This is a genomic window from Bradyrhizobium embrapense (assembly GCF_001189235.2).
GTDB lineage: Bacteria > Pseudomonadota > Alphaproteobacteria > Rhizobiales > Xanthobacteraceae > Bradyrhizobium > Bradyrhizobium embrapense.
The window spans coordinates 1-57,427 of the sequence record NZ_LFIP02000002.1 but is presented as its reverse complement, the minus strand read 5'-3'; the positions used below and the strand labels follow the sequence as shown (position 1 = coordinate 57,427).

Here is a 57,427-nt window from a genome sequence, read left to right as displayed (position 1 = left end):
CGCCTGCGCGACGGCGGGCGGATCGGGCCGCTTGCTGCCCTTCTCCATGTAGGGAAACTGATAGCGCAAGGTCGCGATGCCGCGCTCGGCAAGGCCGACCGCAATCGTCTCCATCGAGGCATGGGTCATGCCGGCGCCGGCACCATGCGCGAACACATAGGCGCTACGCGCCTGCGCCGGGCGCAGCAGCAGCGCGGACACCGTGTTGTCGTCCGAGACCGTGATCGTGAGCGGCTTTGCGCCTGATGCGTTCAAGACGACATCTCGAGGAGTTGTTGCTCCGTCATTTCTAGCCGCAGGAAGCCATGCGCGCAAATGCCGCCGCGCCGCTTGCGCTGCAAATGAACTGGCTCACAGCCGATCGACATTTCCTTTGCAACATTTCCGTTGTTTGACCGAGAGCCGCCACTGTAGGATGGTGCGCGGCGCATCACACGCTTAACGCGAACCTGTTTCGGCGATTTTTAGTATCTCATCAATATGACGCGCGGGTACCGCGAATTGGGGAATGGGGCATGCCTCGCAAGACGATCTTCTTCATCGGGCTGCTGATTGTCGCCGGCGTCCTCTATTTCAAGGACGACATCGAGACTGTGGTGAGCGGCTTCCGCGTCAAGGTCGTCGACTACCAACCGCCGGCAAAGACGGTGTGGCTGGATCAGAATGTCAGCGCCGAACGGCTGCGCTGGTTCTATCACGCCGACCAGGGCACGCGGACGTTCGGCATTCCGCTTGAGTGGTTCATGGCGCTGGAGCAGCCGACGGTCTGGCCGCTGCTCACTGCGGCACCGCGGCTCAGCGAGACGAATTATCTCGGCCGCTTCGGTTTTATTCCCGACACCGTGATTCCGGGCAGCCCCGATGCACTGCCGATCGGATTTGCGCGAGGCGGCCCGATGGCGGATGCCAACGGCGCGCCGTGGCGCAACCCGCACAGCAAGGCCGACATGAACGGGGTCGGGTTGACCTGCTCCGCCTGCCACACCGGCAGCTTCAGCTATCGCGGCACCGAGGTCGTGATCGACGGCGGGCCCGCCAACACCAATCTGTTCGAATTCCAGAAAAGCGTCGGCGTCTCGCTGCTGTTGACCCGGTTCTGGCCGGGCCGCTTCGCGCGCTTCGCCGACGAGATCCTCGGCAAGGATGCCAGCCTCGACGAGCGCATGGCGCTGCGCGGCCAGCTCGATCTGGTGCTGAAGCAATATGCCAACATCAACGCATTGGAGACCAAGGTCGCCGCCAACAGCGTCGAGGAAGGCTATGCACGGCTCGACGCGCTGAACCGGATCGGCAACCAGGTGTTTTCGATCGACCTGAACAATCCGAACAACTACGCCTCGCACTCGGCGCCGGTGCATTTCCCGCGGATCTGGAACGCGCCGTGGTTCAGCTGGGTGCAGTATGACGGTTCGATCATGCAGCCGATGGTGCGCAATGCCGGCGAGGCGCTCGGCGTCAGCGCCGAGCTCAATCTGCTCGACGAGTCCAGGGGCCTTTTCAAGTCGAGCGCGCGGATCGATGTCCTGCACGAGATGGAGCGGATGATCGCCGGCGAACCGCCCAGCGAGGACAAGGGCTTTGGCGGCCTGGCGTCGCCGAAATGGCCCGAGGGCATCCTGGGGCAGATCAACATGGATATCGCGAAGAAGGGCGGCGAGCTCTACAAGACGCACTGCCAGGGGTGCCACGGCCCGGCGATCGACAGCAAGGCGCTGCCGCCGAGCGAAGCCCTCGCGCTGTTCAAGGACAAGAAGCGCTGGATCAAGAACGACGCCGGCCAGCCGCTGCTCGACGTCGAGATGATTCCGATCAGCCATATCGGCACCGACAGCGCACAGGCCGAGGGCCTCGCGAGCCGTACCGTCGAGACGCCGGCCAATCTGAAGATCAAGGATGGCAGCTTCGGGCCGGCACTCGGCGATCTCGTCGAGAAGACCGTCGACACCTGGTACGACCAGAACAAGATCCCACCCGAGGATCGCAAGCGCATCAACGGCTACCGGCCGAACGATATCCAGGCGCCGCTCGCCTACAAGGTCCGGCCGCTCAACGGCATCTGGGCGACGCCACCTTACCTGCACAATGGATCGGTGCCGACGATCTACGCGCTGCTGTCGCCGGTGAAGGAACGTCCCGCGACCTTCTATCTCGGCAACCGGGAGTATGATCCCAGGGATCTCGGCTATGTCTGGAAGGACAACATCAAGAATGCCTTCTTGCTCGACACCGCCAAGCGCGGCAACAGCAACTCCGGACACGAATTCTCGAACGAGAAGCACCTCGGCGTGATCGGACCGGAGCTGAAGGAAGGCGAGCGCCGCGCTTTGATCGAGTTCATCAAGACGCTTTGAGCTTCGGCCTGCTCCTCATGCCGCCGGGACGCTGAGCGGCACGCTCTGGGCGTGATGGAATAGATCATCGGGATCATATTGCTGCTTCACCGCGACCAGGCGGGCGAGGTTGTCACCCCAATAGGCAGACGCATAGTCGTCGAGGTCGAGATCGCAATAATTGACTTAGGACGCGCCGGGCATGAAGGGGCGCATCGCCGCATAGACTCCAGCGACGTCAGCGAGACGCGCCGCGGTGTCGGCGGATCGGCTCCAGCTCGAAAAATACTGGATACAGTACTGCGTGCCGGCGCGGCGCGGGAATGCGGTGGCGTCGGCGGCAACATCGGCGATCCGACCGCCGTAGGAATCGCACAGCAGCACGATGCCGCCGGGCACGATCGGCGCGACCGCCGCCATCATGGCTTCGATGCCGTCGGAGACGAGCGGCGTCAGCACATAGTCCGACTTCGCCTTCATCAGCACCGACTCATAGGCGAGCGGTCCGGCAAAGTGCTTGACCGCATCGAGGAAGGCCAGCGATTGCACCGACAGCGCCGATGACGGCGGTCGCACCGCCGTCAATCTCCGGAGTTCACTGCGCAGTTCGCTCTCGCTGCCGACCGACTGGCCGATGCAGCGCATCGTGATCAGGCCCTGGCCGGCCGGACCGACCTTCATGATCGAAGTGATGTTCGACGGCGCATTCGGCGCCCAGTCCTGCCAGGCGGCGAACAATTGCGCGGCGTGGGCCTGCGACAGCTTCCAGGAGACACCGAACACCCGCGCCGTTTTCAAGGAAAACACCTCGATCTTGAACTCGGTCGCGATGCCGAAGCTGCCACCGCCGCCGCCGCGGCAAGCCCACCAGAGGTCCGGCTCCGATGTCGCATTGGCCTGCAGCACACGCGCCTGGGCATCGACGACGTTCGCCTGCAGCAGGCCGTCGCAGGTCAGTCCATGCGAGCGCGCGAGCAGGCCGTGGCCGCCGCCGGTGAGATGGCCGGAGATGCCGACGGTTGGGCAACTCCCTGCCTGCAGTGCGAGGCCCTCGGCGGCCAACGCCGAATAGAGCGCGTACAGCGACACGCCGGAGCCTGCCGTGACGAGGTTCGAAGCCTTGTCGACCACAATCTGCTGCAATCCGCGCACGTCGATCGCAACCCCGGACGATTGCGACAGGCCTTCATAGGAATGCCCGCCGCAGCGAACGGCGAAGCTCAATCCGTTACTGCGCACCCAGTCGACCATCACGGCAACCGCGTGCTCGGTCTTGCAGACTGCACGAAGCGCTGGCGCCAATTGCATGCGCTTGCTCGCGGCAGGCAGGTAATCCGCATAGTGCGCGTCCTGCGGCCGGAGGAACTGAACGTCGGTCGCCGGCAGGTTCGGCAATGGCGGCAGCGGTGCCACGGCCTGCGCCGGCGGCGAGGCGATCTCGGCGTCGACGGCCGCAACCGGCGTATCGGAGGGCAAGAACTCGCCGACGCGAAGCGGATGTTCCATGGCGATCCCTCAGACCTCGGGAACTGCCGGGTTGACGATCGGCGCGTGGGCGGGGTTGTGGATATGGATGTCGGGCAGCGGCCTCGCCGGCGCCCTGCCGAACAGCGAGGCGATGTGATCGACGAGGCCCTGGCACACCGTCTTGTCCGGGGCCTCGTTGTTGACGCCGGGCTCGAAGGTGCCGCCGATCACGACGTGGTCGCCGCGCGGGAACAGGTAGCCGTTCTGGCCGTAGAGATATTGCAGCGTCGGCTGCGGCCGCAGCAACGCAAGCTGTCCCTTGATCGGCATCATTTTGGTGTCGCTCCACAGCGTCATCGATCCGAGCCCGGTGCAGTTGACGATGATCGGCTGCGGAACGCTGGCGAGGACATCTGAGCGGTTGACGAACTGCTTCGACGCGAAGCTGACGCCGCGCTGGTCGAGGTCGGCCTTCAGCTTGGTGAGCAGGACCGGGGGCTCAATCAGCAGGGTCTGATAGACGAAGCCGGGTTTGGTGTGGCGCGCGAAGGGCAAGCGCTGCAGCGGCTGTCGCGGCGGGATCAGGCCGGGCGCGAGTTGCAGCACGATGTCGAGATTGTGCGCGCGCGTCGCGGTGTAGTTCGGCCGCTCGAACACGCCGAACCCCTGCCCGATCCGATCCTTGAACGCACGATAGGCGCTCTTGATGATGTCGGTGAGCTCGCGCTCCTTGCCGGCGAATTCCACCACCGAAACGGCCCACTGGCCGCCGGCTTTGGCGGAGGTGGTCTCGAGCGGCGCGCGATCGGAAAAGACCGTGACCTTGAGCCCGAGATCGAGCAGCAATGTCGCGGCGGTCAGACCCATCACGCCGGCGCCGAGCACGGCGGGTTCGGTGACCCCACGGCTTGCGGCCAGATGATCGCTGACGATGTCGCGGACCTTTGCGGCGCAGCCAAAGCTCAACGTGATGCCGGCACCGCCATGGCCGTAGTTATGCACGACGAACTTCTGCGAGATGGTTTCGGCATCCAGCCGGTACGATCCGTTGCGATAAGGCCGCACGCCTGCAATGCAGGAGCCGGGCTGATTGGGATCGAAGGCGAAATCTGGCGTCGGCAGGTTGGGCGTGGCCATGGCAAACCTCGCAATCCCTGTGCCGCGAGCGCGGTACATCAATTATCTAAAGTTGCTTCATCGTATCATACATCTCCGATGGACGTGTGACCGGCTTCACAAAGCGTCATCACGGACGCGTCGGCATGCGGCCGGCAGGTCCGTCCTGCAACGGCCAGAACGGATGTTCGTCGGGCGGGATCCGTAACGCTTGCGCTCAACTTTCCTTCAACTTGGGCACCGGCTGCCGGCGCGCCGGGCGGGTCATGGCTTCGAGCTCGAGCAGCTGGTTGAGCTGCTCCTCGGTCAGCAGCCTTTCCTCCAGCACGATGTCGGCAACCGAGCGGTTCTCCTTCAGCGCGCGGCGCGCCACCCGCGATGAGGCTTCATAGCCGAGCGCCGGCGCCAGCGCCGTGATCAGGCCGATCGAGCCCTGCACCAGGCTGCGGCAACGCTCGCGGTCGGCCTCGATGCCGTCGACGCAGCGCTTGGTCAGCGTATCGACCGCCGCCGTCAGCATCCGCAGCGAGCTCAACACGCAATAGCCGATGGTCGGCTCGAAGGCATTGAGCTGGAGCTGGCCGCCTTCGGCGCACATCGTCACCGTGAGATCGTGCCCGATCACGAGGAACGCCACCTGGTTGACCACCTCCGGAATCACCGGATTGACCTTGCCCGGCATGATCGACGAGCCGGCCTGCACCGCAGGCAGCCTGATCTCGCCGATGCCGGTACGTGGCCCCGACGACAGCAGGCGGAGGTCGTTGCAGATCTTCGACACCTTCACCGCGACGCGCTTCAGCACGCCGGAGAACAGCACGAAAGCGCCGAGATCGGAGGTCGCCTCGATCAGGTTCGACGCCAGCACCATCGGCTGGCCCGACAGCCGCGACAATTCCTCGACCGCAAGCGCCGCGTAGCGTGGATCGGCATTGATGCCGGTCCCGATCGCGGTGGCGCCGAGATTGACTTCGCGGAACAGGCTCGAAATCTCGTTCAGCCGGGCGACGTCCTCCTTCACGGTGGCGTGGAAAGCGTCGAACTCCTGGCCGAGCGTCATCGGCACCGCATCCTGCAGCTGGGTGCGGCCCATCTTGAGGACGTCGGCGAACTCCACCGCCTTACCCTTGAACGCATAGGCAAGGTCATCCAGCGCCCGCACCAGCGGCTGGGTGGCAAAGATCACCGCGAGCCGCAGTGCGGTCGGATAGGCGTCGTTGGTCGACTGCGCCATGTTGACGTCGTCGTTGGGATGCAGCGTGTGATAATCGCCGGGCTTCTTGCCCATCAGCTTGAGCGCGACGTTGGCGATCACCTCGTTGGCGTTCATGTTGGTCGAGGTGCCGGCTCCGCCCTGGATCGCGTCGACGACGAAGGATTCGGCATAGACTTTGTCGGTCGCGACCTGGGTGCAGGCCCGGTCGATCGCGTCGGCCTTTTCCGGCGCGAGATAGCCGAGGCGCTTGTTGGCGCGGGCGGCCGCCTGCTTCACCAGCGCCAGCGCGCGGACGAACTCCGGGAAATGGCCGACCGGCACGCCGGTGATCGGAAAGTTCATCACCGCGCGCTTGGTGTGGATTCCCCACAGCGCATTGGCCGGCACGTCGTCCTCGCCGAGCAGATCGTGCTCGGTGCGGGACTGCGCCTGCTCGATCGGCACGGTGCGGACCGTCGCGATCGCGAGCTCGCTGACGTTGCCGCTGTCGCCGGAGGGGGGTGCGGCGCCTGCAGTGTTGACGGTCTCAACTTTCGATTCGGCCATCGGTCTCTCCGTTACCTCTCGCAGATCTTGTCGTCAGCGACACCGGCCATGATGCGCCCGATGGGCATCGAAAGCCAATGCCCATCGGTGAAGTCTTGCACACCGGCGAACGAAAAGGCGCGTTGAAACGGGATCGGCATGCGCGCCGCAGCCGGAGTCGAAGGGTTGCCTTATCCGTCATGATAACAACAACTTATATCTCCATGCCGCGGCTCGCCCTGCGCGAGATGCGGCTGCTTTCTCTGCCCCGTCATCGCGTGCTAGATCAGCATCGACTGGCGCAAGGGCGCTGCCGACACTGAACGAACCAAGGGCCAAGCCGTGTCCAACAACAACGAAGCGATAGCGATCAAATTCCGCTGCCCGGCGGAGCTCGAAGGCAAGATTCCGCCGCCGGTGCCCGCCTCATTGGGCCTTCCCGGATGGCTCAAATCGATGCCGACGCAGGCTTTCAATGCGATGAGCAATCGCGAGGAGGATACCGTCAAGCGCTGCCCGCCATTCGTCGATGCGATGACATCGGGCTTTCTGATGCCGCTGATCTGCGACCTCAAGATCGAGAATGGCGAGATCACATGGGACAACGACCTTCCGTCCGGCGGCGTTCTCGAATTCCCGCGTTCGCCGATCGGATTCCATGACGAAAGCCAGGTGATCGGCTCGCCGCTGTTCGAACACGATCGCTTCCTCATCAAGTTCATCAATCTATGGACCATCGAGGCGCCGGCGGGCTACTCGCTGTTCTTCACGCATCCGGTCAACCGGTTCGACCTGCCGTTCACCACGCTGACCGGAATGGTCGATTGCGACCTGTTTCACGACAGCTGGATTCATTTCCCGGCGCGCTGGCACGACACCAATTTCAGCGGCGTCCTGCCCAGGGGCACGCCGGTTGCACAATGTTTTCCGGTGAAGCGCGAGAACTGGGTTGCGCAGACCGCTCCGATGACGCCGGAGGAAACGTCGCGCGCGCAGGAACTGTCCAACCGGATGGCCCGCGAGCCCGGGCTCTATCGCCGCCAGTTCCGGACGTAGCGCGAGCGGCCGCGTTGCGCGCTCCCGCCGTCCGACGTCCCTGCGCAAGCAATGCGCAAGCAGGGACGACACTGAGTGTGTGGCGCAGCTTGTGCCCGAACCTTGCCTAGGTCAGAAACTTCGCAACCGCGCTGGGACGGAAGAAGAAGCGGCCATGCGATGACATGACCAGCGCGGATGCCGTGCGGCCGATCATTTGCGGCCGGCCGCGCAACGCAAGACGCAGATTGGCTTCGCCGGCCGCGCGGTCGCCCATTTCCAGCAGACAGGCGGAGAAGCTGGTCCGCGCCAGGGGATCATCGGGGCGCTGCGCCAGCACCTGACGGTAGAGATCCGCCGCGGCCGCATATTCGCCGTCGAGCAGCAGCACCCGCGCGAGCGCGGCCAGAATGTCGGGATGCCCCGGCACCGCGGTGCGCAGCTTCTCCAGAATCGTGCGCGCCCGGCCGCGCTCATTGCGATGGGGCAGGATCTGTCCGAGCAAGAGCTGCAACTCGAGGCTCGCGGGCGCGAGAGCAAGCGCGCTCTCGACGACGGTCACCGCCTCGTCGAAGCGGCTGGCCGAGGCCAACTGTCCCGCCAGTTCCTGAAATGCCGGAAGAAACGGCGGCCGCCGCGCGGTGGTTCGCCGCAACACATCGATCGCCTCGCTGCGGCGACCGGCGCCGGCGAGCGCTGCGCCGAGCAGGGTCTCGAGGCCGGCATCCTCGACGCGGCGCGTGGCGCGCTCGAGCGGCGCGATCGCCTCCTCGTTGCGCCGCTGGGCCATCAGCGCCCGTGCCAGGATCGAGGCCGCGCCGACATCGTTCCGGTTTGCCTTCAACACCTCAGCCGCCAGCCGCTCGGCTTCGACGACCTGCCCCATCTGCAACGCCATCATCGCGCGCTGCAGAACCGGGGATGGGCTGGGCCCGCGATGGGAAGGAGGCGGAGGTTTCGGCATGCGGCCCGTCATGAGATGGTTTTCGCAGCCGTTATCACTGCGGCCGACGCAGCGTCCAGCGAAAGTCGCGCCCGGGCGGCACACGCTTGCGACATTGCAGTGCTGCGCCGACCGCAACTCCGCCGGTCATGGAGCCGAATCTCGGATTCAGCCATCGATTGGCGCAAGGAAGCTGCGAACGGGCGGGCTGCCGACCTGCGGAGCGGGCCAGGCGGAAAATGGCGATCCCGGGAAGACTCGAACTTCCGACCTACGGTTTAGGAAACCGTCGCTCTATCCGGCTGAGCTACGGGACCGCACCCCCCGCAAGCCGAAGCATGCGGGCGCCGCCCTCCCATAGCAGAGCTACCGGGTGATCGCCAGCCCACGCCACACTGGGGCGTGCGTTGCGCGAGTTCGGCGCTGCGTGCGCTACGCCACCTGCCGGGCCGGATTCGCGGCGGCATTCGCCGCGCCGGCCCGGCGCGCCGGCAGAAACTCGATCGCTTCGTCCTTCAGCGAGCCGAAACGCAGCGTCATGATATCGAGTGCATAGTTCTGGTACAGCCGCCACGGCCGGCGCGAGCCCTGCTTGGGGAACCTGGCGGCGGCGCGCTGGATATAGCCCGAGGAGAAATCCACCCAGGGCAGCTCGGTCACATCAGGATCGTTCCGCCGCGGCGTGACTTGCGCGTAGCCATTCGCCTTCATGTGATTGAGCATGCGGCAGACATATTCGCAGGTCAGGTCGCATTTCAGCGTCCAGGACGCATTGGTGTAGCCGAAGGCAGCAGCAAGGTTCGGCACGCCCGAATACATCAGCCCCTTGTAGTTCATGGTCTTCGACAGATCGACCGGCGCGCCGTCGACCTTGATCTCGAGCCCGCCGAGCACCTGCAGATCGAGACCGGTCGCGGTCACCACGACGTCGGCGTCGAGCACATTGCCGCTCTTGAGCTTGATGCCGCCCGGCGTGAAGGTCTCGATCTCGTCGGTGACAACGGACGATCGACCGCTGCGCAACGACTGAAAGAGATCGCCGTTCGGCACCAGGCAGAGCCGCTGGTCCCACGGATTGTAGCGCGGCGTGAAATGGGTGGCGACGTCGTAGTCGGGACCGAGCGCGTGGCGCACGCCGCCGAGGATCAGCTTCTTCACGCGCTCCGGATCGCGCTTGCAGAGCCGGTAGAAATACATGCCGAACAGGACGTTCTTCCAGCGCGTGAGGCCGTAGGCGAGCTTTGCCGGCAGCCGCGCCCGCAGCCAGTTGGCGACCTTGTCCTCGTCCGGCCGCGCCACGACATAGGTCGGCGAACGCTGCAGCATCGTGACGTGAGCGGCGGTCTTGGCCATCTCCGGCACCAGCGTCACCGCGGTCGCGCCGCTGCCGACCACCACCACCTTCTTGGCAGTATAGTCGATGTCGTCGGTCCACTTCTGCGGATGGACGACGCGGCCGGCGAAATCGGCGATGCCGGGGAATTCAGGCGTGTAGCCGTGCTCATATTTGTAGTAGCCGCTGCACATGAACAGGAAGTTGCAGGTGAGATGCTCGATCGTCTTCTCCGGCCCGCGCTCGACCTCGACCGTCCATTGCGAGTCGGCCGACGACCAGTCGGCACGCACGACGCGATGGTTGAAGCGGATGTTCTTGTCGATGCCGTACACGCGCGCGGTCTCGCGCACATAGTTCAGGATCGACGGGCCGTCGGCGATCGCCTTCGGCTCGGTCCACGGCCGGAACGAATAGCCGAGCGTGTACATGTCGGAATCGGAGCGGATGCCGGGATAGCGGAACAGGTCCCAGGTCCCGCCGATGCAATCGCGGCCTTCGAGGATGGCGTAGCTGCGGTCCGGACAATTGGTCTGCAGATGATAGCCGGCGCCAATGCCCGACAGCCCGGCACCCACGATCAACACGTCGAAATGAGCAGACATGCCCTGACCCTCCCGCGGCAGAATTGACAATATGTATTGTCAGATAACTTGACATCTGACAATGGCCCGTGTCAATACACTTTCATGGCAAGCAGCCGCAAAGCCCGCCTCTATGGCGGCATGGACGCCGAGGAACGCCGCGCCGAGCGGCGATTGAAGCTGATCGACGCGGCGATCGAGGTCTATGGCGAGGTCGGCTATCGCGGCGCGACCGTGAAGGCGATCTGCGAGGCGGCCGAGCTCACCGAACGCTATTTCTACGAATCCTTTGCCAACAGCGAAGCCTTGCTGATCGCCGCCTACAACCATGTCGTCGGCCACCTCCACGAGGAGATGACGGCAGCTGCGGTGGCGGCTGGCGACGATGCCGAGATGCGGCTGCGGGCCGCGCTGACGCTGTATTTCACCCGATTGAAGGAGCACCCGAAGCCCGCGCGGGTCTTCCTGCTGGAGATTTCCGGCATCAGTCCGGCGGTCGATGCGGTCAAGCTCGACGCCCTGCGCGTCTTCGGCGACATCCTGGTGCCGCCGACATCAGAGCCCAAACAGGGTGAAAAAGCCGGGGCTGCCACGCTGCTCTCGATCGGCATGGTCGGCGCCGTCATCTCGATCGCGCTGCGCTGGGTCTCGAAGCAATATCCGCAAGCCGTTGAGGACGTCGTCGCGATCGCCGCCGGCTTCTGCCGTGTGGCATTGACCGAGGCCGATCGCCGCCGGGGCTTGCATTTGCCGTAGCGGTGGGCTCGCGCCACTCGCCGATTTTCGATCATGTTTCGCCATGGCTTGCGGGCCGAGCTTCTAGCCTGTCGCTGATTTAACTTGCATATCGGGCGCCCTGGGTTGTCTTATGCCCGGTACCGGGCGCAACGAGGCGCAGCCTGTTTCGCCTGTCAAAACAACGCTGTTCGCATCGGCGGAGCTGAACTTTGGTCGACCTGCACAGGCTAGACGATGTGACTGCGCGCCTCGGCGACGTGGTTCTCGATCCAGCGACCTGGCCGTCCTTCATGGACGAGGTCTGCGCGTCGGTCGGCGCGACCGGGGCTGCGATGCTCCAGAGCGATATTCGCACCGAAGACATTCCGCGCTCGGAATCGATCAGCGACTATTTCACCAAAACCTATTTCCCGCACAATCTTCATCTCACCGACATCCGCGCGGCACGCGGCGTGCCCTTGATGAACGCCGGGGTCAATGTCATCACCGATGCGGACCTTTTCGAGTCCGAAGCCGAGATGATGCGCGATCCGCTTTACGCGACGCTCGGCGCATTCGGGCTGAAATGGTTTGCCGCCATCGGCTTCCGCGCCGGCCCGGCATTATGGGCAATGAGCATCCAGCGCACGCCGAAGGAAGGCATGTTCGAGGCCGACGAGGTCAAGGCACTCTCGCGCGTGTCGGCGCGGCTGACCGAAGCCGCGACGCTGTCCACCGTCGTCGGCCGCTCCGCGATTTCGGGCATCACCAGCGCACTCGACCTGATCCAGGTCGCTGCAATCGCCGTGGGCCGCTTCGGCGCCGTCATCGGCATGAACGGCCATGCGGAAGCCTGCCTCGGCCATGACCTTGCGATCCGCAACAACCGCCTCACCTTGGCCGACCGGCAGGCCAATGCCGATCTGGCCAGGCTGATCGATCTTTTGGCCCACAGTTCGGACCTGCATCCGCTCCCGACAGCGCCGATCGTGGTGCGCAGGATCGACAAGCGGCCGATCGTGATCCAGATGCAGCCGGTGCCTCCCGCCGCGCGCTCGCCGTTTCTCGGCGCGCGCGCGATCCTGTTGATCCGCGATCTTGAAGGCAACGCCGCGTTCGATCAGGCGTTGCTGGCGGCGACGTTCGAGCTGACGCCGGCGCAGGCGCGCCTCGCCACGCGGCTTGCGCGCGGCGATTCGGTCGAGGCGGCCGCACAGGAAGCCGGCATTGCCCTTGCCACCGCGCGCAATCAGCTCAAGACGATCTTCCAGAAGACCGGCACGCACCGGCAGGCGGAACTCGTCGCACTGCTGCATCGGGTCAAGTGAACGATTCGAGACGAATTGTTCCGACATCCGGCGCGCCGGCACGGCAGGAATTCTTGAAATATTACAAATGCCTGCAGCGATTATCCGATCAGGCCAGGCGGCCGGTCTGCGACTTAATTGATCAGGGAAAGCGTCCGGTTCCGGGGTGACAAGCGTCACTAAAATGGCGACAATCGGCTTACTCTCTGTCGTTCGGATTTGGTTGCAATGTCCGTGATGCCGTCACGATCATCGACGTTGGCTGTTGCCGTTTTCGTCGCCGCGTCCGCGCTGGCGCCGATGAGCGCGCATGCGCAATGGTGGCGCAGCGCGCCGAAGGATTTTGAGGATTGCGCCGACCTCGCTGAGAAAGCGAAGACCAGGGAAGACAAGACTGCGCAACTTGCCGACTGCAATGCCAAGTTTGCCGGCCGCCGCAAGCCCGGTGGGGGTTACACTTACTACGACTTCATGCAGGACCGCAGCTTCGACATCGCCGGCCCCAATCCGACGCCGGAGGAGCAGAAGAAGATCGACCAGGAGTATACCGGCTATCTCGAAAAGGAGCGCCGCTCCAGCATCGTCGCGGCGTTCAATGCCAAGCAGCTCGAGCGGCAGGAAAAGCGGCAGGAGCGGCCGCCGCAGCTTCAGCAGGCATCACTGCAGAGCGAGCCGGTGCGCAGCGAGCCGGCGAAAGTCCCGGCACCGGTCGCACGCCCGGCTAAACCGCGGGTCGCTGCCGCGCCTCTTCCCAGGGTACGGCCGCAGGCGGCAAATTGCGTGAAGGGTACGTTCTCCTGTGAATGGCCGCGGCTTTCCGAAGGATTGGACGGCCTGAAGAAGCTGTTCACACCGGCGTCGTCGCCGCCGACCAAACTCGCGAAGCGAACAGACGTCAGTCGGTAATCACCATCGCCCAGAACCTGCGGTACGGCGACGTCGGATTGTCGACGAAGGCCACGCCGACGCGCTTCGCGCCCGGCATCAAGAGATTCTCGCGATGCCCCGCCGAGTCCTCCCACTGCTTCAGCATCTCGCCGAAAGCGATGAAACCGGCACCGATATTTTCCGCGGCGCGCTGCTTCTTCAGCGGTGCGATACGGGTGAAGAAGCTGCCGCCCGCAGAGTGGCTGACCGATCCGGTCGCCGACATCGCCTGCGCCTGCTTCAGCGCCATCGCATTCAGCTTCGCGTCGAGCTTCACCGCAGGCATGCCGTTGGCGCGTCGGTAGGCGCTGATCGAGCCGGCATAGTCGGCGGCGCTTGCCGTCGCGACAGAGCCAAGCAGAAGGGTGAGTGCAAGAACGAGCGGCTTCATCTCAGATAGTCTCTCCCATGGATCAGCGCGCGTGCCCGCGCTTGTGGCGTCGATGCGCGACCGGTTGATGCGCAGGCGCGGCCGATCGGCTCGCCGCCGCGCGCTGCTCCTGCAATCGCGCATCGTAGCCTGGCGAAGGCACCACGGTCGGCGGCGCCGCGCGAACCGGACCAGCGAGCGCGACAAGCATGAGCAGCATGATGCAGGATCGTTTCATGACGTCACCTCCTTGATTGTTGAATCGCTGTGGCGGAGCCGTCGCGAATCTGTTCCGGCGTCAGCCCCGGCGAGCCCTTGCCGTCGGCTTCCGCCTTCCGGATCAGCGCGATGACGCGGCGCGACAGCGGAGCCTCAAGGCCGCGGCGATCCGCGATCGCGGTGATCACGCCCTGCAGATAGTCGATCTCGGTGCGCCGGCCCCGCTGCAGATCTTCCCACATCGAGGAGCGCGCTTCGGGATCGATCTTCATGGTGCGGCCGAGCAGCATGTCGAACAGCGCGTCCGGCAGCCGCAACAATGTCGGCATCCAATTCGAGGGCAATGGCGTCGGCGACACCGGCACGATCCCTTCGGCGCTAATCGCGGCCAAACCCTCCGCCATCTGGTCGGCGAACAATCGTCGCCAGCCGCGCTGTGCGAGTTGCTGCCGCAGCGGGATGTTGGACAGCGCATTGAGCGCGTTGTTGAGATTGACGATCAGCTTGCCCCACTGCACGCCGTCGATGTTGCCGGTGCTGTTAAACGCGAGGCCCGGCACCGACAGAAGCGCCGCGGTGGCGGCATCATCCTGCGCGATCACGATGTCGCCCGAGGTCGAGCGATGGAAGCGGCCGTCGCCGAGCGCGACCACGTTGAACGGCACCATGCCGCCGAGCACCTTGCGGCCCGGCAGGCGGTCGCGCAGCAGCGGCACATTGCCGACGCCGTTCTGCAGGCTGATCACCGCGGCATCGGCAGCTGCGTGGCGTGCGATCAATTCGGCGATCTCGCCCGTATCGGCACTCTTCACCGTCACCAGCACGGTATCGACGTCGCGCAGGATCGACGGATCGTCGGACAGAATGAGCCGGTCGGCGGATACCATCCGCTCAGAGCCGTCGAAACTGCTGACCCGCAAGCCGTTCCCTGCGATCTCCTGGATCAACCGCGGCCGCGCCAGCAGCGCGACCCGGCGGCCGGACGCAGCCAGCATGCCGCCGACGAAGCAGCCTATGCTTCCGGCGCCCGCGATGCCGATCGGCCGGTCCGCATTCATCTGGCCAAACGTCCGTTCATCGTGGTTCGATAGCAGAACTGGGGTTGCCTGCCTATTTCCGCGCGCCGCCGCCCGGGGCGGTCCGCCTTGTAACCGTCATGGGCCGAAGCTATGTTTCCCGCTCGGGGCACGGTTGCGGCAGGAGACGATCATGGGTTTACTCGACGTACTCAACGGCATGCAGAACGGCCCCCGCGGTCCAAGCGCGCCAAGCACCCCGTCCGACAGTTCAAGCGGCGGCGGAATGTCGCCGATGACCATGGCTATCCTGGCGCTGCTCGCCTGGAAGGCAGTCAAGCATTTCTCCGGCGGCCAGCCGGGCGCGAGCGCTCCTGAACCGAAGCCAGCGCAGGCGCCACAGCTCCCCGGCAACGTCACCGCGAGCCTGCCCGGCGGCGCCGGTGGCGGCGGGCTCGGTGATCTGCTCAAGGGCGGCCTTGGCGGCCTGCTCGCCGGCGGCGCGGCCGGCACCGTGCTCAGCGGCGGCCTCGGCGATCTGCTTAATCAATTGCAGCAGAAGGGCCACGGCGACGCGGCCAATTCCTGGGTCAGCAACGGTCCCAACAAGCAGATCTCGCCCGGGGATCTCGCCAACGCGCTCGGTGCCGACCAGATCGACTCGCTCGCGTCGCAAAGCGGCATGTCGCGCGACCAATTGCTGCAGGGCTTGAGCCAGTATCTGCCCGAAGCGATCAATCATCTGACGCCGGACGGACGGCTGCCGAGCGGCGACGAGCTGAGCGGCAGGCTCTGACAGCATCGATTCCATCTGAGGAGGACGACAGTCATGGGCGGCATCATCTGGGTCATCATCGTCGGCTTTGTCGCGGGGATCATCGCGCGGTTCCTGTCGCCGGGCCCCAATAATCCGAGCGGCTTCATTCTCACCACCGTGCTCGGCATCGCCGGCGCGTTTCTCGCGACCTTCATCGGCCAGGCGATCGGCCATTACGGTCCTGAACAGGGCGCCGGCTTCATCACCGCCACGATCGGCGCGCTGGTGGTGCTGTTCATCTGGAACCGGCTGGTCGCAGCGCGCGTGATCCCCGATATCGGAAACAAGTAAAGTCGCAGCGGCACTGATTGAAAAAATGCCCGGGCATGGCCCGGGCATTTTCGTTTCTGCAAGCACTGACGACGTGGGTGGCCAGGTCACTGAATGAGATGCATACCGGCGTCCATACGGACGAACTCGCCGGTCATATTGCTCGACGCCGGGCTCGCCAGGAAGCAGACCAGATTGGCGATATCTTCGGCCGTTGACGCGACCTTCAGCGGCACGCGCGCGATCACGGCATCGCGCACCTGCTTGGCGCCATCCTCGCCGCGGCCCTTGGTGAACCAGGGCGTATCGATATAGCCCGGACACACCGTGTTGACGCGGATCAGCGGTGCCAGCGCGCGCGCCAGCGACTGCGTCATGGTGTTGAGCGCGCCCTTGCTCGCGGCATAGGCGACCGACGAGCCACCGCCGGAAATGCCGGCGATCGAGGAGACGTTGACCACCGCCGCCGGACGGCCGGACGCCTTCGCGCCGGCTTCGAGCAGCGCCCGCGCGGCACGGACCATCTGGAACGGACCGATGGTGTTGACGGCGTAGATGCGCTGGAAATCCTCCGCGGTCAGGCCGTCGAGATCGTGATGCGGCACGTGCTTGGTGGTGCCGGCATTGTTGACGAGAACGTCGAGGCGGCCCCAACCCTGCGCGGCGGCTGCGATCTTCCTGCAGTCCTCATCGCGCGAGACGTCGCCCTGCACCACCAGCACCTCGGCACCCCGCTTGCGGCAGGCGTCCGCGGTCGCCTCGGCTTCCGCCTTGCTGTTGGAATAGTTGATGACGAGGCGCGCGCCCTCTGTGGCGAGAATTTGCGCGGTGGCGGCGCCGAGCCCCGATGCCGATCCCGTCACGATCGCGCACAAACCATCCTTGGACATCTGCATTTTCCTTGTTGTCGTGAGCCAGATGAGCTCCGGCGGCGGCATACCATATCGCGCGGAGCAATATCTGCAAACCGCGCCGGGCTCCTAAGTGTATGCGTGTGGGCCCTTCTGCAAACTGGCCCATTGTGCCTCGTCATGGCCACAGATGATCTTGACGCCGGAGGCCTCGATCCTGGCGATCTCGTCGAGCGAGTTCAGGAACTGATCGACATCAAGGCTGTTCCGCGGCGACGTCCGCTGATCGAGATTGGCGCGCACGCTGAGCGAGTCGGACGCCAGCAGGTATTCGCCGCTGTTGTCGAGCTTGACCAGCGCGCCGGTCGTTCCCTTCGAGTGTCCCGGCAACGGGATCAGCGTCAGTTTGCCGTCGCCGAACACGTCCATCTGCCGGTCGAAGATTTCCATCTTCAGCGGATGATCCCAATCCGCCCTGATGTATCCGCGATCGAGCGCGTTATCCGCGTTCGCGGCTTCGACCTCGAGAGCATGGACGAAGATCGTCGCCTTCTTGAAGAAGGCGTTGCAGCCGCAATGATCGGTGTGCAGGTGAGAGCAGATCACGACGTCGATGTCGTCGGGGCCGAGGCCGACCGCCTTCAGGCTCGTCAGCACATGATCGTCGGCCGGCATGATCGGCTGCATGTATTTGGCAAGCGTGCCGAGCCGCCGTTCGGGATCGGTCGCGACATCGGGATGGCATCCGGTGTCGAACAGCACATTGCCCTGCGTGTGCCGCAACAGCACGCAGGACACCGGCAGATCGATCGTCTCGCCGCGCGCGGCATCAGGCAGATAGGTCCGCTTGGACATCCGCAAACGTCCGCCCGACAGCATGTGCATCTTCATCTTGTTACCTGCCATCTCAGCGCCAAGCTAACCATGAGGCGATGGAAACGCATATGCCTTCTGGTCGCGCCGTCTGCAGGCGCCGTCGTAATGACCCGCCGGTCGCAGAGGCGATCGAGTTTCATCTGGCGGACTGAACCGATGTCACCGGCCCATCTGCGCCCGCGCGTGGCATACAAACCGAGGCAGTCGAAAGTTCACAATGCGGAATTCATGCGCCGCGCCCGGCTTCATGCCGTCCGCGCAAGTGGCCCTGCGGGCAGCGCTTGTCACGGCTATGGCTTTTCCGCATCATTGAGCGCAAGACAACATCGCAAGCAGGGCGAGCCGAACGGCGAGCCCCAAGCCAATCAACACGAGGAACGCTGTGGCGGAGAGTGAGAACATCGTCGCCGAGACCGCGGAAAAGATTTTCGCCGATCTCGCGGATGCCCAGACCATCAATCACGACAAGCACGGCGCATGGAAGGCGCCGCTATGGCAGGCGCTGACCGAAGCCGGCCTGCCGCTGTCCTGGGTGCCCGACGATCTCGGCGGTTCCGGCGCCAGCCTCGCGGAAGGTTTCAGCGTCCTCAACGTCGCCGGGCGGCACGCGATCGCCGTTCCGCTGGCCGAAACAATGCTGGCCGGCTGGCTGCTGACGCAGGGCAAGATCGCATCTCCCGAGGGCGAGATGACGGTTGTCCCCGCGAGCCCGAAGGACCGCGTCACGGTTGGCGCCGATGGCTCGCTCTCCGGCCGTGCCCGCGGCGTGCCGTTCGCGAAAGAGGCAAAACACTTCGCCGTGCTGGCAAGCGGCAAGGACGGCACCTCGATCGCGCTGGTCGATGCCGCGAAGTGCCGGGTCGAATCCGGCATCGGGCTCGGCGGCGATCACAACGACACCGTGACGCTCGACAAGGTGCAGCCGGTCACCGTCAAGCCGGCGCCGAAGAGCTTCGACCAGACCACGCTGATGCTGATGGGCGGTGTGGTGCGATCGCTCCAGATCGCGGGCTCCCTGGAATCGATGCTCGACATCTCCGTGCGCTATTCCAACGAGCGCGTCGCCTTCGAGAAGAAGATCTCCAAATTCCAGGCGGTGCAGCACAATCTCGCCCGGCTCGCCGGCGAGTCCGCCGCGGCGCTGGCCGCCGCGACCTCGGCGGCCGACACCATCGCCAGCGCCACTTCGCTCGACAATGACGCGGTGTTCCTCGAAGCCGCGGCGGCGAAGATCCGCTGCTCGGAAGCGGCCGAGAAGGGCAGCGGCATCGCCCATCAGGTGCATGGCGCGATCGGCTTCACCATCGAGCACATCCTGCATCGTTATTCGCTGCGCGCATTGGCGTGGCGCGACGATTTCGGCTCCGAGAGCTATTGGGCGGTCGAGCTCGGCAAGCTCGTTGCTGACCGTGGCGCCGACGAATTGTGGCCGCTGGTGGCTTCGCGCTGAGATCAGGCCAAAGAGATCAGGACTGGACATCATGACTGCAGCCCTTCGTTTCGATCCGATCCGCCTGCCGGAAAAATGCGAGCAGCTCCGCAAGGAAGTGCGTGCCTTCCTTGCCGAGGAAATCGCCGCCGGCACCTTCGATCCCCACGCGCCGAACCGCGAGGACAATGACGCGCCGGAATTCTCCCGTCGCGTCGGCGCCAAGGGCTGGCTCGGCATGACCTGGCCGAAGAAGTATGGCGGCCAGGAGCGCTCCTTCCTCGAGCGCTATGTCGTAACCGAGGAGATGCGGGTGGCGAACGCGCCGACCCGGCGCTTCTTCGTCGCCGACCGCCAGAGCGGGCCGGTGCTTTTGAAATATGCGCCCGAGCACATCAAGATGGACATCCTGCCGCGCATCTGCCGCGGCGAGGTCTGCTTCGCGATCGGCATGAGCGAGCCGAACTCCGGCTCCGACCTGTTCGCGGCGAAGACCCGCGCCACCAAGACCGACGGCGGCTACCTGATCAACGGCACCAAGATCTGGACCTCGTCGGCGCACATAGCCGACTACATGATCGCGATTTTCCGGACGTCACCGCCGACCAAGGAAAACCGCCGCCACGGCCTGACCCAGTTCCTGGTCAAGATGAAGCAGCCGGGCATCCAGGTGAATCCGATCGGCCAGATCACGGGCCAGTTCGAATTCAACGAGGTGGTGTTCACCGATTACTTCGTGCCCGACGATCACGTGCTGGGCGAAGTCGACGGCGCCTGGAAGCAGGCGACCTCCGAACTCGCCTATGAGCGCTCCGGCCCCGAGCGCTTCCTCGAGACCTATTACGTGCTCACCGAGCTGGTGCGGGCCGTCGGCAAGAACCCGGACACCCGCAGCGCCGAAGGCATCGGCCGGCTGGTGGCACAAGTGCACACCATGCGCCGCATGTCGGTGTCGGTCGCCGGCATGCTGCAGGCCGGCAAGGAGCCGGTGGTGGAGGCTTCCATCGTCAAGGACATCGGCACGGTGTGGGAGCAGCAGCTGCCGCATCGCGTGCGCGATCTCGCGGCGTTCGTCGAGGAGACCGCGACCAACCGCGAGACACTGGAAAAGCAGCTCGATTTCGCCATCAAGACCGCGCCCAAGCTGACGATCCAGGGCGGCACCACCGAGGTGCTGCGCGGCATCATCGCCCGCGGCTTGGGCCTACGCTAATCCAACGAGGACAGATCATGACCAAGTATACTGATATCGGCGTCGAGACCCACGGCCATGTCGGCCTGATCGAAATCCGAAAACCCCCGCTGAACTTCTTCGACGTCGCGCTGATCAACCAGATCGCCGACGCGCTGGAAGAGTTCGACAACAATATCGAGATCCGCGCCTCGGTGCTGGCGGCGCAAGGCAAGGCGTTCTGCGCCGGCGCCAATTTCGGCGACCCGGCCCGGCAGGAGCAGGAGGAGCGCGCCAAGAGCGATCCGGCCTCCAACCTGCCGATCAACCATCTCTACGTCCAGGCGGTGCGCATCTTCCGCAACAAGAAGCCGATCGTTGCGGCGATCCACGGCGCCGCGATCGGCGGCGGCCTCGGCCTTGCGGTCTCGGCCGACTTCCGCGTCGCCTGCCCCGAGGCGCGCTTCGCGGCGAACTTCACCAAGCTCGGCTTCCATCCGGGCTTTGGCCTCACCACGACGCTGCCGGAGCTGATCGGCAAGAACAACGCCGAGCTGATGTTCTACACCAGCCGCCGCGTCACCGGCGAAGAGGCCTATCGCTGGGGTCTCGCCAACGTGCTGGTGCCGCAGGACCAGGTGCGCGCCGAGGCGATGAAGCTCGCGCAGGAGATCGCCGAATGCTCACCGCTCGGTCTGGTCTCGACCCGCGCCACCATGCGCGCCGGCCTCGCCGACCGCGTGCTCGCCGCGACCAACCATGAGCTGGAAGAGCAGACCAAGCTGCGCGCGACCGAGGACTTCAAGGAAGGCGTCAAGGCCACCGCCGAACGCCGCGTCGCGAACTTCAAGGGACGATGAGGCGCGAGCGGCTCTATCCACGGGTCGTCCCGGCGTAGGCCGGGACGACCCGAATTACTTCGGCACCACCAGCGCGTCGACGATCGTCACGCCCTGCCCCTCCGGATGCACCAGCACCGGATTGACCTCGATCTCGGCGATCTCGCCTGCATGCTGCGCCGCCAGCACCGAAATTCGCGAGATCAATTGTGCGAGCGCCGCGACATCGGCTTTCGGCGCGCCGCGGAAACCGTGCAGCAGCGGCGCTGCCTTCAGAGTTTCCAGCATGCTGGTCGCCTCGGCCGCGCTCACCGGCGCCGGGCGATAGACCACATCCTTGAACAGCTCGGTGGTGATGCCGCCGAGGCCCACCATCACCATCGGCCCGAAGGTGCTGTCGGTCATGGTGCCGACAATGATCTCGACGCCTTTCTTCGCCATCGGCCCGACCAGCACGCCCTGAATCGCAGCATCCGGTCGCTGCTGCTGCACGCTTTCCAGCATGTCGCGATAGGCCGTAAACGCCGCGCCCTTGGCGGCGATGTTGACGCGGACGCCGCCGACCTCGCTCTTGTGCGCGATCGCCGGCGACTGGATCTTCATGACAAGCGGAAACCCGGTACGCTCGATCGCCGCGTCTAACCCGTCGCGGTCGGTCACCAGCACCTCGTCGGGCAATGCGATCCCGGCGGCGCGGAGCAGCGACTTGCTGTCATGCTCGGAAAGGGTTTTCGCCGCAAGATGCACCGAAAGATCGTGTATCGGCGAAGCAGATGCCGCGATCTCCGGTAAGGGCTTGAAGCTGGCATAATCCGCCAACCGCCGCATTGCGACGGCGACATGGGTCAGCCCCGACAGCACGACGACGCCCGACTTCGCAAGCTCCTGCCGCGCGAAATGCGACGGCAGCGTGTAGGAATAGAACACCACCGGTTTACTCTGCCGTGCGATCAGAGGCTTTAGCTCGGCCTCCTTGAACGGCATCCGCGTCTCGCTCGACAGCGACAGCACGACCAGCGTCGCATCCACTTCATCGGACGCGTCGAACAGCTCGATGCTCTTCTGCAGGCCACCGGACGAAACACCCTGCGCTGTCACGTCGACCGGATTGCCGGCCGCACCGTAGGACGGCATCCATTGCTTAATCTGGCCTTGAATATCGGCCGAGAGTTCCGGCACCTGCAAGCCCTGCATCGACACGGTGTCGGCGCCCCAGATGCCGGCGCCGCCGGACACCGTCAGCACCGCGACGCGATCGCCCTTCGGCAGCGGATTGGTGGTCAACACGGCAGCAATCGTCACGGCCTCGTCGAGGTCGTTGGAAACGATGAAGCCATATTTGGCGAACACCGCGTCATAGGCCGCCGACCAGCCCGCCATGCTCGCGGTGTGCGAGGCTGCCGCGCGCTCGCCGGCGCCGGAGCGACCCACTTTGGTGACGATGATGGGCTTCCTGAGCTCCGCCGCGCGCTTCGCCGCCGCCAAAAACTTGTCGACGTCGCGGATGCCTTCGATGAACAGCAGGATCACGTCGGTCGATGGATCCTGCACCATGTAGTCGAGGAATTCACCGGCGCCGAGATCGCTCTCATTGCCGGCGCTGACCACGTAACTCAGCGCAACGCCCAGCGCTTTGGCGCGATGATAGATCGCAAAGCCGATGCCGCCGCTCTGCGCGACGATGCCGATCCGCCGCTTGGTCGCAACGAGTGCCGGCGCGTCCGGCTTGACGTCGACGGTCGGGCTGAAGGTCGCAGCGACCTTCTGCACCTGGCTGTAGAATCCTTCGGCATTCGGACCGCTGATACGCATCCCGGTCCGCTTCGCCAGCGCCACGATCGCATCCTGCATCGCTGCGCTGTCGCCGCCCTCCTCGGCAAAGCCGGAGGAGATGATGACCGCGTTCCTGACGCCGGCGGCCGCGCATTGCTCCAGCGCCGGCAGCACCGCACGTGCAGGAATCACGATGACGGCGAGATCGATCGGCGCGCCGATCTCGGCGATCGACGTGAAACATTTCAAGCCGTCGATCTCGTCATAGTTCGGATTGATCGGATAGAGCGCACCGGGATAGCCGTTCTTGCGCAGCATCGCGAGCAGCCGGCCGGGAATCTTCTCATGATCGCGCGAGGCGCCGATCAGCGCGATGCTCTTTGGGGCGAAGAAGGAATCGAGCGGATGCGGCATGGGGCGTTCCTTGTTATTCTTCTTGTAGCCCGGATGGAGCGCAGAGCAATCCGGGGGGCCTATCCGCGGAGAGCGCAGTCCCGGATTTCGCTCCGCTGCATCCGGGCTACGACGATCATGCCGTCAGCTTGAACATCACTCCGCAGAGCAGGAACTCATCGCCATCGACAGCACAGCCCCGAGCTTTCGCGGCGTCCAGCACCTTGGCCTTGCTGGCGACCTTGAAGGTCAAGCCGCTCATGATCTCGCTGTCGCCCTTGACGAAGCGGAAGGTCGCGTTCGGCAGCTTGACCACGGCGCCGTCGGCGGGAATGCCGAGGATCTTGCCCCAATGCGCCGCCAGCCCCTCCGGCTCGGGGCTCTGCATCTCGACCTCGGTCAGCGCCAAAGTCGTGTCCTTGCGGATCGACTTCTGCCAGTCCGGCCCGGCCGGCGGATATGGCCCAAGAATATCGTCGCTGCCGTCAGTGTGGTTGAACTCGATGAAGGCGGCGCGGCAGTCGCGCGGGTGCAACTGCACGCCGTGATAGGGCGCATGCGTGATCACGTTCGCGGTCCGCACGCCGATCGCATTGGCTTTGGCGCCGCGCGCATCGGGATCTTCGCAGCAGAAGATCGCCATGTAGCCGCCGCGGCCGGCGGTCTTTTCGATGAAGCGGCCGGCCGCTGTGCCCGGCCCTGGCTGGAACGGCGATACGACTTCCAGCAGGATGGTATCGACCGGCAGCAGCGCGTTCTCGAGGCCATATTTGGCGACGTTGCCGTCGCGGAAGCAGACGTCGAGGCCCATGATCGCGGAGATATCCGCGATCACGGGCGCAAGCTGCGGTGCCACCAGGCAGATCTGCCGCAGCCGCATGTACTCGGCCATCACTTACTGTCCCTGGAAGGTGGGCTTGCGCTTCTCGACGAAGGCCTTGGCCGCTTCCTTGTGGTCGGTGGTCTCGCCGGCACGGGTGTGATGGATCGCCTCGCCGTCGAAGCAAGCCTCGAGCGTCATCGTCTCGGCATTGTTGATGTTGCGCTTGATGTAGCCGAGCGCCACCGACGGGCCCTGTGCCAGCGACCGGGCCAGCTCCAGCGTCTCGGCCTCGATTTCGGCATCGGGCACCACCTTGGAGACCATGCCGAGATTGTAGGCTTCCTGCGCCGACAGCACCGGCGACATCATGTAGAGCTCGCGCGCCTTGGCGCTGCCGAGCATCTTGGTCAGGAAATACGTTCCGCCGTAGTCGCCGGAGAAGCCGACCTTGGCAAACGCCGTGGTGATCTTGCAGGAGGCGCTGGCGACGCGGAGATCGCAGGACAGCGCGATCGAAAGGCCGGCACCGGCGGCCGCGCCGTCGAGCTGCGCCACCACGGGCTTCGGCATCGTGTGCAGGATGCGCGAGACCTCCATGCCACGGCGCAGGTTCGCCATTTTGGCCTCGAACGGCAGCGGCGCGCGACCTTCAGCCATCGACTTGACGTCACCGCCGACGCAGAAGGTGCCGCCGGCGCCCCGGATCAGCACGGCACGCACCTCGGTATCGTCCTGCGCCCGCCGCGCCGCCTCGACCAGGCCGCGCGTCATGTCCGGATTGAGCGCGTTGCGCCGATCCGGCCGGTTCATGGTGATGGTGAGCAGGCCCTTGTCGAGGGATTGGAGAACCATCTGATTATCGCTCATGGCATTTTGCCTTTCGTTGTTGTTGGTTGTTACAGCGTCATTTCTTCACGAGCGGGCAGCGCGACTCCGACAGCGGCTGGAACGCCTGGTCACCCGGCACGGTCGCGAGCAGCTTGTAGTCGTCCCAGCGGCCCTTCGACTCCGAGGGCTTCTTGACCTCGAACAGATACATGTCGTGCACCATGCGGCCGTCCTCACGGATCTTGCCGTTCTTGGCGAACATGTCGTTGATCGGGGTCTCCTTCATCACCTTCATGACGGCGGCCGCATCGGTGGTGCCGGCGGCCTTCACCGCCTGCAAGTAATGCAGAACGGAGGAGTAGACGCCGGCCTGGGCCGAGGTCGGCACCCGCTTGGTGCGCTCCATGAAGCGCTTGGTGAAGGCGCGGGTGTCGTCATTGAGGTCCCAGTAGAACGCTTCCGCGAGCAGCAACCCCTGCGCGGTCTCGAGCCCGACGCTGTCGATATCGGTCACGAAGGCCAGGAGCGGCGAGATCTTCTGACCGCCCTTGGTGATGCCGAACTCGGCGCCCTGCTTGATCGCGTTGATGGTGTCGCCGCCGGCATTGGCGAGCCCGATCACCTTGGCCTTGGAGGCCTGCGCCTGCAGCAGGAAGGATGAGAAGTCCGAGGTGTTGATCGGATGCCGCACGCTGCCGAGCACCTTGCCGCCCGACTTCACCACGACATTGCTGGTGTCCTTTTCGAGGTCCTGGCCGAACGCATAGTCCGCGGTCAGGAAGAACCAGGTGTCGAGGCCGGATTTCACCGCGGCAAGGCCGGTCACATTGGCCTGCGCGAAAGTGTCGAACACGTAATGCACGGTATAGGGGCCGCAGGCCTCATTGGAGAGGCGGATCGAACCCGGGCCATTGAACATGATGATCTTGCCGCGCGCCTTGGCGATCTCGCCGGCGGCAAGCGCGGTCGCAGACGCCGCGACGTCGAAAATCATCTCGACGCCCTGGTTGTCGATCATGTCGCGGGCGATGTTGGCGGCAAGGTCGGCCTTGTTGAGGTGATCGCCGACCACGATCTCGACCTTGCGGCCGAGCACCGTGCCGCCGAAATCCTCCACCGCCATCTTGGCGGCAGTTTCGCTGCCCGAACCGGTGATGTCGGCATAGAGGCTCGACATGTCGAGGATGCCGCCGAGCTTCAGCGGGGGTTTGTCCTGCGCCAGCGACGCATTCGCCGAGATCGCAAACACACAGGCCAACACGCCGGCCAAAACCCGTCTCATTCAGATCCTCCCTTGAACGCCGTGCCACATTCCATTGCAGCCGGTCCGTTTCACGCGCGCGGATCATGCCGCATGCCATCTACAGCGGCAAGTCGCGGAGCTGTCACGTGTTTTCCGCTGAACGGAATGGCTGTAATGTGCCAAGATCAACTGATGCAGGTGTTGTCGATGCGGATTCTGCTGACGCCCGCTCGCAGCGCGCTCCTCGCGTGCGCGACGCTGTTTGCATGCGATCAGGGCCATGCCGCCGGATGCAATTTCGAGATTCAGGGCGAGGGTCGCGTCGCCGCAGTGGTCGATGCGCGCAGCCTGCGGCTGGGCGACGGCCGTGAGGTCAAGCTCGCCGGCATCGAGGTGGCGGACCGGGCGAAGGCCGCCGCCGCACTATCGGCGCTGCTGGTCGGCCGTGAGGTGACGCTGCGCGGCCAGGACGACACGCCGGACCGCTATGGCCGGCAGCCGGCCTACGCATTCCTCGATGGCAGCGGGAAGCCCGTGCAAAGCGAGTTGCTGCGCCAGGGCCTCGCGCTGGTGTCGTCCGAGATCGCCGACAAGGACTGCGCGACGGCGCTGATGGCGGCGGAGGCCGAGGCGCGGACCGCCCGGTCGGGAACCTGGGCCGAGAGCACGGTCATAAAAAACGCCGAAAGTCCGGACGATATTTTGGCCGGGATCGGGCGCTTTACGGTGGTCGAGGGCAGGGTTTTGTCCGTGCGTCAAGCCGGGGCGACGACTTACCTGAATTTCGGCCGAAACTGGACTCGGGACTTTGCTCTGACTATTTCAAGGCGCATAGTCCCTGCGTTCGAGGCGGCCGGGCTTGCGCCCAAGTCTCTGGAAAATCGCAGGATTCGTGTCCGAGGCTGGGTGGAAGCACGACGTGGGCCGCGAATCGAGTTGCTCCGGGTGGGGCAGATTGAGCTGCTCGGCGGGAACTAGGGGGCCGACAGGCCACGGCCCGGCCGGCCACGGGACAATTTGTGGGTTTTTGACGTGATTGAACGCGCTGGACGGCGTGAAGATGGAACCGGCCGCCGGCTTTCGGCTGCGCCGGCGCTCGTCTGCGCGGCCCTGACGCTGTCCGCCTGCGGCAATATCGGCCGGTTCGAGCAGCCCACGCCGACCGCCGCGGCGGCACCGGTGAAGCCGAACCGGGTGGTGCAGCAGACGCCCAACAGCGAGCGCGAGCACGAGCGCATTCTGTCGTCCTATGGCGGCGCCTATGACGACCCGAAGCTCGAGGCCCTGATCAGCAAGACCGTCGAGCGGCTGGTCGCCGCCTCCGAGCGGCCCGACCAGGCCTACAAGGTCACGATCCTCAATTCCGGCGCGGTCAACGCCTTCGCGCTGCCGACCGGCCAGCTCTACGTCACCCGCGGCCTGATCGCGCTCGCCAGCGACACCTCCGAGCTCTCCTCGGTGCTAAGCCACGAGATGGCGCATGTGCTGGCCAAGCACGCCGCGATGCGCGAGGACCAGGCGCGCCAGGCGGCGGTGGTGACGCGCGTCGTCACCGACATGAGCACCGACCCCGACCTCACCGCGCTGGCGCTCGCCAAAACCAAGCTGACGATGGCGAGCTTCTCGCGCCAGCAGGAGTTCGAGGCCGACGGCATCGGCGTCGGCATCGCGGCGCGTGCGCATTTCGATCCCTACGGCGCGGCGCGCTTCCTGACCGCGATGGAGCGCAATGCCGCGCTCAAGATCGGCAAGACCGCGCTCGATCCGCGCGCACAGGATTTCACCTCATCGCATCCGGCAACGCCGGAGCGCATCAACAATGCGCAGACCACCGCGCGGCAATATTCGTCGCCCGAGAACAACGACCGCGACCGCGAGACCTATCTCGCCGCGATCGACAATATCGTCTATGGCGAGGATCCCAGTGAAGGCTTCGTGCGCGGCCGCCGCTTCCTGCACCCCAAGCTCGGCTTCACCTTCACCGCGCCCGACAATTTCACGCTCGACAACACCGCACAGGCAGTGATCGGCGTCCGCGAGGGCGGCAGCCAGGCGATGCGCTTCGACGTGGTGCGGGTGCCGGCCGAGCAGTCGCTCGGCGACTATCTGAATTCCGGCTGGATGGAAGGCGTCGAGAAGTCCTCGACAGAGGATCTCAACATCAACGGCTTTCCAGCCGCCTCCGCCACTGCGCATGGCGACCAGTGGCAGTTCAAGGTCTACGCTCTGCGCTTCGGCAGCGACGTCTACCGCTTCATCTTCGCCGCCAAGCAGAAATCCACCGAGAGCGAGCGCAATGCGCGCGAGACCGTGAATTCATTCCGTCGCCTGACCCTTGACGAGATCCAGGCCGCCCGGCCGCTGCGCATCAAGGTCATCAACGTGCAGCCCGGCGACACCGTGGAATCGCTGTCGCATCGGATGGCCGGCGTCGATCATCCGGCCGAGCGCTTCCGTGTGCTCAACGGCCTCGACGCCCACGCCCAGGTGAAGCCGCGCGACCGCGTCAAGATCGTGGTGGATTGAGGTATCAAGAACGTAGCCTTACTTCGCCTTCTCCTTGAGGAAGGCGATGATGTCGGCGCGGTCCTTCGGATCCTGAACCTCGTAGAACATCTTGGTGCCGGGCACCATCGCGTCCGGACCGGACAGCCATTTGTCGAGATTGGCCTCGGTCCACACGATCTTCGAGTTCTTCAGCGCCGGCGAGTAATTGTAGCCCGCGACCGAGCCGGCAAGGCGCCCGACGACCCCCTTGTGCATCGGGCCGACGTCGTTCTTGTCAATCGAATGGCAATCGCCGCAGCCCTGGTACAGCGTGGCGCCGCGCGCCGGATCGCCCGCCGCCCGTGCGCTGTTCAGTGCGAGCAGGATCGCGATGGCCGCCATCGCGGCGATTTTGGCGTGCCGCGGCGCCAGCACGCCTGCGATCGGACGAATGGTCATTCCCGGGATCTCCTGTTTGCCACCTCAACAGGAGCAGCCTGCCTGCCGTTCTATTCCCTGAGATTTCGTCGCCGGCCGCAGCGATCGCCGACGTCAGCACCTCTTGTTGAGATTTTTCCCGCCCGCGGGGAATATCCGCGTGATCAAACGATCATTATCCAAGCTGCCACCTCCGCAGCGGCGCCGGGTTTTTGGAGCATCCCCAGTGTTTCACAATCGGTTTGGCGCCGTCGCTCGACTTGCCGAACTCGGGTGCGTGCTTGCTGCGCTCACACTCGCAGCAGCCACCGCCGCGCGCGCGGACGGCTGTCCCAAGCCGAGCGACGAGATTGCGACCGATCGGCCCGACGTCACCAATTCGAGTCTCGTCGTGCCGGTCGGGAGCCTCCAAAATGAGAACGGCGTCAACCTGAACGGCCGCGACGTTGGCCGCAGTATCGACGGCAGCAACAGCCGCTGGCGGCTCGGCATCGCGCCCTGCCTCGAAGTGCTGGTCGACCTGCCGAGCTATGTCGGCACGCTGAAGTCGCCGGGAGCCTTGGGATTTTCGGACGTCGCGCCTGCCCTCAAATGGCAGATCAGCCCGGTGCCCGGGAAGATCGACCTCTCGATCACCGCCGGTGTCGCGCTGCCGACCGGTGCGGCTGCCGTCGCCGGGCGCGGCGCGCAGCCCTACATCCAGCTGCCATGGTCATGGGAGCTGCATGACGGCTGGGGCGTCAGCGGCATGTTCACGGAATTCTTCCGCCCGGCCGAGCCGACTAGCAAGCACATGTCGGAGGCGACTTTCGTGATCGAGAAGAAATTGACCGAGCGGATCAGCGTGTTCACCGAATATGTCGGCGACTATCCCGACGGCGCCCGGCCGATCCAGCTGATCAATTCCGGCGGAGTATACCGGATCACGCCGACCCAGCAGGTCGATCTCCACGTCGCGTTCGGGCTCAACCGCAACTCGCCAAATTATATCGTCGGCCTCGGCTATTCGTTCCGCGTCGACGGGCTGTTTCGCTCATCTACTTCCCCTTGAAAAGGCGAGGTCGCTTTGCTCGGCAGAGCAGAGCGGGTGGGGATCTGCTCTCTCCGCTTGCAGCGTCGCCTGCGGCTGGGACCCCCATCCCGACCTTCCCCCTTTCAGGGGGAAGGAGAAGAGCGTGACTTAGCTGACTTCGACCTCGCGCAGCCCGCTCAGCCACAGCGCCAGCAGCGTCCACACCGCGCCCGACAACAGGTACGCGCCGGCCGAGATCAAGCCGAAATGCGTCGCCAGCAGCAGCGCGGCGAGCGGCGCGAAGCCGGCGCCGAACAGCCAGGCAAAATCCGAGGTCAGCGCCGAAGCCGTGTAGCGATAGTTGCGCGCGAAGTTCGAGGCGATCGCACCCGACGACTGGCCGAACGACAGGCCGAGCAGCACGAAGCCAAGCACCATGTAGATCGTCTCGCCGAATGCTCCGGCATCGAGCAGCTGCGGCGCAAAGCCGCTATAGACCGCGATCGCGACCGCAGACCCGAGCAGCAGCGGCTTGCGCCCGACGCGGTCGGCGAGCATGCCGGAGGCGATGATCGCGACCACCCCGACCATGGCGCCGATCATTTCGATGATCAGGAAGCGCACCGGGCTTTCCCTGGTGAACAGGAACACCCAGGACAGCGGAAACACCGTGACCATGTGGAACAGGGCAAAGCTCGCCAGCGGCGCGAAGGCGCCGAGCAGGATGTTGCGGCCTTCCTGCGCCACCGTCTCGCCGACCCGCGCCGGCTCGAGGTCACGGCTTTCGAACAGCTCGGAATATTCGTCGGTCGCCACCATGCGCAGCCGCGCGAACAGCGCCACCACGTTGATGGCGAAGGCGACGAAGAACGGATAGCGCCAGCCCCAATCGAAGAAATCATCCGCCGAGAGGTTGCCGGCGAAGAACGCGAACAGCGCGCTCGCCACGATCAGGCCGAGCGGCGCGCCGAGCTGCGGCACCATCGCGTACCAGCCGCGCTTGTTCGCCGGCGAATTCATCGCGAGCAGCGAGGCGAGGCCGTCCCAAGCGCCGCCCCAGGCGATGCCCTGCAGCACGCGCGCGGCGGCCAAAAGCCAGATCGCCGCGACGCCGATCGTGTCGTAACCGGGCAGGAACGCGAGCGCGACCGTGGCGGTGCCGAGCAGGAACAGCGCGATGACGAGCTTTGCGCCCTTGCCGTGGCGGCGGTCGACCGCCATGAAGATCACGGTGCCGAGCGGCCGCGCCGCAAAAGCCAGCGCGAAGATGCCGAATGAATAGAGTGTGCCGGTCAGTTCGTTGACGAACGGGAACACCAGCTTCGGGAACACGATCACCGAGGCGATTGCGTAGACGAAGAAGTCGAAGAATTCCGACGTGCGTCCGATGATGACGCCGATCGCGATTTCGCCGGGTTTCGCCTGCCCGTGACCTGACGCGGTCGGGGTGCCGTGAGCCATTGCTGGGGCCTGTGCCATCGCCGGAGAACCGTCCTTTGGAGCCTGACCCGGAAACGTGGAAACCGGTTTTCCGAACAGGTCATGCTCAAACCTGAGATGAGGCCACGGGCAGCCTTTGCCTCGCGGTCCACCTCACCTTCTGCGCTTCTATCCCGCAGTGCAACATTGGACAAATTGTCCAATGTCAACTTTGCTGCATCGCAGCTACCCCTTGGCGGAACTCATAAAATTCAAGTGAGGTGAGCCGTGCGCGCCTTGAAATTGTTGGCCTTATTGCCGTTCGCGGCGCTCCTTGGCGGGTGCGATTTCGTCGTCCTGGCCCCTGCCGGCGACGTCGCCGTGCAGCAGCGCGACCTCGTCGTGATCTCGACCATCCTGATGCTGATCATCGTGCTTCCGGTGATGGCGCTGACCGTGTTCTTCGCCTGGCGCTACCGCCAGTCCAATACCGCAGCCCCCTACGAGCCGGAGTGGGATCATTCGACCCAGCTCGAGCTGGTGATCTGGTCGGCGCCGCTTCTGATCATCATCTGCCTGGGCGCGCTGACCTGGATGGGCACCCATCTGCTCGATCCCTACCGCTCGCTGGGCCGCATCGCCGCCGACAAGCCGATCGAGAGCAAGGACGCCGCGCTCAGTGTCGAGGTGGTCGCGCTCGACTGGAAGTGGCTGTTCATCTACCCGGATTACGGCGTCGCCGCCGTCAACGAGCTCGCAGCACCCGTCGACCGCCCGATCCGCTTCCGCATCACGGCCTCTTCCGTGATGAACTCGTTCTACATCCCTGCGCTGGCCGGCCAGATCTACGCCATGCCCGGCATGGAGACCAAACTGCACGCGGTGGCTAACACGGCAGGCACCTATCGCGGCTTCTCCGCCAATTACAGCGGCGCCGGCTTCTCCGGCATGCATTTCGAGTTCAAGAGCCTCTCGAGCGCCGATTTCGACAAGTGGATCGGCACCGCCAGGGCCAGCGGCAACATGCTCGGCCGTACCGATTATCTGCAGCTCGAGCGTCCGAGCGAGAACGATCCGGTGCGGCTCTATCGCTCGGTCGATCGCGATCTCTACAAGGCGATCCTCAACATGTGCGTCGAGCCCGGCAAGATGTGCATGAGCGAGATGATGGCGATCGACGCCAAGGGCGGCCTCGGCCGCGAAGGCCTCAACAACACCTTGCCGCTCACTTACGACAAATACGCCCGCCGCGGCGCGCCGCTGGGAGCCGAGCCGACCTTCGTCGCCGGCATCTGCTCGATGGACGAGATCAAGGACGCACCGTCGCGCGACGTTCTGGCGCCGCTCGACCTGACGCCGCTGCGCGGCGTCGGGCTGAAGCGCCCGCCGTTCTCTCCCGCCCATCCGTCATCGACATCCTTGCTGCTCGGCCAGCGCCCGAAATCAGACTCCTGAGGAGCGCCGCATGAATCCCGATCTCATCAAGATGATCTTCGGCCGTCTCAATCTGGACGCGCTGCCGATCCATGAGCCGATCCTGGTCGGCACCTTCGCGGTGGTCGCGACCGGTGGGCTCGTGCTGTTCGCCCTCGTCACCTACTTCCGGCTGTGGACGTATCTGTGGCGCGAGTGGTTCACCACCGTCGACCACAAGCGCATCGGCATCATGTACATGATCCTCGGCATCGTGATGCTGCTGCGCGGCTTCGCGGATGCGCTGATGATGCGCCTGCAGCAGGCGATCGCCTTCGGCGGCTCCGACGGCTACCTCCCGGCCCATCACTACGACCAGATCTTCACCGCGCACGGCGTGATCATGATCTTCTTCGTGGCGATGCCGCTGGTCACCGGCCTGATGAACTACGTGGTGCCGCTGCAGATCGGCGCCCGCGACGTCTCGTTCCCCTTCCTCAACAATTTCAGCTTCTGGATGACGGTCGGCGGCGCCGTGCTGGTGATGATGTCGCTGTTCGTCGGCGAATTCGCCCGCACCGGCTGGCTCGCCTACCCGCCGCTGTCCAACATCGGCTACAGTCCGGACGTCGGCGTCGACTACTACATATGGGGACTACAGGTCGCCGGCGTCGGCACGACGCTATCGGGCATCAACCTGGTCTGCACCATCGTCAAGCTGCGCGCGCCGGGCATGACGATGATGAAGATGCCGGTGTTCACCTGGACCTCGCTCTGCACCAACGTCCTGATCGTCGCCTCCTTCCCGGTCCTCACGGCGGTGCTGGCGCTGCTGTCGCTCGACCGCTACGTCGGCACCAACTTCTTCACGAACGACTTCGGCGGCAACCCGATGATGTACGTGAACCTGATCTGGATCTGGGGCCACCCCGAGGTCTACATCCTGGTGCTGCCGGCGTTCGGCATCTTCTCGGAGGTGACCGCGACGTTCTCCGGCAAGCGGCTGTTCGGCTACACCTCGATGGTCTACGCCACCGTCGTCATCACCATCCTGTCCTATCTGGTCTGGCTGCATCATTTCTTCACGATGGGCTCCGGCGCCAGCGTCAACTCGTTCTTCGGCATCACCACCATGATCATCTCGATCCCGACGGGCGCGAAGATGTTCAACTGGCTGTTCACGATGTATCGCGGCCGGATCCGCTTCGAGCTGCCGATGATGTGGACGGTGGCGTTCATGCTGACCTTCGTGATCGGCGGCATGACCGGCGTCCTGCTCGCGGTGCCGCCGGCCGATTTCGTGCTGCATAACAGCCTGTTCCTGATCGCGCATTTCCACAACGTGATCATCGGCGGGGTGCTGTTCGGCCTGTTCGCCGGCATCAACTACTGGTTCCCGAAGGCGTTCGGCTTCAGGCTCGATCCGTTCTGGGGCAAGCTGTCGTTCTGGTTCTGGGTCTCGGGTTTCTACTTCGCCTTCATGCCGCTCTACGTGCTCGGCCTGATGGGCGTGACGAGACGGCTCCGCGTGTTCGACGATCCGTCCCTGCAGATCTGGTTCGTCATCGCGGCCTTCGGCGCCTTCCTGATCCTGCTCGGCATCGGCGCGATGCTGGTACAGTTCGCGGTCAGCATCCTGCGCCGCGAGCAGCTAAAGGACGCCACCGGCGATCCCTGGGACGGGCGCACGCTGGAATGGGCGACTTCCTCGCCGCCGCCGGACTACAACTTCGCCTTTACACCGGTCGTCTACGACAACGACGCCTGGTGGGACATGAAGCGCCGCGGCTACAGGCGCCCGCTGACCGGCTTCAAGCCGATCCATATGCCGTCCAACACCGGCACCGGCATCATCCTCGCCGGCTTCGCGACGGTGATGGGCTTCGCGCTGATCTGGTACATCTGGTGGCTCGCCGCCGTCAGCTTCCTTGCGCTGCTCGCTGTCGCGATCGGCCACACCTTCAACTATCACCGCGACTTCCACATCCCGGCGGATGAGGTGGTGCGGACGGAAGACGCGCGGACACGCGTTCTTACCGCGGGAGCCCAGTCATGAGCGTTGCTACAATAACCACACAGGACTCCGAGCCGGTCTTCCACGTCATCGACGAGCACGATCATCCGGAAGGCGCCAGCACCATGCTGGGCTTCTGGATCTACCTGATGAGCGACTGCCTCATCTTCGCGATGCTGTTTGCGACCTATGGCGTGCTCGGCGGCAGCTATGCCGCCGGCCCGTCGCCGAAGGACCTGTTCGACCTCAAGCTGGTCGCGCTCAACACCACGATGCTGCTGCTCTCCTCGATCACCTATGGCTTCGCCATGCTGACGATGGAGAAGTCCAGGATCGGCCAGACCCAGCTCTGGCTCGCGATCACCGGGCTGTTCGGCCTCGCCTTCCTCGGCATCGAGCTCACCGAATTCGCCCACATGATCCATGAAGGCGCCACGCCGCAGCGCAGCGCCTTCCTGTCGTCGTTCTTCACGCTGGTCGGCACCCACGGCCTGCACGTCACCTTCGGCCTGGTCTGGCTGGTGACGCTGATGGTGCAGACCGCGCGCTTCGGCCTCACCGAAGCCAACCGGCGCCGGCTGATGTGCCTTTCGATGTTCTGGCACTTCCTCGACGTGGTCTGGATCGGCGTCTTCACCTTCGTCTACCTCCTGGGAATGCTGCGATGACAACAAAAGCTCACGCCGAAGCTCATACCCTCGAAGCCAATGCCGGACACGACCATGACGATCACGGTGGCGCCGCTCACGGCTCGCTGAAGAGCTATCTGATCGGCTTCGGCCTCTCGGTCGTCCTCACCGCCATTCCGTTCTGGCTGGTGATGACCGGCGCCATCGCCGACAAGCAGGTCACCGCGCTGATCGTGCTGGTGCTGGCCGCGGTGCAGATCGTCGTGCACATGATCTACTTCCTGCACATGAACACGCGGTCCGAGAACGGCTGGACCATGATGGCGATGATCTTCACCGTGGTCATGGTGGTGATCGCGCTGACCGGCTCACTCTGGGTCATGCATCACCTCAACATCAACATGATGCCGATCCACGACATGAGCCAGATGCCGTGATGAAGCGGTCTGCCAGACCATCGCTTGCGCTGCTCACGCTCGGCATGCTGGGCGTGGTGCTGCTGAGCGCGCTTGGTATCTGGCAGATCGAACGCCGGACCTGGAAGCTGGCGCTGATCGAGCGGGTGGAGCAGCGCATGCACGCGGCGCCGGTCGCGCCGCCGCCCCCATCGTCATGGCCGGCGGTCACGGCCGCGGGCGACGAATACCGACGCGTCACCGTGCTCGGCACGTTCCTGCATGCCGACGAGACGCTGGTGCAGGCCGTTACGGCCGAGGGTCCCGGCTTCTGGGTGCTGACCCCGCTGCAATTGGCCGACGGAACGACGGTCCTGGTCAATCGCGGCTTTGTTCCGCCCGACCGGCGCGATCCCGCGACGCGGCGCGACGGCGAACCGCAGGGTGAGGTCCGCGTCACCGGGCTGTTGCGGATGTCGGAGCCGAAGGGCGGCTTCCTGCGCAGCAACGACCCCGTGGCGGGCCGCTGGTATTCGCGCGACGTCGCGGCGATCGCCGCCACGCACGGGTTGTCGCAGGTCGCCCCCTTCTTCGTCGACGCCGATGCGACGCCCAATCCGGGCGGCATTCCCGTCGGCGGGCTCACGATCGTGCGGTTTCCGAACAACCACCTGATTTACGCGCTGACATGGCTCGCACTGGCCCTTATGCTGGCGGGCGCCCTCCTGCGCATCATCAGCGGCAGGGGCCGCGCCGGCGCCTCCGAGCCAAGGTGGGGTTCAAGGCGCGCCGCCGTGCGCCGCCTGATCGGCGCAGCCCGCAAGCTATCTCGCGACCCAGGCCCAGATGCTCGAGCGCATATCGGATCTGCATGACGAAAACACCGCGACCGGCACGGCCGTGATGTCGTCCGCCGTGAGCGCGACTGCCGGCATGCCGCTCGATCTCGTAGCGCCCGCCGACATCGCGACCAATCGCAAGAACATGGCTTTGCTGGTCCAGCTGCGCTGGATCGCAGTGATCGGGCAGATCGTCACCATCGGCTTCGTGCAGTTCTGGATGGGCGTGGCGCTGCCGCTGCTGCCGATGGCCGCGGTGATTTCAGGGCTCGTGGCGCTCAACCTCATCAGCCTGCTGTGGCTGCGCTATCGCGCCGACATCAACAACCGCGAGCTGCTGGTCGCGCTGGCGCTCGACGTCGCGGCACTGACCGCGCTGCTCTATCTCAGCGGCGGCGCCACCAATCCCTTCACCTCGCTCTACCTGCTGCAGGTGACGCTCGGCGCGGTGCTGCTCGATGCACCCTCGACCTGGTCGCTGGTGGCGCTGGTCTGCATGAACTTCGCCTGGCTGACCAGCTACTATCGGCCGCTGGAACTGCCGCAACCGGGCGGTGCCGAGGCCTTCAATCTCTATATCGCCGGCACCTTCATCGGCCTCGTGCTCGACGCCGTGCTGCTCGTGGTGTTCATGACGCGGATCAACCGCAATCTGCGCGATCGCGACCTCCGGCTCGCGGCACTGCGCCAGCAGGCGGCCGAGCAGGACCACATCGTCCAGATGGGCCTCTTGGCCTCCGGCGCCGCGCATGAGCTCGGCACGCCGCTCGCCTCGCTCTCGGTCATCCTGGGCGACTGGCGCCGGATGCCCGCGCTCGCCTCCGACCCCGAATTGTCGCAAGACCTCGGCGAGATGGAGATCTCGGTGCAGCGCTGCAAATCGATCGTCACGGGCATCCTGCTGTCGGCCGGCGAAGCCCGCGGCGAAGGTTCCTCGCCGACCACGGTCGCAGCGTTCCTGACTGCGCTGGTGGAGGAATGGCGGACGACGCGGCCATCGGCCACGCTGTATTTCCGCAACGCCTTCGGCACGGATCTGGCGATCGTATCCGACGTCGCGCTCAAGCAGGCGATCTTCAACGTGCTCGACAATGCCGCCGAGGTCTCGCGCGACTGGATCGAGCTGATGGCCGAGCGCAATGCCGACAAGCTCGTGCTGTCGGTGACCGATCGCGGCCCGGGCTTCTCGCGCGAAATGCTGGCGCATGTCGGCAAGCCGTATCAATCGACCAAGGGCAGTCCCGGCAGCGGCCTCGGCCTGTTCCTGGTGGTCAATGTGGTGCGCAAGCTGGGGGGCGTGGTGACGGCACGCAACCGGCCGGACATCGGTGCCGCGGTCCGGCTCGAGCTGCCGCTCTCGACGCTTGCGATCGGAGATCCTCTTGACGGATGAACGCCAGCTCCTGATCGTCGAGGACGATGCAGGCTTTGCCCGCACGCTGAAGCGCTCGTTCGAGCGCCGCGGTTACGGCGTCGCGGTGTCGGCCTCGCTCGACGAGGTCCGCGAGCTGCTCGAGCAGCAATCGCCCGGCTATGCCGTCGTCGACCTGAAGCTCGCCGGCGGCGCGTCGGGCCTTGCCTGCGTCGAAGCGCTGCACGCGCACGACCCGGAAATGCTGATCGTGGTGCTGACCGGATTTGCCAGCATCGCGACAGCGGTGGAGGCGATCAAGCTCGGCGCCTGCCATTATCTCGCCAAGCCGTCGAACACCGACGACATCGAGGCCGCGTTCCTCAAGGCGCAAGGCAACGCCGCCATCGAGGTCGGCGCGCGGCCGACCTCGATCAAGACGCTGGAATGGGAGCGTATCCACCAGACCCTGATCGAGACCGAGTTCAACATCTCCGAGGCCGCGCGAAGGCTCGGCATGCACCGCCGCACGCTGGCAAGGAAGCTCGAGAAGCAGCGGGTGAAGTAGCTAGAGCCGTTGGCTCCCGTAGGCCGGATGGAGCGAAGCGCAATCCGGGGTCGGCCAGTCCGCGAATCCAGCGGCCGCCGAAGGCTACCGTCGCGCCAGGTAGACCCCCAGCAAGAAGGCAACGGCGAGTGATTGCAGCGGCGCCGCCTTGGTCGCCTCACTCAAATGATGCAGCCACCGATCCTGTTGCGGCAAGGGTTCGAATACGGCGTGCTCAGCCATCTGACGGATCGCTTCCGACGCCTGCTCTATGCGTTGTTCAGGGCTGACGGTGGATGCCATGGAGTTTTCGCTAGCCATCGGACGAACGCACCTTCTGGATCAACACCAACGCATCCTGGACGCGGACTGTTCCTCGACCTCCTCACCGAGTGATGCGCTCAGTCATCCCCGAAGAAGCTCACAAACGGACGACGGGGGGCGTCATCTTCGGACGCCATGATCGGCACGTCGCGGCGCTCTGCCTGCTCCACGAGCACCGGTGCTTCACGGCGTTGATCGCCTTGCTCGATCCGCCGCTGCTGGCGTCTCGCCTGCTCGGACGCGATACGCTTCGCCTTGCGTTCAGCATAGCGCTTGCGCTGCGCCTTCTCTTCCGTTTCGGATTTTTTCGCATCCACTGCATCTGCCTGTTTTTCGACGGGCGCTTGCACGTCTTTCACCGGCTCGGCTTGCACCTGTGGCGGCGGAGGTTGCACGGCTGCCTCTGCAGCGGCGGGCTCGCGTTGGGTGGCCGGTTGCGGTGCCGGCGCGGCTTCTGCAGTAGATGGCAGGACAACGCGTGCCGGTTCCGCAGCTGCCGTCGAAGCGACGCGCGTCTGGGCGCCGGCGGAATCCTTGAGCGCCGAGCTTGCCATCAGCAGTCCTCCACCGAACCCGGCACCGAGCATGATGAAGGTTGTTCCGACGCCCGCGAAGAAAATGACTGCCTTTGATGCCATGGTCCGCTCTCCTCCAATGCCGAGCGAACGCGCGAAAGTTACCGCCGTTCCGTTTCGGGAGAATTCGGCAATGAAGTGCGATTCGTCCGGATGGCACGCGGATGACCTGGAACCAGCCCACGCGGGCAAGGTGTCATGATCCATCGAGGGACATCAGCTCGCGGATCCCTGCCTCTTGCCACGCGCCCGGTGCGGGGCGACACGGCGCGCCAACAAAAAGCCCGGCCTTGCGACCGGGCTTTTGGTTTCAATCCGTCGAACCCTTTCAGGCGGCTTCGTCCTCAACCGAGGTGTCGTCGCCTTCGCTGTCGGCATCCTCGCCGTCGGCATCGCCCTCGCCTTCACCCTCGGCTTCCGCCTTGGCGCCGCGGCGCGGGCTCTTGGCGAGCTGGCCTTCGATCTCCTTGATCGCCTCGGTCTCGGTCGAGTGCTGCACGACGGCGATTTCGCGCGACAGACGGTCGAGCGCCGCTTCGTAGAGCTGGCGTTCAGAGTAGGACTGCTCGGGCTGCGATTCCGAACGATAGAGGTCGCGGACCACCTCGGCGATCGCGACGATGTCGCCCGAATTGATCTTCGCTTCGTATTCCTGGGCGCGGCGCGACCACATGGTGCGCTTGACGCGGGCGCGGCCCTTCAGCGTCTCCAGCGCCTTCTTGACCAGCGCTGGCTCCGACAGCTTGCGCATGCCGACATTGGCGACCTTCGCCGTCGGGACGCGCAGCGTCATCTTGTCCTTCATGAAATTGATCACGAACAGCTCGAGCTTGGCGCCCGCGATCTCCTGCTCCTCGATCGCCAGGATCTGGCCGACGCCGTGGGCGGGATAGACGACGAATTCATTGGCCTTGAAGCCCTGGCGCTGGGTCACGACCTTCTTCTCTTCCGGACGGGCCGGAGCGGCCGGCTTGGCGGCAGCCTTCGGAGCAGCGGCGGGTACGGCAGCCTTCGGGGCGGCCGGCTTCGGCGCAACAGCAGCAGCCTTGGTCACGGCGGGCTTGGGGGCGACCTTCGCAGCAGCGGGCTTCGCAGCTGCCGCTTTCGCGGCAGTCTTGGCAGTCTTTTCTGGCATCACGCTTCTTTTGTTCTTTGAGGACTTTGCAGCCGCCGCCTTCTTGGCCCCCTTCACGGGCGCCTTGGCACGGCCCTTGGTTGCGCTGCGAGCAACGACAGCGGCTTTCTTCGTCGTCTTTGAAGCACTCTTTTTACGCGTTTTCTGTGACACAGCCTGCGCGCGGAAACTGCCACGCCCCTGTTCGATGTTGCGGGAACCTCGAAGCCACAAGGTACGCATGGCAGGGGGTTCTTGGCCTGTAATGTGTCAGATATAGCACATTTTCCGCAAAAATCAATGATTTACGCCCGATTCCGGGCATAACAGGGCATCCTCAGGTCATATGTCCGTCATTAGGGTTAAATCGGCGGCCCAACGGAAGCCGCCGCGGGTCCAGTCTCGCCCCTATCAGGGTAGTCTGACAGTTGATGGCAAACGCCAACGAATCAGTCGCCGCTGCCCGGATTCGGAGAAAAATATTTCTCGAACTTGCCTTCCTTGCCTTCCCACTCCTTGGCGTCCTCGGGCGAGTCCTTCTTCTGGGTGATATTCGGCCAGCTCTTGGCGTAGTCGCGGTTGACCTCGAGCCACTTCTCCAGCCCCGGCTCGGTGTCCGGCTTGATGGCGTCAGCCGGGCATTCCGGCTCGCACACGCCGCAATCGATGCATTCGTCGGGATGGATGACCAGCATGTTCTCGCCCTCGTAGAAGCAATCGACGGGGCAGACCTCGACGCAGTCGGTGTATTTGCACTTGATGCAGGCTTCAGTGACGACGTAGGTCATCCAAAACTCCGGAACGATCTATTTTTCTGGGGTTGCGTAGCGCAGGAATACCGGGGCCGCAAGGGAAGCCGCCTCTGAAAAACGCCAGTATTCTCACGCCCCTGCCACCGGTTTTATGGGGAGCATGATCCCCGGGCAAACGCTATGCGTTTGTCGCGAGGAAAACCGGACCCACTTGTCCGGATCATGCTCAATTGAGATAGCAAGCGCTAAATAACTACTCCTTACCGGCTTGCAAATTGCCGGCCTGCAAATCCTCATATAGCACGCGCGCCGAACCGGCATCGCCGCGCCGCTCGGCGAAGCCGGTGACCTTCAGCACGCGGACGCTGTTGTCGAGCGCGACGGTGATGACGTCGCCCGCCTTCACCGCATGGCCCGGCGATTTCTCGCGCGTGCCGTTGATGCGGACATGACCTGATGCGACGAGTTCAGCCGCGCTGGTGCGGGCCTTCACCACCCGTGCGTGCCACAGCCATTTGTCGAGGCGCTGTCGATCCAATCGTCAAACCAAGAGGTGGATCAGGGGTTGGATTATTCCTTCCGGCCGGCGAGCTGCTCTTTCAGGGCAGCGAGCTTGGCGAATGGCGAGTTCGGATCGATCGGACGGTCGCGCTCGCGCGGCGCGCTCGACGCGTAGGGCCGATGCGACGGGCCGCTCTCGCGCTTGTCGCGGCCGCCCTTGCCGAAATCGCGGCCACCGCGGTCACGATCGCCGCGATCGCCCTTGCGATCGCCACCGCCGAACTTGTTGTCGCGGCGACGCTCATTGTCGCGATCGCGGCCTTTACCTTCGAAGCGCTCGCGGCGCTGGCCCCTGTCCTCGCGCGGCGCGCCATCGGCCGGCGCGGCAGCGGCCGGAGCAGAGCCGTCAGCGGGCGCGCCGGGGCGCGGTGCACGGAAATCCTGGTGGCGGCGCGGCCGGCGATGCTGCTCGCGCTTGTTGTCGCCCTCGCCGCCGCCTTCGGTGGCCTGCGCGCCCTCGGCGGGCTTGCCCTGATGACGGCCGCGGTTGCGGTCGTGGCCGCGATGATGCGGACGGCGCTCGTCGGAGCGGCCACCGGGCCGCCAGACTTCGACCATTTGCGGCTCGGCCGGCGTCTCCGCGGCGGCGGGGGCCGCCTCCGCGGGCGCGGCGTCCGCGCTCGCGGTCTCTGCAGGCGCCTCAGCGGCGTGCTGTGACGGTGTCTCAGCAGCCTCAGGCGGCGTCTCCGCCGCGGCTTCCACGGCAGGCGCGGGTTCGGCGGCAACTTCGGCAGCCGGGGCTTCGGCAACAGCGAGCTCATCGACCGGCGCGGCGCGCTCGGCGATGGCATCCTGATGGGTCTCAATCACGACAGGCGTGGCTTCGCTTGGCACCACCTCGGCAAAGCCGACATCGGGCAGCAGCGCGGCCGACGGCGCCGGATCGCCGGACACCGGCTGTTCGACCGCAGCCTCCGGCGCATCGGCCGTGACCTCGGCAGCGGCATCCACCGGCGCATCCACGGCAGCGTCGGACGTCGCCTCGGCCGGCGGCGTCTCGGCAGCGACCGTCTCGGTGGTCTCGACCGGCGCAGCCTCGACGGGCTTCGGCGGCAGGGGAGGACGGCGGTCCATGCGGTAGCCGAGCGCGCGCAGGATCGAGGCAAAATCTTCGCCCGCCGAGCCGGTCAGCGAGGTCATCGCTTGCGTCACGACAAAGCCGCGGCCATCGAACGCACCGGCGGGCTTCTCGCCCGGCGAGGTCTCGCGCCAGGCCAATGCGGGGCGGATCAGATCGGCGAGCCGCTCGAGAATGTCGACGCGCACCGCGCGCTCGCCGCACTGGCGATAGCCGAGCACGCGATAGCCATCGCGCGGCAAGGTCTTGTCGACCGGGAACGAGGTGCGACCGCTACTCGCCAGATGCTGCACGTTCGAAAGCGCGGCCATGTCGACATTGCTCTGCTTCTCGGCCCACAGCAGCGAGGCCAGCGAGCGCGCCGCGGGCTTCAAGAGCTGCGGGAAATAGATGTGGTAGGCGCCGAAGCGCACGCCGTATTTGCGCAGCGCGGCGCGCGAGGGCTGGTCGAGATCCTTCATCTCGGCCGCGATCTTGCTGCGCTCGAGCACGCCGAGCGCCTCGACGAGCTGGAAGGCGATGCCGCGGGCGATGCCCTGGATATCCTCGGCCTTGGACAATTCGAACAGCGGCCCGAGCAGCTTTTCGATATGCGTCTTGAGCCAGAGATCGAGCCGGGTCTGCACGGCTTCGCGGGAGGCGCCGGTCAGCCGCTCGTCGGAGATGATGCGCAGCCGCGGATGCAATGCGTCGTCGGCGGCCACCAGCTTGGCGACCGCATCGCCGGTCCAGCGGATGGTGCCGTCGGAAGTCAGCACGAACTGCTCGTCGGGGGCGGCGCCCAGTTTCTCGGCACGGGTATCGATCTCGCGCGCCAGCACCTGCTGGGCAGCGGCTTGCAGCGCCTTGGCGTCGCTGCCGGCCTCGGCCGCATCGGGTGCGAAGGTGAAACCATCGAGCCGGCCGATCACGTGGCCTTCCACGATCACTTCACCGGTCTTGCCAATTTCCGTATTCAAAACTGAGTTCTCCCGCAGGCGGCGCATCAATACACTGGTCCGCCTGTCAACGAAACGCTCCGTGAGCCGTTCATGCAGCGCATCGGATAATTTATTTTCGAGATCGCGCGTGATCCCCTGCCAGTGGTCCGGGTCGTAAAGCCAGTCCGGCCGGTTGGCAACGAAGGTCCAGGTCCGAATCTGCGCGATCCGGCCCGATAGCGTGTCGATATCGCCGTCGGTCCGGTTGGCTTGGTCGACCTGGGCGGCAAACCATGCGTCGGGGATACGCCCCTTTTGCATCAGGAAGCCATACAGCGTGGTCACGAGTTCGGCATGGGCGGCCGGCGACAGCTTTCGGTAGTCCGGAACCTGGCAGGCCTCCCACAGCCGCTCCACCGCCTTGGCCCCATGCGCCCATTCGCGCACCTCGGCGTCGCGTGCGACATGTTCGAGCACCCGCAGATCCTCGGCCACCGGGGCCCGCGTCAGTGCCTCATGATTGGGCGTCAGCGCCAGCGACACCTGCAACGCGCCGAGCGAGGAGAAGTCCAGCCTGGCATTGCGCCATTGCAGCATCTTGACGCTGTCGAAGGTGTGGTTCTGCAGCGCATTGACGAGCTCCGGCTCGAACGGTGCGCAGCGTCCCGTCGTACCAAAGGTGCCGTTGCGCGTGGCGCGCCCGGCGCGGCCTGCGATCTGCGCGAACTCGGCCGGCGTCAGCCGGCGGAACTGGTAGCCGTCATATTTGCGGTCGGAGGCAAAGGCGACATGATCGACATCGAGATTGAGCCCCATCCCGACCGCATCGGTGGCGACGAGGTAATCGACATCGCCGTTCTGAAACATCGCGACCTGCGCATTGCGCGTACGGGGCGAGAGCGAGCCCAGCACCACGGCCGCGCCGCCATGCTGGCGGCGGATCAGTTCGGCGATCGCATAGACCTCATCGGCCGAGAACGCGACGATTGCTGTTCTGCGCGGCTGCCGCGTGATCTTGCGGTCGCCGGCGAATTCGAGCTGCGACAGCCTCGGCCGCGTGACGATCGAGGCGCCCGGCAGCAGCCGTTCGATCATCGGCCGCATCGTCGCAGCGCCCAGCAGCAGCGTCTCGTCGCGGCCGCGGCGGTTGAGGATGCGATCGGTGAAGACATGCCCGCGCTCGAGATCGGCGGCGATCTGGATCTCGTCGACCGCGAGAAACGACACGTCGAGATCGCGCGGCATCGCCTCCACGGTCGAGACCCAGAAGCGCGGCGCCTTCGGCTTGATCTTCTCCTCGCCGGTGATCAGCGCGACGTTGTCGACGCCGGCGCGGTCGGCGATCTTGTTGTAGACCTCGCGCGCCAAGAGCCGCAGCGGCAGGCCAATGAGCCCCGACGAATGCGCAAGCATGCGCTCGATCGCAAGATGCGTCTTGCCGGTGTTGGTCGGCCCCAGCACCGCAGTGACGCCTGCGCCGGGCACGCGGTCATTTCCGAACGAAGTTGAGAAAACCATTTTTTGCAGGTGTTTCTTGTTACGGCGTGTCGCGCGGATGCGCGCCTAGAAAGTCACCTCGCCCCGCGCGCGGGGAGAGGTCGCCGCGCGTTTGCGCGGCGGGTGAGGGGGACCATCCGCGAGCAGCTCTCGTGGCGAGAGCCCCTCACCCCAGCCCTCTCCCCGCAAGAGCGGGGCGAGGGAGAAGAATGCAGCGCACACGTCCAATATCGTCACTCCGGCGCGATCCACCAACTTCATCGGATTCACGCATCCTTTCGCAAAATCTGTCTCACAATGCGACGCTTTCCGGGCCGCCCTTAAGCTTCGGAACGAGTCTAGAACGAATCGCGGCCGAATCGCTGACTCCATTCCAGGCTCGAAACGTTCACCGCAACATCTCGGGTAGGCCGACGGCGGCGGCACTAGATCAAGTTTGACAGGGCTCCACAAGCAGGGGATATGCGGACTGAATTCCTTAAATTCCAAGGGTGGCCGAGTCGAATCAGAACCGGGCAAGAGTCAACTGGATTCCATGACGTTTGTTGCATGCCCGAAGTCGCTCAATACCCGTCATTCCGGGGCGCGCGCAGCGCGAACCCGGAATCTCGAGATTCCGGGTTCGATGCTTCCGCATCGCCCCGGAATGACGGCGTGAGCTACTGCGTCTTCGCCACGCGCGGCGGCGCGGCTGTGGTGACGAACGAGGTGGCCTCCAGCATGGCCTGGCCGAGCGGGGTCGGGATCGTCATGCGGAACGGCACCAAGAGGCGGGTGCCGGCGATCGGCACGAAGGCGATTTCGATGTTGCGCTGGGCGGCGAGGTATTTGATCACGGGGCGATCCGGGATGTAGCCCGAGATCGGCACGAAATAGAGCGCGCAGACCAGCGCCGGGCCGTGATAGCCGCGCTCGGCCTTGACGATCTCGACCCGCTTGAAATCGAGCTTGAGGTCGTAGCGCATGCGGCCGTCGAAGATGCCGGCACTGGTGCGGCAGACATCGGGACTCATCAATTCGGCATTGCCGGGCGCGCGCAGGAACGAGCCGGTCATCGGATCGAACACGTTCTTCTTCTGCGCATCGGTCACCGGCAGGCGGTCGGCATCGACCGGCGGCTCCGGCTCGATCGCGGAGTCCTTGATGCCGCCATTGGCAAGCACCATCCGGATCGTCTCCGACTTCTTCGAGGTGGTGGTGGTCGCGGTGTAGGCGGCGGCGACCAGCGCGCCGTTGACGACGCGGCCCTGCGAGGCGCCTGAGCCGGTGCCGCCGGAAAACGCCTTCAAGAGGCCCGCGGTGCCGCCCTGGGCTGCGGCCGAGAAGCTGTCGTCGCCGATTTCGATGGTCCAGGAGCCCTTGCCGACCGGGATACCGGCGAGCGTCGCCTCATACTGGGCGTCGAGCCGCCCCTGCGCGCTGGCGCGCTCGGCGCAGAACAGCAAAACAACACCGGCGCACAGGCCGAGGAGCCGGCCGAGCGGGGGCAAAAGGGCAATGGCGGTGGTCACTTAACCTACCTGACGGTCCTGCTATCGGCGCTCTGTTCGCTGTCCATCTGGTCGTTCAATTCGGCCGGACAACGGGCGCGTCTCTTATGGAACCAAGACTTGCAGCCGAATACGCCCTTTATATGGTTGCCATATCCGCGGTTAAGTGGCTGGTAGCGCTTATGAACCGCCATTTCCCGGTACGGTTATGCGGCGATATAATCTTGACGCTTGGGTATTCTGCCCCTATACACCCGCGGTTCCTGGAAAATGGACGCGAATTCAAAACCCCCGCGCGGGCCGTGCGAATGCACGCCTGAGACGAGGCGGGGATGAAATAAGGATTTTGTAAGATGTCCCGGCGCTGCGAACTGACGGCCAAGGGCCCCCAGACGGGCCACAAGGTGAGCCACTCCAACATCAAGACCAAGCGGCGCTTCCTGCCGAACCTGGCCAACGTGACCTTCATCTCGGACGCGCTCGGCCGCAACGTGCGCCTGCGCGTCTCGACCAACGCGCTGAAGAGCGTCGACCACAATGGCGGCCTCGACGCCTATCTGCTCAAGGCCAAGGCCGACGTGCTCTCGCCCCGCGCCCTCGACCTGAAGCGCGCGATCGAGAAGAAGGTCGGCAAGCCGGCCCCGGTGAAGAAGGCGAGCTGAGCGAGACTGCGCAAGCGGAATTCGCGGGAAGAGTTTTGAACGGCCGGGTCGATGACCCGGCCGTTTTTGTTTTGACTAATCGTTTAGGTGCTGAACGAGCAGCGCGAAGACAACCCAAACGTATAAAGGGACTTCCTAGACAATCAAAGGTAACATCGCAGCACAGATTCGAGACTCGTTTAATTTCAGGACATTGGATCATAAAATATGGCCAACAAGCCAGTTGCGGTCGCATCACTTAGCTCAGAAAATCGAAAGACTGCGAAAGCACACATCGAAGAGAATGCAACCAACGAAGTCGTCTTCGCAGTTGTTGGCTACGTTGGCTCCGGAACAAGCGAGATTGCTACAACGCTCAGAGGGCTACTTGAGAGCGACGCTTTGCCAGGCGGCAAGTTTGACGTCGAGGTACTCAAAGCGAGAAAGATGATCGAAGAATGGGCGAGAAAGACTGATCACCCACTTCCAACGACACCAGCGAATGACCTAAAGACGACCGTAGCATATCAAGATCTAGGAGATCAGATGCGGTCTTCTGGAGATCACGCGATCGTCGCACGGAGCCTTATCGAAGCAATTCGCCTAACTCGCGCATCTCGCTTGGGCATCAAGAGTCCCGGCGAAGATCCGGTTCGCCCTGATGGCACTCGACGAGCTTACGTCCTCGATTCAATAAGGCACCCTGCGGAAGTGGAGCTACTTCGCAAAGTCTACCAAGATGCGTTTGTCCTGGTTGGCGTGGTTTGTGAAGCAAACGTGAGACAGAACCGTATTGTAAAAAAATATCGAAATGCTGGCATGGAGGACGCCGCAGCCTTTATGGCTAGAGACGCTCGCGCAGCGGAAAAACATGGTCAACGCGTTTCCGACGCGTTCCATATGGCAGACTTCTTCGTGGATAATACGATCGACCAATTCGAGGACGGCGAACCAAATCCCGATTGGGACATCAATGACTCCCTATCGCGCCTAATTAAAATCATGACCGCCGCCGAGGTTGTCCGCCCCACTGTTTCAGAGACAGCCATGCATGACGCTTACGGCGCCGCAATGCAGAGTTCCTGCCTATCGAGGCAAGTTGGAGCAGCGCTTCTCGACAAGTCGGGCAACGTGATCGCGACAGGCACAAATGAAGTCCCTCGTCCCGGTGGCGGCGTTTATGGCGAATCATTCCTGCACGAGACCGAAGATCATCGATGTGTATTCCAGAAGCTGGGAAAGTTCTGCAGCAACACGCGAGAGCAAAATAAGATTATCGATGACCTCATCGACGACATTCCAGAATTGAAGAGCCTGGATGCGATACGCAGAGCTCGGTTGAAACTCGAACTACGCGCGAGCCGGGTTGGCGACCTTCTAGAATTTAGCCGAGCCGTCCATGCCGAGATGGATGCGGTTTTCACCGCCGCGCGAAAGGGCACCACGACGGTCGGGACTCGCCTTTTTGTCACTACGTTCCCGTGTCACTATTGCGCGCGAGGAATCGTCGCGGCCGGCATAGACGAGGTCCAGTACATCGAGCCATACCCAAAAAGCCAGGCGCTAGCCCTCCACGCCGATGCAATCACTGTAAACGCGAAGGGCTGGATAGAACCTAGCCGCGGTGGCAATCACAAGGTTCTGTTCCGAGCATTCACTGGAGTTGCTCCGCGCCTATACAAAAGAGCTTTCCTTAAAGACCGCGATCTTAAAGACCCAACCTCAGGCGACTTTAAGATCGGCAGCCCCGATTGGGGATCTCCTTGGCACCTGCACCGTGTTAGCTATGTGGAACTAGAAGCGGCGTTAGCAAAAGCGAAGTAATGCCAGATCAAAAGCCTCCCAAAGCGAACTTCTTGCGTCTGGTGACACCGACTTCTCCACGCAACGAACTGACACGCGATAGCTTTGCTCGACACGGGTGGCAGAATTCGCTCTTCGCTAGCGAAAACACATCACTTGCAATCTTTATAGGTGTTGACCAAACAACCGAGGCGGATTTTGCAACTGCTATCTCCAGCTCGCGTCCGAGAGCCGTCATTGACATTCGGAAAGTTCCTAGGTTTGACCTCGGCTCCTTGAATCGTCGAAGAGTGTTCGCCCTTTTCACTTCAAGCGGCACGCAGTACTTCGACGTTTCTGGCAAAATGAGCCAGCAAGCGCCTCGAGAAATGGCCGATAGAATCCTGAGCTCGCGAGGTGACGCCCCTATTGAGGGCCCCTTAGCTTTCCTAGTTGATAGCGATCAATTGGCGGAGGATTACATCTCGTCTCTACTCGAAGCCTTGCCCGGATTGACTCAGCCATGGGACGTGCTTCGCGTTCCCACTATCGAGTCGCCGCCTCAGCTAGAGAGACGCGTAATATTCATCAGTCATGCGAACCCGCAGGATAATGCCTTTGCGACGTGGCTTTCACAGCAGCTATCTCTGCTCGGATACGATGTGTGGGCTGACATATCCAACTTAGACGGAGGTGAGCTCTTCTGGGATGACATCGAGCGAACAATTAGGAGCGAGGCCGCAAAGGTCATCGTCGTCCTTTCAAAGTCCGCGCAGCATAAGCCTGGTGTGTTGGACGAAATTGACCTAGCAGTGCGTATCGAACGCGCGAATTCATTCCGTCGTTTCGTTCTCCCGGTCAGGCTCGATGACTTACCATTTTCCGAGGTACGGGCGAATCTTGGGCGCAAAAACATTGTGGACTTTAGCGCTAACTGGGCGACTGGGCTGCAAGCGATCGCCTCTGTTTTGGAGAAGGATCGGGTACCGCGAGCCGAAGGGCCGAAGGTCTCCGCGATCAATCGATGGATCAGATCTCAGCTGGGAAATACAGGCCGCTTGGTCGCAACACCTGAGCGAGTCATAAGTAACTGGCTGCCAATCACGCAACTACCCAGCCACGTCAGGCTTTTCTCGATAAGCCTCCCGCTTGAAAAAATCCAAGGAGCCGTGGCAAATCTCAGAGTCCCAAGCTTCAGGTATCACAGACTAGTTGGATCCTTCTCTGAAGCACCTGAGATTCATCGCTCCATCTCTAGCGAGATCTCGTTTAAAGAAGAATACGCAATACCAATCGAGGAGTTTCTGCGAGGCAAGACGGCAGACTTACCCGGTATGCGCGGGGTCGAAGCTCGCAAGATCGTTTCCAGCTTGCTTCGACAGACGTGGGACTTTGCGATGATGGATCAAGGTCTCATTGCCTTCGCGACGGCCGCTGGGGGCAATGCGTGGTACATGCCAGCGCACTTTCTTGAGCAAAACAAAGTTCAGTACATTGATGAGGCGGGAAAACGACGTAGGAAGTCGCTGGTTGGCTGGAGCGAACGAAGAAAGGTGTTCTGGCATTTTGCCGTTGAAAGCCGTCCTTCGGTCGGAATCGCTCAGCATTTCGTATTGCGACCACACGTCATTTTTACAGCTGACGGCAGAACACCCGTTGCAAGCAAAGAACGAATGCACCTGCTTCGGCGACGCTTTTGCAAGAGTTGGTGGAACGATCGCTGGCGAGATTTGCTCATCGCGTTTGTTTCATGGCTCAATACGAGCATGAATGAGAAACTACCTATAGACGGACAGCACGGCATTTTGATTGCACCTACACTCATGTCGCTAGAGTCGCCCGCATCGTTGTCCGCGCCTTCTGGAGCAGATGACATAACGGAGAAGGATGAGCTTGATAGCGATGAGCTAGACGACATCGATGATATGCAGGAGGCATGGGTCGACGAGACCGAGGATGATGGACCATGACAATCGGCGAGCGAAGCATAACTATTCTACCAGAGCCGATGCTCGAGTTCGGATATCAACAGCAGATTGAGGATCCCAGAAATGGGCTATTTCTGTTTGGGCCGATCGCAGATCGCAAGCCTCCAGCGATTCGCCTTGGTGCGATCGGAACCCCGAGTGGATTATCCATCCTCCGAGATTGGCTCGATAGCGCGAACCGATTTATACCGGCGATCACAGAAGGCTCCGCTCATCAGTTTGCTTTTCCTGGCTTCGAGGCAGCGTTCCGCACGCGTTGGTCGAACAAGCCAGCGGTAGAAATTGCAGTCTCTTCTGCAGACGTCGCAAATACAATTCGGAAATCGGATCGATATCAAGCAATCTACGAGACCGTTTCACTGTTCGAGCGACCGATAAAAAGGCATCTCCGTGAAGACGACTCTCAAGTAGACATCTGGTTTGTAGTCGTACCGGACGAAGTTTGGCGGCTGGGTCGACCTTTGTCCCGCGTGTCGCGATCAGAAGCAATCTACTCCCGTCCTTCCCTTGGCCCCCGCGTCGCCCGCAGATTGTTTCGAGAGCCATCACTGTTTTCCGAAGAAATGGATGCAGCCGAGGTCTATCGATATGAGTTGAACTTCCATCATCAACTAAAGGCGCGGCTCGTGCGATCCCGCGCAGTCATCCAAGTTGTTAGAGAAAGCACGCTCTCCGGTGGATCTTCAAATGAGGATCTGCATCGACGAAGACTTCAAGACCCCGCAACCGTGGCATGGAATCTGGGAACAACTACTTTCTTTAAGAGTGGCGGACGCCCCTGGAAACTTGCCAACGTTAGGGATGGCGTTTGCTATATTGGCCTAGTCTTCAAGATGAACACGGCCGATCCCACAAAAGGCAATGCCTGTTGCGGTGCTCAGATGTTTCTCGATTCTGGCGATGGCTTAGTTTTCAAAGGCGCTATGGGGCCTTGGTATTCGAGTCAAACAAGAGAGTTTCATCTCCCGCGCGACGAAGCGAAGAACTTGATAAGTCGCTTGTTCGATTCATACGTGCAAGAACACAAGCGCGAACCGCGAGAGCTTTTTATTCACGGCAAGACTCGATTTAGCAATGAGGAATGGGACGGCTTTAGATCCGGCGTACCTAGCCACGTAAACTTGGTGGGGGTTCGAATCATTCGTTCGAACGAAATGAAGCTATTTGGGCCTGGAAGCCTGCCTGTCATTAGAGGCAGCTGTTATCGCCTTTCAAGGAATCGAGCTCTGCTCTGGACTACCGGATATATTCCTCAACTCGATACTTATCCCGGGCGTGAGGTTCCCAACCCGCTATTGGTCGAGGTGTGCAGAGGTGAAGCGGACCTGGACGAGGTACTCAAAGATGTCCTCGGACTCACTAAAGTGAACTTTAACTCCTGCCTCTTTGCCGACGGCCTCCCCGTCACGCTCAGGTTTGCCGACGCAGTCGGCGAGGTCTTGACAGCTGCGCCAATGAACCAAGAGGCGCCACTCCCGTTTCGCTATTACATCTGAACCGATCTCGCCGTGACCGCGACTTGCTGGTCGAATTATCAATCTTTTTCAACGTGAAGCACTCTGTCCAGTCCTCGCAGAGAAAATATTCCTCTTTCCTGAGTGCCACCCCCGAGTACAAGCGGCGCGTCCGCCTCCTTTGAGAGGTGCGCGACACGAGCGCGCCTACATCGCGGATGGCGAAAGCGGGCGGTCCTGACGCCCTCTTGGCGGGTGTCCTCGCGCGGGGCGCGCAAGCGTCTGCGAAGTCGGTGACGGCAAGCCCAGTCTCGCCGAGGAGAACAGTGAGTGGATTCTTCTTTGCCCGATTGCGTGTGAAGTAAAATCATCCATCACGTCGCATGAAGAGAGATGGATTGCTTCGTCGCTTCCTTCCTCGCAATGACGGCTTCGTTTAGGCTGCAGCAAGTCCGCTAACAGATCCCGCCAATGACAGCGGTGTCATCGCTCGCCACGGCGCGAATCTCTGCCGATGCGCGGCGCGTGCGTGAAGAAACGCTTAACGCACGCACCTTAACCAACCAAGAAAGCCTATAAATAAAGGCAAAAACGGCTTCTCGCCTGCCCGTTAATCACAACATCACTGCGCATCATCACGAGCGCATGAGGCGCATGCAAAACGCCACGATCTCATCCAACTCATGGTGTGCAAACAAGCCGTCCGACACGATTGCGATTCGCGGCTCGAACACCGTGACGGACGTCACGGCCGGTACAACTGATTGTGAGGCATGTGCGCCGCACTCTTGGGAAGAAGCCTGGCCGTTCCTACATCACGTCCAAAGAACGACCCCGATAAAGGAATTGATTGATGCAAGTTCGCGCAGCCGATACGCGCGGAAGACTGGTGCCTGCGATTGCAACCGCCGCGGTGGCGGTGCTTGCCACGGCAGTCCTCGTCATCCTCGAATTCACCCCGCCCCGCGATGTGCAGGCCGCGGCCGAGCCCGGCATGATCACCTCCGCCGCCGCCAGCAGAGCCGGCGCCACCGTGCTGCCGACCGATCCGGTCACGACCGGCAGCGTGCGGTATCGCTGAGTTAAGAGTTCTCCCTCGCCCCGCCCTTGCGGGGAGAGGGTCGGGGTGAGGGGCATCTCTCCACGCGTTAGGTCGCCGTTAGACCTGTACCCCCTCACCCGGATCGCATTGCGCTACGCTCCATGCGATCCGACCTCTCCCCGCAAGCGGGGCGAGGTAAGGAACGCCCCCCACGCGGGGAGAGATTTTGACAATCATTCCACATCGCGGCAGGCCGCCGCACACTCGCTGATTTTGCCAGCCTGATATTACCCCCACCATCGGCCCCGCCGCATTTTCGCATCCCTGCCCCGGCGCCTCGTCGCAAGCCTGTCTCCCTCGACCTCACGTAAGCTCGCCCTCGCGACCAACAAAAAACGCACAGGGAGGCTCACGATGATCTGGAAGGCCATCACGGCAGCGCTCGCGCTGGCGCTCGCATCACAAGTGCACGCCGCCGAGAAGAAATACGGCGCTGGTACCAGCGATACCGAGATCAAGCTCGGACAGACCTCGCCCTTCTCGGGCGCGGCGTCGGCCTACAGCGTGATCGCGAAGACGCAGGCCGCCTACTTCAAGATGATCAACGACCAGGGCGGCGTGAACGGGCGCAGGATCAACCTGATCACGCTCGACGACGGCTACTCGCCGCCGAAGACGGTGGAGCAGACCCGCAAGCTGGTCGAGCAGGAAGAGGTCGCCGCGATCCTCAATCCGCTGGGCACGCCGACCGGGCTTGCCGTGCGCAAATATCTCAACGACAAGAAGGTGCCGCAGCTGTTCGTCGGCGCCGGCGCCACGCTGTGGGGCGACTATGCGCATTATCCGTGGTCGATCGGCTTCCAGCCGTCGTACCAGGCCGAGACCGCGGTCTACGCCAAATATGTGCTGACCCAAAAGCCCGACGCGAAGATTGCGCTGTTCTACCAGAACGACGACGCCGGCAAGGATTACGGCAACGGCTTCAAGAAGGGCCTCGGGCCGGACAACACCGCCAAAATGGTGGTGGCGGAGACGACCTATGAATCGACGGATCCGACGGTCGACAGCCAGATCGTGAAGCTGAAGGCCTCCGGCGCCAACGTGCTGTTCATGCACGCGATCCCCAAGCAGGCAGCGCAGGCGATCAAGAAGATCGGCGAGATCGGCTGGAAGCCCGACCTGTTCTTCCTCGCGGCGACCTCGACCTCGGTGTCCTCGGTGCTGAAGCCGGCCGGCTTCGAGTACTCCAAGGACATCATCTCGTCCTATTCGCTGAAGGATCCGAACGATCCGCAATGGAAGGCGGATCCGGACGTGATCGCCTGGCAGGACTTCATGAAGAAGTATTTCCCGGACGGCAATCTGCAGGACCAGCTGATCGTCTACGGCTATGTGGTGGCGGAGGCGACGGTGCAGGTCTTGAAGCAATGCGGCGACGACCTCACCCATGAGAACATCATGAAGCAGGCCGCCAACCTCGACGTCGCGCTGCCGATGCTGCTGCCCGGCATCAAGGTGAAGACCTCGCCGACCGACTATTTCCCGGTGGAGGCGATGCGGCTGCAGAAGTTCAACGGCGAGACCTGGCAGCTGTTCGGCGACACGATCGGGAATGATTGAGGGGCGTTGTTGAACGCAACTCCATCCCCACCGTCGTCCCGGCCTGGCGTGCAATTGCGCATGGGGGCCAGGACGACGAGGAGGTTGGACTGCCTTGGTCAACAGCCGCCGGCACGACGTGGAAACGTCGGTCACAGACGTGCGTACATGCCCCGTGGAGCGAGCGAGCGCCTGCCTGATTTCGGAATATTGGAAATGTACCCCTGAGTTGCCCGACGCGTCAAGGCCCTGGTCGAACGTGTCAGTAGCGCGTGATCTGTCGCCTGTTTGTAGCTCGTGAAGTGTCGTGTTTTTGGTGCCCCGGAACCAAGGGGGCGCGATGGGCACGGCATCCATTCACGAGGGTGTACGACGGATGCGGTTTTCAGATTTGCTGGAGCGGACGGAGGCCAAGGAGCTGACGCAGGAGGCGGCGTCGGAGGTTCTGGGGATCAGCGTAAGGACGTTTCAGCGCTGGGCGGAACGCTTTGAGGCGGAGGGCGATGCCGGGCTTGTCGACCGGCGTATGGGTCGGCGATCGCCGAGGCGGGCGCAGTGTCAGTAGCGCGTGATCTGTCGCCTGTTTGTAGCTCGTGAAGTGTCGTGTTTTTGGTGCCCCGGAACCAAGGGGGCGCGATGGGCACGGCATCCATTCACGAGGGTGTACGACGGATGCGGTTTTCAGATTTGCTGGAGCGGACGGAGGCCAAGGAGCTGACGCAGGAGGCGGCGTCGGAGGTTCTGGGGATCAGCGTAAGGACGTTTCAGCGCTGGGCGGAACGCTTTGAGGCGGAGGGCGATGCCGGGCTTGTCGACCGGCGTATGGGTCGGCGATCGCCGAGGCGGGCGCCGGAGGAAGAACTCGAGCGGATGCTGGGGCTGTTCCGGGACAAGTACGCGGATTTCACGGTGAAGCATTTCCACGAGCAGCTGCAAAAGCGGCATGACTATAGGCTGGGCTATACGGTGACCAAGCTGGCCTTGCACGCGGCGGGCTTGGTGCGGAAGGCGCCGAAGCGTTCGGCGCACCGCAAGAAGCGCCCACGCCGGCCGCTTCGGGGCATGCTGCTGCACCAGGACGGATCGCGCCACGTTTGGATCGAAGGCCTGCCCGCGAGCGACCTGATCGTCACGATGGACGATGCGACCAGCGAGATCTACTCGATGGTCCTGGTCGAGGAAGAAGGAACGGTCTCGACCTTCCAGGCCTTGCGCGAAGTGATTGGCGAGCATGGCCTRTTCTGCGCGCTCTATACCGACCGCGGCAGCCATTATTTCCTGACCGCAAAAGCCGGCGAGAAGGTMTCGARGACGCAACAAACCCAGGTGGGACGGGCTTTGTCGCATCTTGGGATCGAGCATATCGCAGCCTATTCGCCGCAGGCGCGCGGGCGCTCCGAGCGGCTGTTCGGCACGTTGCAGGACCGGCTGCCGAAGGAGCTGCGGCTCGCCGGGATCAAGACGGTCGAAGCTGCCAACGCCTGGCTGAAGGCGCATTACATCGCCAGCCACAACGCCGCGTTTGCGATCAAGCCCGAACAGGAAGGCAGCGCATTCGTGGCCGACCGGCATGAGGCCTGGCGCGAGGCGCTGTGCGTGATCGAGGAGCGAACCGTCGCCAACGACAATACGTCGCCAACGACAATAC

Annotated in this window: 52 protein-coding genes, 1 tRNA gene and 1 pseudogene (1 of these 54 cut by a window edge); 28 read left to right on the top strand and 26 right to left on the bottom strand. The window is 63.7% G+C overall.

Annotation, left to right across the window (positions count from 1 at the left end; all coding sequences use genetic code 11):
* Positions 1-255, bottom strand: partial view of an alpha/beta hydrolase family protein gene (locus AKN83_RS07685; RefSeq protein ID WP_050403793.1) — the 5' portion only. Its footprint begins 435 nt before the window's first position; only the first 255 of its 690 coding nucleotides appear in the window; its start codon is at positions 253-255; its stop codon lies off the left edge, out of view.
* A 260-nt stretch (positions 256-515) separates the two neighbouring features.
* Between AKN83_RS07685 and AKN83_RS07680 the strand changes: the two genes are divergently transcribed.
* Entirely contained in the window at positions 516-2,351 is a 1,836-nt protein-coding gene (locus AKN83_RS07680; RefSeq protein WP_050403792.1) for a c-type cytochrome, read from the top strand.
* Positions 2,352-2,366: 15 nt separating this feature from the next.
* Here AKN83_RS07680 and AKN83_RS42035 read toward each other — a convergent pair.
* The 4 genes and pseudogenes from AKN83_RS42035 to AKN83_RS07665 form a co-directional block, all read right to left on the bottom strand.
* Positions 2,367-2,504: pseudogene (locus tag AKN83_RS42035) on the bottom strand (BBE domain-containing protein); the annotation flags it as partial.
* A gap of 12 nt (positions 2,505-2,516) precedes the next feature.
* Positions 2,517-3,836, bottom strand: a complete 1,320-nt coding sequence (locus AKN83_RS07675) for an FAD-binding oxidoreductase (RefSeq protein ID WP_050403791.1) — start codon at positions 3,834-3,836, stop codon at positions 2,517-2,519.
* Positions 3,837-3,845: 9 nt separating this feature from the next.
* Complete coding sequence (locus AKN83_RS07670; protein WP_050403790.1) at positions 3,846-4,934, bottom strand: FAD-dependent oxidoreductase; 1,089 nt, start codon at positions 4,932-4,934, stop codon at positions 3,846-3,848.
* 196 nt (positions 4,935-5,130) lie between these two features.
* On the bottom strand, positions 5,131-6,675 hold the full coding sequence (locus AKN83_RS07665; RefSeq protein WP_083991983.1) for an aspartate ammonia-lyase: 1,545 nt from the start codon (positions 6,673-6,675) through the stop codon (positions 5,131-5,133).
* A 321-nt stretch (positions 6,676-6,996) separates the two neighbouring features.
* On the opposite strand from AKN83_RS07665, the gene AKN83_RS07660 reads away from it, so the two are divergent.
* Positions 6,997-7,710 carry a hypothetical protein gene (locus tag AKN83_RS07660; protein WP_050403789.1) on the top strand — a complete coding sequence of 238 codons (714 nt, stop codon included), beginning with the start codon at positions 6,997-6,999 and terminating at the stop codon, positions 7,708-7,710.
* Between the two features lie 106 nt (positions 7,711-7,816).
* Here the strand turns inward: AKN83_RS07660 and AKN83_RS07655 are convergent, their stop codons facing one another.
* The 3 genes from AKN83_RS07655 to AKN83_RS07645 form a co-directional block, all read right to left on the bottom strand.
* Positions 7,817-8,587, bottom strand: a complete 771-nt coding sequence (locus tag AKN83_RS07655; RefSeq protein WP_157113352.1) for a tetratricopeptide repeat protein — start codon at positions 8,585-8,587, stop codon at positions 7,817-7,819.
* 285 nt (positions 8,588-8,872) lie between these two features.
* Positions 8,873-8,949, bottom strand: a tRNA-Arg gene (locus tag AKN83_RS07650).
* 115 nt (positions 8,950-9,064) lie between these two features.
* Positions 9,065-10,570, bottom strand: a complete 1,506-nt coding sequence (locus AKN83_RS07645) for a flavin-containing monooxygenase (protein WP_050403788.1) — start codon at positions 10,568-10,570, stop codon at positions 9,065-9,067.
* An 84-nt stretch (positions 10,571-10,654) separates the two neighbouring features.
* Between AKN83_RS07645 and AKN83_RS07640 the strand changes: the two genes are divergently transcribed.
* From AKN83_RS07640 to AKN83_RS07630, 3 genes are all read left to right on the top strand, one after another.
* Entirely contained in the window at positions 10,655-11,305 is a 651-nt protein-coding gene (locus AKN83_RS07640; RefSeq protein WP_063695253.1) for a TetR/AcrR family transcriptional regulator, read from the top strand.
* A 218-nt stretch (positions 11,306-11,523) separates the two neighbouring features.
* Positions 11,524-12,594 (top strand): helix-turn-helix transcriptional regulator, encoded by a 1,071-nt coding sequence (locus AKN83_RS07635; protein ID WP_157113273.1) that lies wholly within the window; start codon positions 11,524-11,526, stop codon positions 12,592-12,594.
* Between the two features lie 216 nt (positions 12,595-12,810).
* Positions 12,811-13,479, top strand: coding sequence for a hypothetical protein (locus tag AKN83_RS07630; protein ID WP_083992034.1), 669 nt, complete (start codon positions 12,811-12,813; stop codon positions 13,477-13,479).
* Here AKN83_RS07630 and AKN83_RS07625 read toward each other — a convergent pair.
* From AKN83_RS07625 to AKN83_RS07615, 3 genes are read right to left on the bottom strand one after another with little or no spacing between them, the layout of a single operon-like run.
* Positions 13,469-13,891 carry a CAP domain-containing protein gene (locus AKN83_RS07625; RefSeq protein WP_050403785.1) on the bottom strand — a complete coding sequence of 141 codons (423 nt, stop codon included), beginning with the start codon at positions 13,889-13,891 and terminating at the stop codon, positions 13,469-13,471. The genes AKN83_RS07630 and AKN83_RS07625 overlap by 11 nt on opposite strands.
* A 22-nt stretch (positions 13,892-13,913) precedes the next feature.
* A complete protein-coding gene (locus AKN83_RS07620; protein ID WP_050403784.1) occupies positions 13,914-14,108 on the bottom strand; it encodes a hypothetical protein in 195 nt (64 codons plus the stop codon).
* Between the two features lie 4 nt (positions 14,109-14,112).
* Positions 14,113-15,147, bottom strand: coding sequence for a 2-dehydropantoate 2-reductase (locus AKN83_RS07615; protein ID WP_050403783.1), 1,035 nt, complete (start codon positions 15,145-15,147; stop codon positions 14,113-14,115).
* A 151-nt stretch (positions 15,148-15,298) separates the two neighbouring features.
* Between AKN83_RS07615 and AKN83_RS07610 the strand changes: the two genes are divergently transcribed.
* On the top strand, positions 15,299-15,901 hold the full coding sequence (locus AKN83_RS07610; protein WP_050403782.1) for a YidB family protein: 603 nt from the start codon (positions 15,299-15,301) through the stop codon (positions 15,899-15,901).
* Positions 15,902-15,934: 33 nt separating this feature from the next.
* The gene (locus tag AKN83_RS07605; protein WP_021080200.1) at positions 15,935-16,213 is read left to right on the top strand and encodes a GlsB/YeaQ/YmgE family stress response membrane protein; all 279 of its coding nucleotides are present in this window, start codon (positions 15,935-15,937) and stop codon (positions 16,211-16,213) included.
* An 86-nt stretch (positions 16,214-16,299) separates the two neighbouring features.
* Here the strand turns inward: AKN83_RS07605 and AKN83_RS07600 are convergent, their stop codons facing one another.
* Positions 16,300-17,082 (bottom strand): SDR family NAD(P)-dependent oxidoreductase, encoded by a 783-nt coding sequence (locus AKN83_RS07600; protein WP_050403929.1) that lies wholly within the window; start codon positions 17,080-17,082, stop codon positions 16,300-16,302.
* 90 nt (positions 17,083-17,172) lie between these two features.
* Positions 17,173-17,949: an N-acyl homoserine lactonase family protein gene (locus AKN83_RS07595; protein WP_244521930.1), complete on the bottom strand. Its 777-nt coding sequence runs from the start codon at positions 17,947-17,949 to the stop codon at positions 17,173-17,175.
* A gap of 352 nt (positions 17,950-18,301) precedes the next feature.
* Between AKN83_RS07595 and AKN83_RS07590 the strand changes: the two genes are divergently transcribed.
* Genes AKN83_RS07590 through AKN83_RS07580 form a run of 3 tightly spaced genes read left to right on the top strand, consistent with a single transcriptional unit; the run spans position 18,302 to position 21,379 of the window.
* Complete coding sequence (locus AKN83_RS07590; protein ID WP_050403780.1) at positions 18,302-19,369, top strand: acyl-CoA dehydrogenase family protein; 1,068 nt, start codon at positions 18,302-18,304, stop codon at positions 19,367-19,369.
* A 31-nt stretch (positions 19,370-19,400) separates the two neighbouring features.
* Positions 19,401-20,561: an acyl-CoA dehydrogenase family protein gene (locus AKN83_RS07585; RefSeq protein WP_018269158.1), complete on the top strand. Its 1,161-nt coding sequence runs from the start codon at positions 19,401-19,403 to the stop codon at positions 20,559-20,561.
* Positions 20,562-20,578: 17 nt separating this feature from the next.
* A complete protein-coding gene (locus tag AKN83_RS07580) occupies positions 20,579-21,379 on the top strand; it encodes an enoyl-CoA hydratase/isomerase family protein (protein WP_024582673.1) in 801 nt (266 codons plus the stop codon).
* Positions 21,380-21,433: 54 nt separating this feature from the next.
* On the opposite strand, the gene AKN83_RS07575 is transcribed toward AKN83_RS07580, so the two are convergent.
* From AKN83_RS07575 to AKN83_RS07560, 4 genes are all read right to left on the bottom strand, one after another.
* A complete protein-coding gene (locus AKN83_RS07575) occupies positions 21,434-23,545 on the bottom strand; it encodes an acetate--CoA ligase family protein (protein ID WP_050403779.1) in 2,112 nt (703 codons plus the stop codon).
* A 115-nt stretch (positions 23,546-23,660) separates the two neighbouring features.
* Complete coding sequence (locus AKN83_RS07570; RefSeq protein WP_050403778.1) at positions 23,661-24,416, bottom strand: VOC family protein; 756 nt, start codon at positions 24,414-24,416, stop codon at positions 23,661-23,663.
* A gap of 3 nt (positions 24,417-24,419) precedes the next feature.
* Positions 24,420-25,214, bottom strand: coding sequence for an enoyl-CoA hydratase (locus AKN83_RS07565; protein WP_050403777.1), 795 nt, complete (start codon positions 25,212-25,214; stop codon positions 24,420-24,422).
* 37 nt (positions 25,215-25,251) lie between these two features.
* The gene (locus tag AKN83_RS07560) at positions 25,252-26,457 is read right to left on the bottom strand and encodes an ABC transporter substrate-binding protein (protein ID WP_050403776.1); all 1,206 of its coding nucleotides are present in this window, start codon (positions 26,455-26,457) and stop codon (positions 25,252-25,254) included.
* A 153-nt stretch (positions 26,458-26,610) separates the two neighbouring features.
* Here AKN83_RS07560 and AKN83_RS07555 point away from each other — a divergent pair, with 153 nt between their 5' ends.
* Together AKN83_RS07555 and AKN83_RS07550 are read left to right on the top strand one after the other, a co-directional pair.
* Positions 26,611-27,396 (top strand): thermonuclease family protein, encoded by a 786-nt coding sequence (locus AKN83_RS07555; RefSeq protein ID WP_244521929.1) that lies wholly within the window; start codon positions 26,611-26,613, stop codon positions 27,394-27,396.
* A gap of 54 nt (positions 27,397-27,450) precedes the next feature.
* Entirely contained in the window at positions 27,451-28,944 is a 1,494-nt protein-coding gene (locus AKN83_RS07550; protein WP_063695252.1) for a M48 family metalloprotease, read from the top strand.
* 18 nt (positions 28,945-28,962) lie between these two features.
* On the opposite strand, the gene AKN83_RS07545 is transcribed toward AKN83_RS07550, so the two are convergent.
* Positions 28,963-29,364, bottom strand: a complete 402-nt coding sequence (locus tag AKN83_RS07545; RefSeq protein WP_050403775.1) for a c-type cytochrome — start codon at positions 29,362-29,364, stop codon at positions 28,963-28,965.
* Positions 29,365-29,569: 205 nt separating this feature from the next.
* Here AKN83_RS07545 and AKN83_RS07540 point away from each other — a divergent pair, with 205 nt between their 5' ends.
* A complete protein-coding gene (locus tag AKN83_RS07540) occupies positions 29,570-30,394 on the top strand; it encodes a transporter (protein WP_050403774.1) in 825 nt (274 codons plus the stop codon).
* Positions 30,395-30,523: 129 nt separating this feature from the next.
* Here AKN83_RS07540 and AKN83_RS07535 read toward each other — a convergent pair whose 3' ends face one another.
* Entirely contained in the window at positions 30,524-31,816 is a 1,293-nt protein-coding gene (locus tag AKN83_RS07535) for an MFS transporter (protein WP_050403773.1), read from the bottom strand.
* A 246-nt stretch (positions 31,817-32,062) separates the two neighbouring features.
* Here AKN83_RS07535 and cyoA point away from each other — a divergent pair, with 246 nt between their 5' ends.
* The 7 genes from cyoA to AKN83_RS07500 are packed head-to-tail and all read left to right on the top strand — an operon-like array spanning position 32,063 to position 38,983.
* The gene (gene cyoA, locus AKN83_RS07530) at positions 32,063-33,229 is read left to right on the top strand and encodes a ubiquinol oxidase subunit II (RefSeq protein WP_050403772.1); all 1,167 of its coding nucleotides are present in this window, start codon (positions 32,063-32,065) and stop codon (positions 33,227-33,229) included.
* A 10-nt stretch (positions 33,230-33,239) separates the two neighbouring features.
* Entirely contained in the window at positions 33,240-35,243 is a 2,004-nt protein-coding gene (cyoB, locus tag AKN83_RS07525) for a cytochrome o ubiquinol oxidase subunit I (protein WP_050403771.1), read from the top strand.
* Complete coding sequence (gene cyoC, locus AKN83_RS07520; RefSeq protein WP_050403770.1) at positions 35,240-35,869, top strand: cytochrome o ubiquinol oxidase subunit III; 630 nt, start codon at positions 35,240-35,242, stop codon at positions 35,867-35,869. Before cyoB ends, cyoC begins: the two co-directional genes overlap by 4 nt.
* Positions 35,866-36,267, top strand: a complete 402-nt coding sequence (cyoD, locus tag AKN83_RS07515) for a cytochrome o ubiquinol oxidase subunit IV (RefSeq protein WP_050403769.1) — start codon at positions 35,866-35,868, stop codon at positions 36,265-36,267. Before cyoC ends, cyoD begins: the two co-directional genes overlap by 4 nt.
* Positions 36,267-37,100 carry an SURF1 family protein gene (locus tag AKN83_RS07510; RefSeq protein WP_050403768.1) on the top strand — a complete coding sequence of 278 codons (834 nt, stop codon included), beginning with the start codon at positions 36,267-36,269 and terminating at the stop codon, positions 37,098-37,100. Before cyoD ends, AKN83_RS07510 begins: the two co-directional genes overlap by 1 nt.
* A 28-nt stretch (positions 37,101-37,128) precedes the next feature.
* Positions 37,129-38,457 (top strand): ATP-binding protein, encoded by a 1,329-nt coding sequence (locus tag AKN83_RS07505; protein ID WP_050403927.1) that lies wholly within the window; start codon positions 37,129-37,131, stop codon positions 38,455-38,457.
* Positions 38,447-38,983 (top strand): response regulator transcription factor, encoded by a 537-nt coding sequence (locus tag AKN83_RS07500; RefSeq protein WP_050403767.1) that lies wholly within the window; start codon positions 38,447-38,449, stop codon positions 38,981-38,983. The genes AKN83_RS07505 and AKN83_RS07500 overlap by 11 nt, the downstream gene beginning before the upstream one ends.
* Before the next feature lie 84 nt (positions 38,984-39,067).
* On the opposite strand, the gene AKN83_RS07495 is transcribed toward AKN83_RS07500, so the two are convergent.
* The 7 genes from AKN83_RS07495 to AKN83_RS07460 all read right to left on the bottom strand — a co-directional run bounded on the left by AKN83_RS07495 (position 39,068) and on the right by AKN83_RS07460 (position 47,273).
* On the bottom strand, positions 39,068-39,265 hold the full coding sequence (locus AKN83_RS07495) for a hypothetical protein (RefSeq protein WP_157113272.1): 198 nt from the start codon (positions 39,263-39,265) through the stop codon (positions 39,068-39,070).
* 98 nt (positions 39,266-39,363) lie between these two features.
* Positions 39,364-39,924, bottom strand: a complete 561-nt coding sequence (locus AKN83_RS07490) for a hypothetical protein (protein ID WP_050403765.1) — start codon at positions 39,922-39,924, stop codon at positions 39,364-39,366.
* Positions 39,925-40,189: 265 nt separating this feature from the next.
* Positions 40,190-40,996: a CarD family transcriptional regulator gene (locus AKN83_RS07485; protein WP_083992033.1), complete on the bottom strand. Its 807-nt coding sequence runs from the start codon at positions 40,994-40,996 to the stop codon at positions 40,190-40,192.
* 428 nt (positions 40,997-41,424) lie between these two features.
* Positions 41,425-41,763 carry a ferredoxin FdxA gene (fdxA, locus tag AKN83_RS07480; RefSeq protein ID WP_016844914.1) on the bottom strand — a complete coding sequence of 113 codons (339 nt, stop codon included), beginning with the start codon at positions 41,761-41,763 and terminating at the stop codon, positions 41,425-41,427.
* Between the two features lie 217 nt (positions 41,764-41,980).
* Positions 41,981-42,265: an RNA-binding S4 domain-containing protein gene (locus AKN83_RS07475; RefSeq protein WP_050403764.1), complete on the bottom strand. Its 285-nt coding sequence runs from the start codon at positions 42,263-42,265 to the stop codon at positions 41,981-41,983.
* A gap of 32 nt (positions 42,266-42,297) precedes the next feature.
* On the bottom strand, positions 42,298-45,804 hold the full coding sequence (locus AKN83_RS07470; protein WP_050403763.1) for a helicase-related protein: 3,507 nt from the start codon (positions 45,802-45,804) through the stop codon (positions 42,298-42,300).
* Positions 45,805-46,442: 638 nt separating this feature from the next.
* On the bottom strand, positions 46,443-47,273 hold the full coding sequence (locus AKN83_RS07460) for a DUF3108 domain-containing protein (protein WP_050403925.1): 831 nt from the start codon (positions 47,271-47,273) through the stop codon (positions 46,443-46,445).
* A gap of 353 nt (positions 47,274-47,626) precedes the next feature.
* Here AKN83_RS07460 and rpmB point away from each other — a divergent pair, with 353 nt between their 5' ends.
* From rpmB to AKN83_RS07420, 8 genes are all read left to right on the top strand, one after another.
* Positions 47,627-47,935 carry a 50S ribosomal protein L28 gene (gene rpmB, locus AKN83_RS07455; RefSeq protein WP_021080171.1) on the top strand — a complete coding sequence of 103 codons (309 nt, stop codon included), beginning with the start codon at positions 47,627-47,629 and terminating at the stop codon, positions 47,933-47,935.
* A 207-nt stretch (positions 47,936-48,142) separates the two neighbouring features.
* Positions 48,143-49,738 carry an anti-phage dCTP deaminase gene (locus tag AKN83_RS07450; RefSeq protein WP_063695250.1) on the top strand — a complete coding sequence of 532 codons (1,596 nt, stop codon included), beginning with the start codon at positions 48,143-48,145 and terminating at the stop codon, positions 49,736-49,738.
* Positions 49,738-51,666, top strand: a complete 1,929-nt coding sequence (locus AKN83_RS07445; RefSeq protein WP_083991981.1) for a toll/interleukin-1 receptor domain-containing protein — start codon at positions 49,738-49,740, stop codon at positions 51,664-51,666. Before AKN83_RS07450 ends, AKN83_RS07445 begins: the two co-directional genes overlap by 1 nt.
* Positions 51,663-53,180, top strand: coding sequence for an argonaute/piwi family protein (locus AKN83_RS07440; RefSeq protein WP_063695248.1), 1,518 nt, complete (start codon positions 51,663-51,665; stop codon positions 53,178-53,180). The genes AKN83_RS07445 and AKN83_RS07440 overlap by 4 nt, the downstream gene beginning before the upstream one ends.
* An 811-nt stretch (positions 53,181-53,991) precedes the next feature.
* Entirely contained in the window at positions 53,992-54,219 is a 228-nt protein-coding gene (locus AKN83_RS07435) for a hypothetical protein (RefSeq protein ID WP_050403760.1), read from the top strand.
* Positions 54,220-54,594: 375 nt separating this feature from the next.
* The gene (locus AKN83_RS07430; RefSeq protein WP_063695247.1) at positions 54,595-55,800 is read left to right on the top strand and encodes an ABC transporter substrate-binding protein; all 1,206 of its coding nucleotides are present in this window, start codon (positions 54,595-54,597) and stop codon (positions 55,798-55,800) included.
* A gap of 319 nt (positions 55,801-56,119) precedes the next feature.
* Positions 56,120-56,344 (top strand): helix-turn-helix domain-containing protein, encoded by a 225-nt coding sequence (locus AKN83_RS42030; protein WP_157113270.1) that lies wholly within the window; start codon positions 56,120-56,122, stop codon positions 56,342-56,344.
* 107 nt (positions 56,345-56,451) lie between these two features.
* Positions 56,452-57,427: ISNCY family transposase (locus AKN83_RS07420; RefSeq protein ID WP_063695245.1), on the top strand; the 976-nt coding region annotated here is incomplete at its 3' end.

Bases quoted from the DNA above. Each gene is read 5' to 3' on its own strand.
- AKN83_RS07680 (WP_050403792.1), top strand. From the start codon at position 516: ATGCCTCGCAAGACGATCTTCTTCATCGGGCTGCTGATTGTCGCCGGC.
- AKN83_RS07675 (WP_050403791.1), bottom strand. From the start codon at position 3,836: ATGGAACATCCGCTTCGCGTCGGCGAGTTCTTGCCCTCCGATACGCCG.
- AKN83_RS07670 (WP_050403790.1), bottom strand. From the start codon at position 4,934: ATGGCCACGCCCAACCTGCCGACGCCAGATTTCGCCTTCGATCCCAAT.
- AKN83_RS07665 (WP_083991983.1), bottom strand. From the start codon at position 6,675: ATGGCCGAATCGAAAGTTGAGACCGTCAACACTGCAGGCGCCGCACCC.
- AKN83_RS07655 (WP_157113352.1), bottom strand. From the start codon at position 8,587: ATGGCGTTGCAGATGGGGCAGGTCGTCGAAGCCGAGCGGCTGGCGGCT.
- AKN83_RS07645 (WP_050403788.1), bottom strand. From the start codon at position 10,570: ATGTCTGCTCATTTCGACGTGTTGATCGTGGGTGCCGGGCTGTCGGGC.
- AKN83_RS07640 (WP_063695253.1), top strand. From the start codon at position 10,655: ATGGCAAGCAGCCGCAAAGCCCGCCTCTATGGCGGCATGGACGCCGAG.
- AKN83_RS07630 (WP_083992034.1), top strand. From the start codon at position 12,811: ATGCCGTCACGATCATCGACGTTGGCTGTTGCCGTTTTCGTCGCCGCG.
- AKN83_RS07625 (WP_050403785.1), bottom strand. From the start codon at position 13,891: ATGAAGCCGCTCGTTCTTGCACTCACCCTTCTGCTTGGCTCTGTCGCG.
- AKN83_RS07620 (WP_050403784.1), bottom strand. From the start codon at position 14,108: ATGAAACGATCCTGCATCATGCTGCTCATGCTTGTCGCGCTCGCTGGT.
- AKN83_RS07615 (WP_050403783.1), bottom strand. From the start codon at position 15,147: ATGAATGCGGACCGGCCGATCGGCATCGCGGGCGCCGGAAGCATAGGC.
- AKN83_RS07610 (WP_050403782.1), top strand. From the start codon at position 15,299: ATGGGTTTACTCGACGTACTCAACGGCATGCAGAACGGCCCCCGCGGT.
- AKN83_RS07605 (WP_021080200.1), top strand. From the start codon at position 15,935: ATGGGCGGCATCATCTGGGTCATCATCGTCGGCTTTGTCGCGGGGATC.
- AKN83_RS07600 (WP_050403929.1), bottom strand. From the start codon at position 17,082: ATGTCCAAGGATGGTTTGTGCGCGATCGTGACGGGATCGGCATCGGGG.
- AKN83_RS07595 (WP_244521930.1), bottom strand. From the start codon at position 17,949: ATGGCAGGTAACAAGATGAAGATGCACATGCTGTCGGGCGGACGTTTG.
- AKN83_RS07585 (WP_018269158.1), top strand. From the start codon at position 19,401: ATGACTGCAGCCCTTCGTTTCGATCCGATCCGCCTGCCGGAAAAATGC.
- AKN83_RS07580 (WP_024582673.1), top strand. From the start codon at position 20,579: ATGACCAAGTATACTGATATCGGCGTCGAGACCCACGGCCATGTCGGC.
- AKN83_RS07575 (WP_050403779.1), bottom strand. From the start codon at position 23,545: ATGCCGCATCCGCTCGATTCCTTCTTCGCCCCAAAGAGCATCGCGCTG.
- AKN83_RS07570 (WP_050403778.1), bottom strand. From the start codon at position 24,416: ATGGCCGAGTACATGCGGCTGCGGCAGATCTGCCTGGTGGCACCGCAG.
- AKN83_RS07565 (WP_050403777.1), bottom strand. From the start codon at position 25,214: ATGAGCGATAATCAGATGGTTCTCCAATCCCTCGACAAGGGCCTGCTC.
- AKN83_RS07560 (WP_050403776.1), bottom strand. From the start codon at position 26,457: ATGAGACGGGTTTTGGCCGGCGTGTTGGCCTGTGTGTTTGCGATCTCG.
- AKN83_RS07555 (WP_244521929.1), top strand. From the start codon at position 26,611: ATGCAGGTGTTGTCGATGCGGATTCTGCTGACGCCCGCTCGCAGCGCG.
- AKN83_RS07545 (WP_050403775.1), bottom strand. From the start codon at position 29,364: ATGACCATTCGTCCGATCGCAGGCGTGCTGGCGCCGCGGCACGCCAAA.
- AKN83_RS07535 (WP_050403773.1), bottom strand. From the start codon at position 31,816: ATGGCTCACGGCACCCCGACCGCGTCAGGTCACGGGCAGGCGAAACCC.
- cyoB (WP_050403771.1), top strand. From the start codon at position 33,240: ATGAATCCCGATCTCATCAAGATGATCTTCGGCCGTCTCAATCTGGAC.
- cyoC (WP_050403770.1), top strand. From the start codon at position 35,240: ATGAGCGTTGCTACAATAACCACACAGGACTCCGAGCCGGTCTTCCAC.
- cyoD (WP_050403769.1), top strand. From the start codon at position 35,866: ATGACAACAAAAGCTCACGCCGAAGCTCATACCCTCGAAGCCAATGCC.
- AKN83_RS07510 (WP_050403768.1), top strand. From the start codon at position 36,267: ATGAAGCGGTCTGCCAGACCATCGCTTGCGCTGCTCACGCTCGGCATG.
- AKN83_RS07505 (WP_050403927.1), top strand. From the start codon at position 37,129: ATGTCGTCCGCCGTGAGCGCGACTGCCGGCATGCCGCTCGATCTCGTA.
- AKN83_RS07495 (WP_157113272.1), bottom strand. From the start codon at position 39,265: ATGGCATCCACCGTCAGCCCTGAACAACGCATAGAGCAGGCGTCGGAA.
- AKN83_RS07490 (WP_050403765.1), bottom strand. From the start codon at position 39,924: ATGGCATCAAAGGCAGTCATTTTCTTCGCGGGCGTCGGAACAACCTTC.
- AKN83_RS07485 (WP_083992033.1), bottom strand. From the start codon at position 40,996: ATGCCAGAAAAGACTGCCAAGACTGCCGCGAAAGCGGCAGCTGCGAAG.
- fdxA (WP_016844914.1), bottom strand. From the start codon at position 41,763: ATGACCTACGTCGTCACTGAAGCCTGCATCAAGTGCAAATACACCGAC.
- AKN83_RS07470 (WP_050403763.1), bottom strand. From the start codon at position 45,804: ATGGTTTTCTCAACTTCGTTCGGAAATGACCGCGTGCCCGGCGCAGGC.
- rpmB (WP_021080171.1), top strand. From the start codon at position 47,627: ATGTCCCGGCGCTGCGAACTGACGGCCAAGGGCCCCCAGACGGGCCAC.
- AKN83_RS07450 (WP_063695250.1), top strand. From the start codon at position 48,143: ATGGCCAACAAGCCAGTTGCGGTCGCATCACTTAGCTCAGAAAATCGA.
- AKN83_RS07445 (WP_083991981.1), top strand. From the start codon at position 49,738: ATGCCAGATCAAAAGCCTCCCAAAGCGAACTTCTTGCGTCTGGTGACA.
- AKN83_RS07440 (WP_063695248.1), top strand. From the start codon at position 51,663: ATGACAATCGGCGAGCGAAGCATAACTATTCTACCAGAGCCGATGCTC.
- AKN83_RS07435 (WP_050403760.1), top strand. From the start codon at position 53,992: ATGCAAGTTCGCGCAGCCGATACGCGCGGAAGACTGGTGCCTGCGATT.
- AKN83_RS07430 (WP_063695247.1), top strand. From the start codon at position 54,595: ATGATCTGGAAGGCCATCACGGCAGCGCTCGCGCTGGCGCTCGCATCA.
- AKN83_RS42030 (WP_157113270.1), top strand. From the start codon at position 56,120: ATGGGCACGGCATCCATTCACGAGGGTGTACGACGGATGCGGTTTTCA.